Source organism: Pseudoalteromonas sp. APC 3694 (assembly GCF_030407565.1).
Taxonomy (GTDB): Bacteria; Pseudomonadota; Gammaproteobacteria; order Enterobacterales; family Alteromonadaceae; genus Pseudoalteromonas; species Pseudoalteromonas tetraodonis.
In genome coordinates this window covers 1-57,671 of the sequence record NZ_JASDDE010000022.1, presented here as the reverse complement: position 1 = coordinate 57,671, position 57,671 = coordinate 1, and the positions used below count along the sequence as shown (strand labels likewise).

At 41.0% G+C, this 57,671-nt stretch carries 57 protein-coding genes (1 of these 57 running past the window's edge); 24 read left to right on the top strand and 33 right to left on the bottom strand.

The window, feature by feature from the left end:
- The 21 genes from QMA00_RS09685 to rpmH form a co-directional block, all read right to left on the bottom strand.
- Window positions 1-21 carry the start of a choice-of-anchor I family protein gene (locus tag QMA00_RS09685; RefSeq protein ID WP_076922755.1) on the bottom strand. The gene continues 1,764 nt to the left of window position 1, outside the view, so 21 of the gene's 1,785 nt are visible here — the first part of the coding sequence; it begins with the start codon at window positions 19-21; its stop codon lies off the left edge, out of view.
- 143 nt (window positions 22-164) lie between these two features.
- On the bottom strand, window positions 165-1,523 hold the full coding sequence (glmU, locus tag QMA00_RS09680; protein ID WP_076922756.1) for a bifunctional UDP-N-acetylglucosamine diphosphorylase/glucosamine-1-phosphate N-acetyltransferase GlmU: 1,359 nt from the start codon (window positions 1,521-1,523) through the stop codon (window positions 165-167).
- Window positions 1,524-1,820: 297 nt separating this feature from the next.
- Window positions 1,821-2,243 carry a F0F1 ATP synthase subunit epsilon gene (locus QMA00_RS09675; RefSeq protein ID WP_008464176.1) on the bottom strand — a complete coding sequence of 141 codons (423 nt, stop codon included), beginning with the start codon at window positions 2,241-2,243 and terminating at the stop codon, window positions 1,821-1,823.
- Between the two features lie 13 nt (window positions 2,244-2,256).
- Window positions 2,257-3,642: a F0F1 ATP synthase subunit beta gene (gene atpD / locus QMA00_RS09670; protein ID WP_008112138.1), complete on the bottom strand. Its 1,386-nt coding sequence runs from the start codon at window positions 3,640-3,642 to the stop codon at window positions 2,257-2,259.
- Between the two features lie 33 nt (window positions 3,643-3,675).
- Window positions 3,676-4,536 (bottom strand): F0F1 ATP synthase subunit gamma, encoded by an 861-nt coding sequence (gene atpG, locus QMA00_RS09665; protein ID WP_008112136.1) that lies wholly within the window; start codon window positions 4,534-4,536, stop codon window positions 3,676-3,678.
- A gap of 59 nt (window positions 4,537-4,595) precedes the next feature.
- The gene (atpA, locus tag QMA00_RS09660; protein WP_008112134.1) at window positions 4,596-6,137 is read right to left on the bottom strand and encodes a F0F1 ATP synthase subunit alpha; all 1,542 of its coding nucleotides are present in this window, start codon (window positions 6,135-6,137) and stop codon (window positions 4,596-4,598) included.
- Between the two features lie 14 nt (window positions 6,138-6,151).
- Entirely contained in the window at window positions 6,152-6,685 is a 534-nt protein-coding gene (gene atpH, locus QMA00_RS09655) for a F0F1 ATP synthase subunit delta (protein ID WP_008112132.1), read from the bottom strand.
- Between the two features lie 16 nt (window positions 6,686-6,701).
- On the bottom strand, window positions 6,702-7,172 hold the full coding sequence (atpF, locus tag QMA00_RS09650; protein WP_055013153.1) for a F0F1 ATP synthase subunit B: 471 nt from the start codon (window positions 7,170-7,172) through the stop codon (window positions 6,702-6,704).
- A gap of 41 nt (window positions 7,173-7,213) precedes the next feature.
- On the bottom strand, window positions 7,214-7,447 hold the full coding sequence (gene atpE, locus QMA00_RS09645; RefSeq protein WP_004335261.1) for a F0F1 ATP synthase subunit C: 234 nt from the start codon (window positions 7,445-7,447) through the stop codon (window positions 7,214-7,216).
- 53 nt (window positions 7,448-7,500) lie between these two features.
- A complete protein-coding gene (gene atpB, locus QMA00_RS09640; RefSeq protein WP_013466266.1) occupies window positions 7,501-8,358 on the bottom strand; it encodes a F0F1 ATP synthase subunit A in 858 nt (285 codons plus the stop codon).
- 15 nt (window positions 8,359-8,373) lie between these two features.
- Window positions 8,374-8,754, bottom strand: a complete 381-nt coding sequence (locus tag QMA00_RS09635; RefSeq protein WP_013466267.1) for an ATP synthase subunit I — start codon at window positions 8,752-8,754, stop codon at window positions 8,374-8,376.
- Window positions 8,755-8,896: 142 nt separating this feature from the next.
- Complete coding sequence (locus QMA00_RS09630; protein WP_016900011.1) at window positions 8,897-9,823, bottom strand: ParB/RepB/Spo0J family partition protein; 927 nt, start codon at window positions 9,821-9,823, stop codon at window positions 8,897-8,899.
- A gap of 20 nt (window positions 9,824-9,843) precedes the next feature.
- Entirely contained in the window at window positions 9,844-10,629 is a 786-nt protein-coding gene (locus QMA00_RS09625) for a ParA family protein (RefSeq protein ID WP_008112117.1), read from the bottom strand.
- 14 nt (window positions 10,630-10,643) lie between these two features.
- Window positions 10,644-11,264: a 16S rRNA (guanine(527)-N(7))-methyltransferase RsmG gene (gene rsmG / locus QMA00_RS09620; protein WP_008464169.1), complete on the bottom strand. Its 621-nt coding sequence runs from the start codon at window positions 11,262-11,264 to the stop codon at window positions 10,644-10,646.
- 15 nt (window positions 11,265-11,279) lie between these two features.
- A complete protein-coding gene (mnmG, locus tag QMA00_RS09615; RefSeq protein ID WP_290156951.1) occupies window positions 11,280-13,169 on the bottom strand; it encodes a tRNA uridine-5-carboxymethylaminomethyl(34) synthesis enzyme MnmG in 1,890 nt (629 codons plus the stop codon).
- A 428-nt stretch (window positions 13,170-13,597) separates the two neighbouring features.
- The gene (locus QMA00_RS09610) at window positions 13,598-14,047 is read right to left on the bottom strand and encodes a flavodoxin domain-containing protein (protein WP_024601476.1); all 450 of its coding nucleotides are present in this window, start codon (window positions 14,045-14,047) and stop codon (window positions 13,598-13,600) included.
- A 962-nt stretch (window positions 14,048-15,009) separates the two neighbouring features.
- Window positions 15,010-16,374: a tRNA uridine-5-carboxymethylaminomethyl(34) synthesis GTPase MnmE gene (gene mnmE / locus QMA00_RS09605; RefSeq protein ID WP_069438510.1), complete on the bottom strand. Its 1,365-nt coding sequence runs from the start codon at window positions 16,372-16,374 to the stop codon at window positions 15,010-15,012.
- A gap of 131 nt (window positions 16,375-16,505) precedes the next feature.
- On the bottom strand, window positions 16,506-18,143 hold the full coding sequence (yidC, locus tag QMA00_RS09600; RefSeq protein ID WP_076922758.1) for a membrane protein insertase YidC: 1,638 nt from the start codon (window positions 18,141-18,143) through the stop codon (window positions 16,506-16,508).
- A gap of 8 nt (window positions 18,144-18,151) precedes the next feature.
- A complete protein-coding gene (yidD, locus tag QMA00_RS09595) occupies window positions 18,152-18,427 on the bottom strand; it encodes a membrane protein insertion efficiency factor YidD (RefSeq protein WP_008467044.1) in 276 nt (91 codons plus the stop codon).
- A 126-nt stretch (window positions 18,428-18,553) separates the two neighbouring features.
- Window positions 18,554-18,979 carry a ribonuclease P protein component gene (rnpA, locus tag QMA00_RS09590; protein WP_008467046.1) on the bottom strand — a complete coding sequence of 142 codons (426 nt, stop codon included), beginning with the start codon at window positions 18,977-18,979 and terminating at the stop codon, window positions 18,554-18,556.
- A gap of 7 nt (window positions 18,980-18,986) precedes the next feature.
- On the bottom strand, window positions 18,987-19,121 hold the full coding sequence (rpmH, locus tag QMA00_RS09585) for a 50S ribosomal protein L34 (RefSeq protein WP_008112968.1): 135 nt from the start codon (window positions 19,119-19,121) through the stop codon (window positions 18,987-18,989).
- A gap of 506 nt (window positions 19,122-19,627) precedes the next feature.
- Between rpmH and dnaA the strand changes: the two genes are divergently transcribed.
- From dnaA to QMA00_RS09550, 7 genes are all read left to right on the top strand, one after another.
- The gene (dnaA, locus tag QMA00_RS09580) at window positions 19,628-21,016 is read left to right on the top strand and encodes a chromosomal replication initiator protein DnaA (RefSeq protein ID WP_008467048.1); all 1,389 of its coding nucleotides are present in this window, start codon (window positions 19,628-19,630) and stop codon (window positions 21,014-21,016) included.
- Window positions 21,017-21,029: 13 nt separating this feature from the next.
- On the top strand, window positions 21,030-22,133 hold the full coding sequence (gene dnaN / locus QMA00_RS09575; RefSeq protein ID WP_008112965.1) for a DNA polymerase III subunit beta: 1,104 nt from the start codon (window positions 21,030-21,032) through the stop codon (window positions 22,131-22,133).
- Between the two features lie 15 nt (window positions 22,134-22,148).
- Entirely contained in the window at window positions 22,149-23,243 is a 1,095-nt protein-coding gene (gene recF, locus QMA00_RS09570) for a DNA replication/repair protein RecF (RefSeq protein ID WP_016900030.1), read from the top strand.
- Window positions 23,244-23,255: 12 nt separating this feature from the next.
- On the top strand, window positions 23,256-25,682 hold the full coding sequence (gene gyrB / locus QMA00_RS09565; protein WP_076922759.1) for a DNA topoisomerase (ATP-hydrolyzing) subunit B: 2,427 nt from the start codon (window positions 23,256-23,258) through the stop codon (window positions 25,680-25,682).
- Between the two features lie 140 nt (window positions 25,683-25,822).
- Window positions 25,823-26,725, top strand: a complete 903-nt coding sequence (gene glyQ, locus QMA00_RS09560) for a glycine--tRNA ligase subunit alpha (RefSeq protein WP_010392717.1) — start codon at window positions 25,823-25,825, stop codon at window positions 26,723-26,725.
- A 2-nt stretch (window positions 26,726-26,727) separates the two neighbouring features.
- Window positions 26,728-28,797 carry a glycine--tRNA ligase subunit beta gene (gene glyS / locus QMA00_RS09555; RefSeq protein WP_290156947.1) on the top strand — a complete coding sequence of 690 codons (2,070 nt, stop codon included), beginning with the start codon at window positions 26,728-26,730 and terminating at the stop codon, window positions 28,795-28,797.
- A gap of 79 nt (window positions 28,798-28,876) precedes the next feature.
- A complete protein-coding gene (locus QMA00_RS09550) occupies window positions 28,877-29,329 on the top strand; it encodes a hypothetical protein (protein WP_024601485.1) in 453 nt (150 codons plus the stop codon).
- A gap of 134 nt (window positions 29,330-29,463) precedes the next feature.
- Here the strand turns inward: QMA00_RS09550 and tusA are convergent, their stop codons facing one another.
- The 3 genes from tusA to fadB form a co-directional block, all read right to left on the bottom strand.
- Window positions 29,464-29,703 (bottom strand): sulfurtransferase TusA, encoded by a 240-nt coding sequence (gene tusA, locus QMA00_RS09545; RefSeq protein WP_016900033.1) that lies wholly within the window; start codon window positions 29,701-29,703, stop codon window positions 29,464-29,466.
- A gap of 250 nt (window positions 29,704-29,953) precedes the next feature.
- Window positions 29,954-31,123, bottom strand: a complete 1,170-nt coding sequence (fadA, locus tag QMA00_RS09540; protein WP_033102898.1) for an acetyl-CoA C-acyltransferase FadA — start codon at window positions 31,121-31,123, stop codon at window positions 29,954-29,956.
- Window positions 31,124-31,127: 4 nt separating this feature from the next.
- Window positions 31,128-33,287: a fatty acid oxidation complex subunit alpha FadB gene (fadB, locus tag QMA00_RS09535; RefSeq protein WP_290156943.1), complete on the bottom strand. Its 2,160-nt coding sequence runs from the start codon at window positions 33,285-33,287 to the stop codon at window positions 31,128-31,130.
- 310 nt (window positions 33,288-33,597) lie between these two features.
- Here fadB and QMA00_RS09530 point away from each other — a divergent pair, with 310 nt between their 5' ends.
- The 9 genes from QMA00_RS09530 (at window position 33,598) to QMA00_RS09490 (ending at window position 41,502) form a co-directional block, all read left to right on the top strand.
- Window positions 33,598-35,484, top strand: a complete 1,887-nt coding sequence (locus tag QMA00_RS09530; protein ID WP_290156942.1) for a lytic transglycosylase domain-containing protein — start codon at window positions 33,598-33,600, stop codon at window positions 35,482-35,484.
- A 117-nt stretch (window positions 35,485-35,601) separates the two neighbouring features.
- Window positions 35,602-36,924 carry a Xaa-Pro dipeptidase gene (gene pepQ / locus QMA00_RS09525; protein WP_076922764.1) on the top strand — a complete coding sequence of 441 codons (1,323 nt, stop codon included), beginning with the start codon at window positions 35,602-35,604 and terminating at the stop codon, window positions 36,922-36,924.
- A gap of 97 nt (window positions 36,925-37,021) precedes the next feature.
- Complete coding sequence (locus tag QMA00_RS09520) at window positions 37,022-37,636, top strand: YigZ family protein (RefSeq protein ID WP_076922765.1); 615 nt, start codon at window positions 37,022-37,024, stop codon at window positions 37,634-37,636.
- Window positions 37,637-37,729: 93 nt separating this feature from the next.
- Window positions 37,730-39,181: a TrkH family potassium uptake protein gene (locus QMA00_RS09515; RefSeq protein WP_076922766.1), complete on the top strand. Its 1,452-nt coding sequence runs from the start codon at window positions 37,730-37,732 to the stop codon at window positions 39,179-39,181.
- A 24-nt stretch (window positions 39,182-39,205) separates the two neighbouring features.
- Window positions 39,206-39,868 carry a flagellar brake protein gene (locus QMA00_RS09510; protein WP_076922767.1) on the top strand — a complete coding sequence of 221 codons (663 nt, stop codon included), beginning with the start codon at window positions 39,206-39,208 and terminating at the stop codon, window positions 39,866-39,868.
- Between the two features lie 513 nt (window positions 39,869-40,381).
- Window positions 40,382-40,594 carry an EF-hand domain-containing protein gene (locus QMA00_RS09505; protein ID WP_008112941.1) on the top strand — a complete coding sequence of 71 codons (213 nt, stop codon included), beginning with the start codon at window positions 40,382-40,384 and terminating at the stop codon, window positions 40,592-40,594.
- 68 nt (window positions 40,595-40,662) lie between these two features.
- A complete protein-coding gene (locus tag QMA00_RS09500) occupies window positions 40,663-40,875 on the top strand; it encodes an EF-hand domain-containing protein (protein ID WP_008112939.1) in 213 nt (70 codons plus the stop codon).
- A gap of 134 nt (window positions 40,876-41,009) precedes the next feature.
- On the top strand, window positions 41,010-41,222 hold the full coding sequence (locus QMA00_RS09495; RefSeq protein ID WP_076922768.1) for an EF-hand domain-containing protein: 213 nt from the start codon (window positions 41,010-41,012) through the stop codon (window positions 41,220-41,222).
- Window positions 41,223-41,286: 64 nt separating this feature from the next.
- Window positions 41,287-41,502, top strand: a complete 216-nt coding sequence (locus tag QMA00_RS09490; protein ID WP_010392739.1) for an EF-hand domain-containing protein — start codon at window positions 41,287-41,289, stop codon at window positions 41,500-41,502.
- A 59-nt stretch (window positions 41,503-41,561) separates the two neighbouring features.
- Here the strand turns inward: QMA00_RS09490 and QMA00_RS09485 are convergent, their stop codons facing one another.
- The 6 genes from QMA00_RS09485 to def all read right to left on the bottom strand — a co-directional run bounded on the left by QMA00_RS09485 (window position 41,562) and on the right by def (window position 48,144).
- Entirely contained in the window at window positions 41,562-42,971 is a 1,410-nt protein-coding gene (locus QMA00_RS09485) for a TonB-dependent receptor (RefSeq protein WP_356947892.1), read from the bottom strand.
- The gene (locus QMA00_RS09480) at window positions 42,968-43,711 is read right to left on the bottom strand and encodes a TonB-dependent receptor plug domain-containing protein (protein WP_254843684.1); all 744 of its coding nucleotides are present in this window, start codon (window positions 43,709-43,711) and stop codon (window positions 42,968-42,970) included. The genes QMA00_RS09485 and QMA00_RS09480 overlap by 4 nt, the downstream gene beginning before the upstream one ends.
- A gap of 192 nt (window positions 43,712-43,903) precedes the next feature.
- Entirely contained in the window at window positions 43,904-45,280 is a 1,377-nt protein-coding gene (trkA, locus tag QMA00_RS09475) for a Trk system potassium transporter TrkA (RefSeq protein ID WP_054202928.1), read from the bottom strand.
- Between the two features lie 84 nt (window positions 45,281-45,364).
- On the bottom strand, window positions 45,365-46,660 hold the full coding sequence (gene rsmB / locus QMA00_RS09470; protein ID WP_010392746.1) for a 16S rRNA (cytosine(967)-C(5))-methyltransferase RsmB: 1,296 nt from the start codon (window positions 46,658-46,660) through the stop codon (window positions 45,365-45,367).
- On the bottom strand, window positions 46,653-47,606 hold the full coding sequence (gene fmt / locus QMA00_RS09465) for a methionyl-tRNA formyltransferase (protein WP_076922769.1): 954 nt from the start codon (window positions 47,604-47,606) through the stop codon (window positions 46,653-46,655). The genes rsmB and fmt overlap by 8 nt, the downstream gene beginning before the upstream one ends.
- Window positions 47,607-47,637: 31 nt before the next feature.
- Window positions 47,638-48,144 carry a peptide deformylase gene (gene def / locus QMA00_RS09460; protein WP_076922770.1) on the bottom strand — a complete coding sequence of 169 codons (507 nt, stop codon included), beginning with the start codon at window positions 48,142-48,144 and terminating at the stop codon, window positions 47,638-47,640.
- 119 nt (window positions 48,145-48,263) lie between these two features.
- Between def and QMA00_RS09455 the strand changes: the two genes are divergently transcribed.
- From QMA00_RS09455 to hemF, 6 genes are all read left to right on the top strand, one after another.
- Window positions 48,264-49,385: a LysM domain-containing protein gene (locus QMA00_RS09455; protein ID WP_076922771.1), complete on the top strand. Its 1,122-nt coding sequence runs from the start codon at window positions 48,264-48,266 to the stop codon at window positions 49,383-49,385.
- 28 nt (window positions 49,386-49,413) lie between these two features.
- Window positions 49,414-50,505, top strand: a complete 1,092-nt coding sequence (gene dprA, locus QMA00_RS09450; RefSeq protein ID WP_076922772.1) for a DNA-processing protein DprA — start codon at window positions 49,414-49,416, stop codon at window positions 50,503-50,505.
- A 1-nt stretch (window position 50,506) separates the two neighbouring features.
- Entirely contained in the window at window positions 50,507-50,980 is a 474-nt protein-coding gene (locus QMA00_RS09445) for a DUF494 family protein (RefSeq protein ID WP_076922773.1), read from the top strand.
- Between the two features lie 138 nt (window positions 50,981-51,118).
- Window positions 51,119-51,694 (top strand): type I DNA topoisomerase, encoded by a 576-nt coding sequence (locus QMA00_RS09440; protein ID WP_076922774.1) that lies wholly within the window; start codon window positions 51,119-51,121, stop codon window positions 51,692-51,694.
- A 23-nt stretch (window positions 51,695-51,717) separates the two neighbouring features.
- Window positions 51,718-52,281, top strand: a complete 564-nt coding sequence (locus QMA00_RS09435; RefSeq protein WP_028834913.1) for an L-threonylcarbamoyladenylate synthase — start codon at window positions 51,718-51,720, stop codon at window positions 52,279-52,281.
- Window positions 52,282-52,283: 2 nt separating this feature from the next.
- A complete protein-coding gene (gene hemF, locus QMA00_RS09430) occupies window positions 52,284-53,201 on the top strand; it encodes an oxygen-dependent coproporphyrinogen oxidase (RefSeq protein WP_016900046.1) in 918 nt (305 codons plus the stop codon).
- A 46-nt stretch (window positions 53,202-53,247) separates the two neighbouring features.
- On the opposite strand, the gene QMA00_RS09425 is transcribed toward hemF, so the two are convergent.
- Both QMA00_RS09425 and QMA00_RS09420 read right to left on the bottom strand, forming a co-directional pair.
- Window positions 53,248-54,852, bottom strand: a complete 1,605-nt coding sequence (locus QMA00_RS09425) for a methyl-accepting chemotaxis protein (protein WP_076922777.1) — start codon at window positions 54,850-54,852, stop codon at window positions 53,248-53,250.
- A 102-nt stretch (window positions 54,853-54,954) separates the two neighbouring features.
- Window positions 54,955-55,392 (bottom strand): group II truncated hemoglobin, encoded by a 438-nt coding sequence (locus QMA00_RS09420; RefSeq protein ID WP_076922778.1) that lies wholly within the window; start codon window positions 55,390-55,392, stop codon window positions 54,955-54,957.
- Window positions 55,393-55,444: 52 nt separating this feature from the next.
- Between QMA00_RS09420 and aroE the strand changes: the two genes are divergently transcribed.
- Window positions 55,445-56,269 carry a shikimate dehydrogenase gene (aroE, locus tag QMA00_RS09415; protein WP_076922775.1) on the top strand — a complete coding sequence of 275 codons (825 nt, stop codon included), beginning with the start codon at window positions 55,445-55,447 and terminating at the stop codon, window positions 56,267-56,269.
- The gene (locus QMA00_RS09410) at window positions 56,266-56,520 is read left to right on the top strand and encodes a DUF1488 domain-containing protein (protein ID WP_013463676.1); all 255 of its coding nucleotides are present in this window, start codon (window positions 56,266-56,268) and stop codon (window positions 56,518-56,520) included. Before aroE ends, QMA00_RS09410 begins: the two co-directional genes overlap by 4 nt.
- Window positions 56,521-56,534: 14 nt before the next feature.
- Here QMA00_RS09410 and QMA00_RS09405 read toward each other — a convergent pair whose 3' ends face one another.
- Window positions 56,535-57,074, bottom strand: a complete 540-nt coding sequence (locus tag QMA00_RS09405; protein ID WP_076922776.1) for a gamma carbonic anhydrase family protein — start codon at window positions 57,072-57,074, stop codon at window positions 56,535-56,537.
- Between the last annotated feature and the right edge of the window lie 597 nt (window positions 57,075-57,671).

Sequence of the window (57,671 nt, the reverse complement as noted above, 5' to 3'; positions counted from 1 at the left end):
TATTATTGATTTGTTTAACATTATTGTTTTCCTTAGTGTTGTATTTGTTAAATATCAACACACAGAGATGACAACAGTATGGCATTTTTATTTATAGAATATTTAGACAATAAAAAAGCGAGTTATAAAACTCGCTTTAAATATTTAATAAGTAATGGTCATTACTATTTTTTAACTGGGCGTTTCCAACCATCTAAATTGCGTTGCTTGCCACGTGCTACGGCTAACTGATCATCCGCGACGGTATTGGTAATAACAGAACCTGCACCTACAGTTGCTGTAGCACCAATATTTACAGGAGCAACCAGTGATGAGTTAGAGCCAATAAAGGCATTATCGCCAATAATGGTTTTCGCTTTATTCACACCATCGTAGTTACAGGTAATCGTGCCTGCGCCAATATTCACTTTCTCGCCAATTTCAGCATCACCTAAGTAACTTAAGTGGTTTGCTTTAGAACCTTTACCTAAACGGGTTTTTTTCATTTCGACAAAATTGCCAATGTGCGAGTCTTCTTCCATTACTGCACCAGGACGAAGGCGGGCGTATGGACCGAGTGTACATTGAGCCGCAACTGATGCATCTTCAATTAGTGTATTGGCTTTAATAATAACATTGTCACCGATGCTACAGTTTTTAAGTACACAGTTAGGTCCAATTTGTACGTTATTACCAAGCGTTACATTGCCTTCAAAAATAACGTTGATATCGATGAGGACGTCTTCCCCTGTTTTAACGTCGCCACGCACATCAATACGCGCAGGGTCGGCAAGAGTTGCACCATTTAGCATCAGCTCTTCTGCTTGCCATGCTTGATAAGCGCGCTCAAGGCCTGCAAGTTGTACGCGGTTATTTGCACCTTCAACTTCCATTGGGTGATCTGGTTGTGCTGATGTAATTTCTACACCTTCACTATGCGCCATTGCAACTATATCTGTGAGGTAGTATTCGCCTTGAGCATTATTGTTAGATAGGTTACCTAACCATGTTTTTAAAAGCTTACCATTAACCGCCATAATGCCGGTGTTTACTTCGTTAATAAGTAACTGCTCAGCATTGGCATCTTTTTGCTCAACAATCCCCACTAACTTACCATCAACACGTAGCATGCGCCCGTAGCCATTTGGATTTGCTAAATTAACGGTTAATACTGCTAAACCATTTTTAGGTGTCGCTGCTAATAAGCGCTCAAGTGTAGATTGCTTAGTTAAAGGTACGTCACCGTATAAAACCAGTACAGTGTCGTCGTCGTTAATATGAGGGTTTGCTTGTGCCACTGCGTGGCCTGTGCCTAGTTGCTCAGCTTGTAGCACCCAGTTTACGTTATTATCGGCTAATTGTTGTTGTAATAGTTCGCCGCCATGACCATAAACTAAGTTAGTCGATATAGCACCTAGCGCATTGGCATTATCGATAACGTGTTGCACCATAGGTTTACCTGCCACTTTATGCAGTACCTTAGGCAGAGCAGAGCGCATACGAGTACCTTTACCCGCTGCAAGAATTACTGTTGTTAGAGCCATTAAAACAATTTCCTTTTTCCGTTGTTTTAGCTTGATAGAATAAGTGTGCTGCAAAGTAGATTACGTAAGTCACATCATGTGCAAATACTCAGTAGGCTAAGCAATGACTACTGAATCTTAACTTAAGCAAAGTAACACCTAATAGAATAGGGTTATTGTAACGAGGATCTTGCGTAGATATAAGTAATAATGAAGAGATATTAGCCATAACGATTAATTTATTTACAAATAGCCACGGGATTTATCATCAAGCACAAAAAAGCCCACATAAAGTGGGCTTTTAAAAACCAGATAGGCTTACTTTTTACGTAATTGCTGAATAATGCGTAGCTGAGCAATTGCTTCAGCTAGTTGCATTGCTGCTTGATTGTAATCAAGTTCAGCAGATGCGCCTTTTGCCATTTGGGCTTCAGCGTCACGTTTAGCTTGCTCTGCAGCTTTCTCGTCCAGGTCTTCACCACGAACAGCTGTATCAGCAAGTACGGTTACTATGTTCGGTTGAACTTCTAGTGTACCGCCAGCAATATAGATGAGTTCTTCTTCACCAAATTGCTTAACTAAACGTACCATACCAGGTTTAAGGGCAGTTAGTAGTGGGGCGTGACCGGCATTAACACCTAACTCACCTTCACTACCAGATACTTGAATAGATTCTACTAAACCAGAAAATAATTTCTCTTCAGCACTTACTACATCAAGATGTACAGTCATAGCTGCCATACTACCCTCCTAATTACATGCTTTTGGCTTTTTCTTGAGCTTCTTCAATAGAGCCAACCATGTAGAACGCTTGCTCTGGCATATCATCAAACTCACCGTTTAAGATACCTTTGAAGCCTGCAATTGTGTCTTTAAGTGAAACGTATTTACCTGGCGCACCTGTAAATACCTCTGCCACGAAGAATGGCTGAGATAGGAAACGCTGGATTTTACGTGCACGAGATACAAGTTGCTTATCTTCGTCAGAAAGCTCGTCCATACCTAGAATCGCGATGATGTCTTTAAGTTCTTTGTAACGCTGAAGAACTGTTTGAACGCCGCGCGCTATACCGTAATGCTCTTCACCGATTACTTGCGGATCAAGCTGACGTGAAGATGAATCAAGAGGGTCTACCGCTGGGTAGATACCTAGTGATGCGATATCACGTGAAAGTACCACTGTTGCATCTAAGTGAGCAAACGTTGTTGCTGGAGATGGATCCGTTAAATCATCCGCAGGTACGTATACCGCTTGGATTGAAGTAATTGAACCAGTCTTAGTAGATGCGATACGCTCTTGAAGTACACCCATTTCTTCAGCAAGTGTAGGCTGGTAACCTACCGCTGATGGCATACGACCAAGAAGTGCTGATACTTCTGTACCCGCAAGTGTATAACGGTAGATGTTATCTACGAAGAAAAGTACGTCGCGACCTTCGTCACGGAACTTCTCAGCCATAGTAAGACCTGTTAACGCTACGCGTAAACGGTTACCAGGTGGCTCGTTCATCTGACCGTATACAAGCGATACTTTATCAAGTACGTTTGAATCGTTCATTTCATGGTAGAAATCGTTACCCTCACGAGTACGCTCACCAACACCTGCGAATACTGAGTAGCCGCTGTGCTCGATTGCGATGTTACGGATAAGTTCCATCATGTTTACGGTTTTACCAACACCGGCACCACCGAATAAACCAACTTTACCACCTTTAGCGAATGGACACACAAGGTCGATTACCTTGATACCCGTTTCTAAAAGTTCAACTGAGCTTGATTGCTCTTCGTAAGTAGGTGCTGCACGGTGGATAGACATACGCTCGTCTTCACCGATTGGACCTGCTTCATCAATTGGCTCACCAAGTACGTTCATGATACGACCTAGGGTCTTAGTACCAACTGGAACTTGAATTGCTTCGCCTGTGTTTTCTACTGAAGCACCACGACGTAAACCGTCTGTAGTACCTAGTGCGATAGTACGTACCACACCGCCACCTAGCTGCTGTTGAACTTCTAAAGTCAAACCAGCTAAATCGCCATCTGTTACTTTTAGCGCGTCATATACGGCTGGCACGCTGTCTTGTGGAAATTCGATATCCACAACGGCGCCGATAATTTGGACGACCTTACCTAAACTCATGTCTATTCCTCTCGTTAATCTTTGCCTGAAGCATTAAACTGCTGCTGAACCAGAACAAATCTCACTAATTTCTTGTGTGATTGCTGCTTGGCGAGCTTTGTTATATACAAGCTGTAACTCATCCATAAGGTCACCGGCATTATCAGTTGCAGCTTTCATTGCAACCATGCGGGCAGCCTGTTCAGAGGCAGCGTTTTCAACTACACCTTGGTATACTTGAGACTCAATGAAACGTACTAACAAAGACTCTAAAATAGCCTCTGGATTTGGTTCATATAAGTAATCCCACGCATGTGTAGATACTTCTTCTTCAGCTTTTGGCAAAGGGAGTAACTGATCTACTATTGGCTCTTGCTTCATGGTATTAACAAAGTTGTTATATACCAGGAATAAACGGTCAATTTTACCTTCAGAAAATGCATCTAGCATTATTTTTACCGGACCAATTACGTCCTGTACTGAAGGCTTATCTCCAAGACCTGCTTTTTTAGCAAGCACTTGACCACCAAAACGTTGAAAGAAGCCAGCTGCTTTACTACCTAAAGTAGCAAAATCAGCATCTACGCCTTTCTCTTTCCACGCTTTAATGTCTAATGCAACTTTCTTAAACTCATTTGAGTTTAAGCCGCCACATAGACCACGGTCAGTAGAGATAACAATATAACCAACTCGTTTTACTTCACGTTCTTCTAAGAACGGGTGAGTAAAATCAAGATTTGCTTGAGCAACACGACCAATCACTTTACGTAATTTTTCAGCGTATGGACGGCTTGAAGCCACTCGTTCTTGCGCCTTTTTCATTTTAGACGCAGCAACCATTTCCATTGCGCTAGTGATCTTTTGAGTATTTTTAATACTGCCGATCTTGCTTTTAATCTCTTTTCCGCTGGCCATGACTCTCTCTCCGAATCAAAGTGTGCTTTAGGATATAAAGCACACCATTAATAACTAAATTACCAAGTTTGCGTAGACTTGCACTTCTCTAGAAGTTCTTTAAGCTGCGCTTCGATCTCGGCGTTGTAGTTACCAGTTTCATTGATTTGAGCCATAAGCTCTGCGTATGTGCTATTTGCGAAAGAAAGTAATGCCGCTTCGAAATCCATGATTTTAGAGATTTCGATGTCTTGCAAGTAACCTTTCTCAGCTGCGAATAACGACAAAGACATTTCAGCAACAGACATTGGCGCGTACTGTTTCTGCTTCATTAGCTCTGTTACACGCTCACCATGCTCAAGTTGAGCACGAGTAGCATCATCAAGGTCAGACGCGAACTGCGAGAACGCAGCTAATTCACGGTACTGAGCTAGGGCTAGACGAATACCGCCACCTAGTTTCTTAACGATTTTAGTTTGTGCAGCACCACCAACACGCGATACCGAGATACCAGCATTTACTGCCGGACGGATACCTGAGTTGAATAAGTCAGTTTCTAAGAAGATCTGACCATCGGTGATAGAGATAACGTTTGTCGGTACGAACGCAGAAACGTCGCCGCCTTGAGTTTCAATGATAGGCAATGCCGTCAATGAACCTGTTTTACCTTTCACTTCACCATTAGTGAACTTTTCTACGTAATCAGTGTTTACACGTGATGCACGCTCTAAAAGACGCGAGTGAAGGTAGAATACGTCACCTGGGTATGCTTCACGGCCTGGTGGACGCTTAAGTAGCAATGAGATTTGACGGTAAGCAACTGCTTGCTTAGATAAATCATCATATACGATTAATGCGTTTTCACCACGGTCACGGAAGTATTCACCCATAGTACAGCCCGAGAACGGTGCTAAGTACTGAAGTGCCGCAGATTCAGAAGCAGATGCTACAACTACGATAGTATTTGCAAGTGCACCGTGCTCTTCTAATTTACGTACTACGTTAGCAATAGTAGATGCTTTTTGACCAACCGCTACGTACACACACTTAACGCCTGTGTCTTTTTGGTTGATGATTGCATCGATTGCTAGTGCAGTTTTACCTGTTTGGCGGTCACCGATAACAAGCTCACGCTGACCACGACCAACTGGGATCATAGCATCGATAGATTTGTAACCAGTTTGTACTGGCTCATCTACTGATTGACGTTCGATTACACCTGGTGCAATTTTTTCTACAGGTTCAAACCCGTCGTTATCTAAAGCGCCTTTACCATCGATAGGAGCACCTAGTGTGTTTACAACACGACCAAGTAGACCCGCACCAACAGGAACTTCTAAGATACGACCAGTTGTGTATACTTTTACGCCTTCTGTAAGGTCAGCGTAAGGACCCATTACTACTGCACCAATTGAGTCGCGCTCAAGGTTTAGTGCGATAGCATAACGGTTGCCAGGAAGCTCAATCATCTCACCTTGCATACAGTCAGCTAGACCGTGGATGCGAATGATACCGTCAGTAACAGATACAATTGTACCTTCGTTACGAGCTTCACTTACAACTTCGAACTTCTCAATACGTTGTTTGATCAGATCTGAAATTTCAGTGGAATTAAGTTGCATGCTCTTTTTCCCAATTACGATTGTAGTGTTGTGGCTAAGCGATTTAATTTACCGCGTAAAGAGCCGTCAATTACAGTGTCGCCTGCCTTAATAATAAGACCGCCAACTACTGTAGCGTCTTCACTACAATTCAGCTTAACTTTGCGTGCGAAACGTTTTTCAAGTGCCGCTACCAATGATTCTTGCTGCGCTGCAGCAAGAGGTGTTGCCGAAATCACATCAATATCGATTTCTTTTTCATAGTCTGCTTTTAAAGCAGAAAATAAATGGGCAACTTCAGGTAGTGCAATCAAACGTCCATTTTCAGCCATCACCTTAACTAGGTTCTGACCTTGTTCGTTGAGCTGCTCACCACATAAGTTAATAAATAACTCAGCTTGTGCGGTAGCAGTAGGCAATCCAGCTAAAATGGTAGATGCCTGTTCATTGCTGGCAACGTGGCCAGCAAAGAACAACATGTCATTCCAGCTTTCAATAGCGCCTTTTTCAACGGCAAGTTCAAAAGCCGCTTTAGCGTATGGGCGAGCGATAGTAGTCAATTCAGACATGCTCATACCCTCCTAATTACAGCTCAGCGACAAGTTTTTCAACGATGTCACTATGTGCGGCTTGATTGATTTCGCGCTCTAAAATTCTTTCTGCGCCAACCACTGCCAGAGTTGCTACTTGCTTACGTAGCTCTTCTGTCACACGGTTACGCTCTGATTCAATTTCAGAGTGCCCTTGAGCAATAATTTTTTCACGCTCTTGCTGACCACGAACAGTTTCTTCGTCAACAATTAGCACGGCACGCTTTTTAGCTTGTTCAATGATATCAGCCGCTTGAGCCTTTGCATCTTTAAGCTGTTCTGCAGCTTTCTGTTGCGCTAGTTCTAAGTCTTTCTCGGCTCTATCAGAGGCAGCTAAACCATCTTCGATTTTCTTCTGGCGAGCTTCAATTGCACCGTTTAGTGGTGGCCATACGTATTTCATACAAAATAATACGAACACCGTAAACGCAATTAATTCACCGATAAGAGTGGCGTTTAAGTTCACAACCGCTCCTCCTTAAATAGTAAGCTGTTCAAAAAATAAAATTAAAGTACGAACAACAATACCATCGCGATACCAACACCAATCATTGCTACAGCATCGATTAGACCAGCAAGGATAAACATTTTAACTTGTAGCGATGGTGCAAGCTCAGGTTGACGCGCACATGCTTCAAGGAATTTACCGCCCATGTTACCAAAACCGATTGCTGTACCGATTGCACCGAAGCCGATAAGTAAAGCTACTGCGATGTACTTAAGACCTAATACTAGTTCCATTTTTTTCTCCAAAGTTTCAATTGTAATTAAAAGTAAAAATTAAAAGTTATAAATTAGTGATTATCCGAACTTGCCATGCTTAGGTATACGATTGTAAGCATCATAAATACGAATGCTTGCAATACAATTACCAAGATATGGAATACAGCCCACACAAAGTGCAACGGTAGTTGCATTAAACCTATTGCACCGATAAGGATGAAGATTAACTCACCTGCATATAAGTTACCGAACAAACGCAGTGCCAGTGAAAACGGCTTAGAAACCAATGCGATAAGCTCTAGTAATAGGTTGAATGGGATTAAAAGAATCTGCATAGCTGTATTGTTTGAACTAAACGGATGAAGTGTTAGTTCTTTAATAAAACCGCCGATACCCTTTATTTTTATTGAGTAACCAATCATTAGAATGAACACGCCCAGCGCAAGTGCTGCGGTCATGTTGATATCTGTAGTTGGTACAATTTTCATGTATACGTCGTGTGAATCCATACCAAACGCAGTTTCGCCAACAAATCCGGCAAATGCTGGTAGGAAGTCAACTGGGATTAAATCCATTAAGTTCATTAAGAATATCCACACGAATATTGTTAATGCTAATGGTGCAATTAGCTTACTTTTACCGTGGAAGGTATCGCGTACGTTGTCGCCAACGAACTCAACAACCATTTCAATGAAACACTGAAATTTCCCAGGTACACCCAGAGTTGATTTTTTTGCGGCACTACGGAAGATCCATAAAAATATTAGACCTAGTCCGATAGACCATGCGAGGGTATCTACATGCCATGTCCAGAAACCACTATCCGTACATGCTTTATTGAAGGCAAGACCAGCGTCGGTCGAGCACATCTTAGCATTGGTTAAGTGGTGCTGAATATGGCTAGATAGAGTAACTTCTTCTGCAGCCATGTTATATCCCAAAAGTTAATGTTTAAAAAAAACGGGTGTAAACAATCCTGTAAACAACACCAACACATAAGCACAAAAGAAAGGTAGCAATACTACCGGATAAAGCTTTAGCATTAGTGCAAACAAAACGATTGTTAGCATAAATTTTAATCCGTTGCCGCGTTTTAACGAGGCATACGCTTGATTTGCTCGACTTGCACCCATATATCTGAATGCATAAAGCGCAAATACAAAGTTAGGAAGTACTGCGACAGCGCCACCAGCTAGAGCTGAAAGTGCGGCATTGGTTTCCCAACCTATAAAAATTATTAGTGCAGCTAAAAGGGCTACAAATCCCTGAAGGCAAATTAATTTTAATGCGGCAAGCCTATACGGGCCTGCTAACTTATTAGTCACTTTTAATTAACCTTTATGACGCTCTAATTGTCAGGGTATGAAAACTGGCGAAATTATACTTAATCCTGCCAGTTTTGCAACTTGAGTAGGTGCTTTGTAACACAAAATCGCTGTAAATGTCCCTTTTTAGACATCCAATGAATTAATGGTGGGAATAGTCTTGATTGATACGGTTTAAAATACCGTCTAACTCGTCAAGATTAGTGTAAGAAATAACCAACTTCCCTTTGCCTTTTTTGTTGTAATTTATTTCTACTTTTGCCCCAAGGTTATCAGCAAGTTGTTGCTCTAACTGTTTAACATCTGGGTCTTTTTCTATTACTTCTTTTGCTGGAGCAGGCTCTAAAATAGAGCGCACTAGCTTTTCAGTTTCGCGAACGGTCAATGCTTTTGCAACAGCTAAACGGGCTGCATCTGATTGCACTTCGCCTTCAAGTGCTAATAAGCAACGTGCGTGACCCATTTCAATGTCACCATGCTCTAACAAAATCTTTACATCGTTATTGAGGTTGTTCAAGCGTAATAAGTTAGTCACGGTCGTACGCGATTTACCCACCGCATCAGCTACCTGTTGATGCGTTAACTCAAACTCATTAAGCAAGCGATTAAGTGCTATCGCTTCTTCCATGGCGTTTAAGTCTTCACGCTGAATATTTTCAATTAGGGCAATAGCAACGGCCGCTTCATCGGGTACATCTTTAATAATACAGGGTACAAACTCAAGCTTGGCAATTTGAGCCGCGCGCCAACGACGTTCACCGGCAATAATTTCATAACTGTTATGCGCAACTGGGCGCACAACAATCGGTTGAATTATCCCTTGTGAACGAATTGAACTGGCGAGTTCTTCAAGTGCCTCTTCAGACATGTCTTTACGAGGTTGGTATTTCCCTGAGTGTAAAAACTCGATGGGTAGTTTTTGTAATTCACTGTTGCTAGGCTGTGCCGCATTTTCAACTGCGTTTGTTACATTGGCGCTGTCGTGTTCCTTGCTTTCGCTTGGTGCAGGTTTAGATGAACTTAAAAGTGCATCGAGTCCTCGGCCTAAACCTCGTTTTTTAGCAGACATGTTATTTTTTTACCTCAAAGTTAGGCGACAACGGGAGTTGTTTTTTCTTTTCTGCGTAGCATTTCACCCGCGAGAGCTAAATACGCTTTCGCACCACTTGATGCTCGATCGTAGTACATTGCCGGTGCGCCAAAACTTGGGGCTTCTGCAAGTCGAACATTACGTGGGATCACCGTACGGTATACTTTATCGCCAAAATGTTGTTTTAATTGTTCTGATACATCATTTGCTAATCGATTACGCGGATCGTACATAGTACGAAGTATGCCTTCAATCTGTAAGTTAGGATTAACTAACTTAGCAAGTTGCGTAATCGTGTCCATTAATGCGGTTAATCCTTCCAATGCATAATATTCACATTGCATAGGTACTAAAATAGAATCGGCAGCGGCCATGGCATTAACGGTTAACATATTTAAAGAAGGCGGGCAGTCTATAAAAATAAACTCGTACTGATCCTGAATTTTTTCAAGTGCATTGCGTAAGCGTACTTCGCGAGCAAATAATTCCATCAATTTAACTTCTGCAGCGGTCACATCGCCGTTTGCAGCAATCATATGATATTCGCCTGAGGTTTCTTTAATAATCACCTCATCAATAGGCTTATCTTCTATGAGTAAATCATAGATAGTAGGGACGTCACCATATTTGTCGACGCCACTGCCCATGGTCGCATTGCCTTGCGGATCGAGATCTATTAACAGCACTTTACGCTTCGTTGCAGCCATAGATGCAGCGAGATTAACGGCAGTGGTCGTTTTACCTACTCCGCCTTTTTGATTTGCTAATGCAATGACTTTTGCCACAGTGTCTCTGATCCCTAGTCTTTAGAAAGAATTATTAAATGTCGTTGTGCATCTAAATCGGGTACTTCTAATGCAATTTTTTGCTCAAACTTAACACCAGCAGGGAGTGAGTCTAATTCCTCACTTGGAAATACCCCTTTAAGTGCAATGAACTTACCTGAATGATCGATTAAGTGCGAACACCAGTCAATCATATCTTGTAACGATGCAAATGCACGACTTAGTACGCCATCTAATTTAACACTTGGTTGATATTCTTCAACTCTTGACTGCACAGGGGTCACATTATCAAGGCCAAGCTCATGTTTAACATGCATTAAAAAACGTACACGTTTACCTAAACTATCTAATAATACAAACTGCGTATCGGGTAAGGCAATAGCTAACACTATGCCCGGTAAACCAGGACCTGTGCCAACATCAATATAATGATGACCGGTCAAGTGAGGCGCAACAACTAAGCTATCCATTATATGTTTAACCATCATTTCTTGAGGTAAACGTACTGAGGTTAAATTATAGGCTTTATTCCACTTATCGAGTAATTCGACATAGCGAACAAGTTGTTGCTGTTGTTTTTGTGTTAGCGCAATATCAGTTTGCGCTAACAAAGTTGTTAATTGTTGCTGTAACACAATGTACCTTTACCGTTACGCAGTTTTGCGTAACAAGCCTTGCTTCTTCAGATACACTAATAATAGCGAAATCGCCGCTGGGGTGATACCAGAAATACGCGAAGCTTGGCCGATAGTGTCTGGACGAGCATCAATTAACTTAGCAACTACTTCGTTTGATAAACCAGAGACGGTTTTATAATCAAACTCTTTTGGTAAAATTGTTTCTTCATGACGAAGCTGCTTATTGATCTCATCTTGTTGACGCGCGATATAACCTGCGTACTTCGTATGAATTTCAACCTGTTCTAGGGCGGCCTTATTGGTAAACTCAGATCCGAGTCCTTCAATGGCCATCAAGTCGTTATAACGCACTTCAGGTCGGCGTAATAATTCTTCTAAGCTGGCTTCACGCACAAGTGGCGTTTTAAGTAATTCATTTACTTGATCAACAACCGCATGATCTTTATGGATCCAGGTGTCTTTAATACGCTGTTTCTCTTTAGCGATCACTTCCATTTTTTCGTTGAATGCTTGCCAACGTTCATCATTAACTAAACCTAATTCACGGCCTTTTTCAGTTAAACGAATATCAGCGTTGTCTTCACGAAGTAGCAAACGGTATTCAGCGCGGCTAGTAAACATACGGTACGGTTCTTTTGTACCCAGTGTTGCTAAGTCGTCAATCAGTACGCCAACATAGGCTTCATCACGACGTGGTGTCCACGATTCTTTGCCTTGCACTTGTAATGCCGCATTCATACCTGCGATCAGACCTTGTGCGCCCGCTTCTTCGTAACCGGTCGTACCATTAATCTGACCAGCAAAAAATAAACCATCAATAAATTTAGTTTCTAATGATTGTTTTAAGTCGCGCGGATCAAAAAAGTCATATTCTATAGCGTAGCCAGGACGACAAATATGTGCGTTCTCAAATCCGGTGATCGATTGCACAATTTCTAACTGCACATCGAACGGTAAGCTGGTTGAAATACCGTTAGGATATAACTCGTATGACGTTAAGCCTTCTGGCTCTACAAATATCTGGTGCTTATCTTTATCAGCAAAACGGACAATTTTATCTTCAATAGACGGACAGTAACGTGGGCCTATTCCTTCGATAACACCTGAGTACATAGGTGAGCGATGTAAGTTTTTGCGAATAACATCATGTGTTTTTTCATTGGTGTAAGTGATGTAACACGGAATTTGTTGTGGGTGGTCGCTTTCTTTACCCATAAATGAGAATACCGGTGTTGGTGCATCACCTGGTTGTTCTTGCATTTTAGAAAAATCAACAGTGCGTGCATCAATACGTGGTGGTGTGCCTGTTTTTAAACGATCCACTCTAAATGGAAGTTCGCGTAAACGATCAGCCAATGCAATTGAAGGTGGATCGCCTGCACGGCCACCTTTAAAGTTTTCAAGACCGATATGAATTTGGCCACCTAAGAATGTGCCTACGGTTAGTACTACACTAGGAGCACTGAAACGCAGACCCATTTGGGTAACTACACCAGTTACACGGTTGTTTTCAACAATAAGATCATCACATGATTGTTGAAAAATCTTTAAGTTTTCTTGGTTTTGAAGTGTGTTCTGAATAGCCGCTTTGTACAAAGCACGATCCGCTTGAGCACGAGTAGCTCGTACAGCAGGGCCTTTAGAAGAATTAAGCGTACGGAATTGGATCCCGCCTTTGTCAATAGCCTGAGCCATTGCGCCACCAAGAGCATCAATTTCTTTAACTAAGTGGCCTTTGCCAATGCCACCAATCGCTGGGTTACAAGACATTTGACCAAGGGTATCCATATTGTGAGTCAGCAGCAGGGTATTCATCCCCATACGGGCAGCTGCCAATGTGGCTTCAGTGCCAGCATGTCCACCACCTACTACGATAACGTCAAAATTTTCGTGAAAAATCATTAATGGGATCCTACTTAAATCAAACCAGTAAACTTCAAAAGGGAGCGTATTCTACCTAGAAATTAGCAGAAGATAAATGATTAAACAGTGCTCAAGATCTAAGTAAGTGATCTCTAATAATATAAAGGATCTTTTAAAGAGATCTTTTAATACTATTACTACTACTGATCAGCTTTTCTGTTGATAAGCTTTAGATCATGATTAAAAACATATAATTAGATCGGATCTAAAGGTGTTAATATGATCGGATCTTCAGGCAAATAAGCTCTGATCAAAACAGGCTGTTATACACAGGCCGATCAAGTCTCGATCTTATCCCATGGATAAGCATGGTTAAAAAAGCAGTTTAATCAGTGTTTATCCACAAAATCTTTTAAATTATTAGTAAATTGTGGGTAACTTTATTTACAACTTTTTACTTGATCTTTCTATTTTAGACCTGTTTTTGCTATCCACGAGTCTAACCAAGCTAAGGCCGTATCTTCTGGAAGTGCTTCATCAAGAATATTCAGTTCTAACCGCGGTGCTAACTGTATCGCGCCTTTTTGGCTTAAAAGCGTATCTATATTACGCCCTGCAAGGTTATACGTGTCATAACTGGTATCACCTAAAGCGATGACCGTGTACTTTAAGTGCGATAAATCATCAACTTGAGATAACTCATCAACAAAGTTAATAAGGTTTTCTGGGTAATCACCCGCACCATAGGTTGATGTACAAATTAACCAAATGGTATTTTGCTGATCTATTTCACTAAATTCAGGTTGATCATGTAGTTGGGTATTAATACCTTGGCTATTAAGCGCATCGCTTAGTTGTTCGGCAACGTACTCGGCGGATCCCATTTGACTACCAACGATAAGATTTACTGAACTCATGAATATTTGTGATCACTATTAGTTTTAATTGCCGCCTATGATAGCCCAGTGAGTATAACAGTAAAGTTAAGAGTGCTATTTTGTATAACTATTTTTGTACTTATTTAAGCCTTTACTTAAATGTATTGTTTAACTACCTGATAATTAAAGGTTTAACAAAATATCTTTAAATGTAATCTTCTGATCAAGTTGTTGATAAGGTTGGGGAAAGCTCTGCTTAACTATCAATTAAAGTTGCAGTTTTATTGCTAAGTCATTGATTTTATATTTAGTATTTGCCACCAGCGATTGAAAATAAACGTATAGATGCTTGTTGATCTTAATGTGGATATAAAGCTTGTTGATAACCTTAAATTGGGATCGAAAATAATTTTAAAAAATGATCTATTTAGTCAGATCAGGTTAAATAACCATTATTATTTTTTATAAACAGCCCTTTTTTAATTAAATACAGCTTATTTCCCCATTTTAAAGACGTTTAATTCCTCGCTGAAGCAAAAAAACACGCAATTGTGGATAACTGATCTGCAAAAAAATAAATTTGAGTGATCTAAAGTGAATATTTAACTGAATTTTGCTGGTGGTGTAGACGAACAAAACGTATTTTTTAGTTACGTTTTGTTTTTATGACTTGATAATTCCCCCTATTCAAACATGGATAACCAATGCTATAGCTTCAGTTTTAGAGTGTTTAATAAGCATAACTACAGCTATTTTGTTCTATAAATGAAAACGTTTTAGCCGCTAATAGCTGTGATTATTAGCGTTGTTACATTTTTTATGTACATTATTAAAGGCGAATTGAGGCTGATATAAGTGCAGCTCAAACTGTATTTGTAGTCTGTTTGGTTTTTAAAGTGGATTATTAAAGCACAGCTAGGTGAGTTGTTATTGTAAATATTAGGCATGGAAAAGGGCGCCTAAGCACCCTTAATAAATTATATTGTTACTTATTAATTCGACTATTTACCGATACAGAACGAGCTAAATATTTTGCCAAGTAGATCATCTGAGGTAAATTCACCAGTTATTTCGTTAAGATACTGCTGCGTTAAACGCAGTTCTTCAGCCAAAATTTCACCGGCCACATGCATTTCTAATTGTGTTTTACCGGTATCTAAGTGGTAGGCTGCATGCTCAAGGGCATCTAAGTGACGACGACGCGCCATAAATCCACCCTCTGTGGCCCCATCAAAACCAATACAGGCTTTTAAGTGCTCACGCACAAGTTCTATACCGTCAGCATTTTTAGCACTTAAACTGATGACCGGATATTGTTGCTTTTGATCCATACCGACTACATCACCTGATAAATCGGCTTTGTTTCTGATCACGGTCACGCCCATACCTTGGGGTAACTTAGCCATAAATTCTGGCCAAATAGCATGAGGGTCGGTATCGGTTGTATCGGTGCCATCAAGCATAAATAACACGCGATCGGCTTGGTTTATTTCATCCCATGCACGCTCAATACCTATTTGTTCAACGCGATCTGGGCTTTCACGCAGGCCTGCGGTGTCGATTATATGCAGTGGCATACCATCTATATGTATATGCTCACGTAGTACGTCTCGAGTGGTGCCAGCTATTTCTGTTACGATGGCCGCTTCTCGTCCTGCTAATGCATTAAGTAAGCTTGATTTACCTGCATTAGGGCGACCAGCAATAACGACGCGCATACCTTCGCGCATTATGCTGCCTTGTTTGGCTTGATTGGTTACGGCATTAAGTTGCTCAATGATGGCATTTAAATCACCGCCCACTTTTCCGTCTGATAAAAAATCGATTTCTTCATCAGGAAAATCAATAGCGGCTTCTACGTACATCCGCAAGTGAATGACTTTTTCAACTAAGGTTTCTATGTGCTTAGAGAATTGGCCTTGAAGTGACTGTAGGGCGCTTTTAGCCGCTTGCTCACTGGTTGCATTAATTAAGTCGGCGATTGCTTCTGCTTGAGTTAAATCAAGCTTGTCGTTCATAAACGCACGCTCAGAGAATTCACCAGGCTTTGCTAAACGTACCCCGTCTATTTTACTTATTTCTTTGAGTAGCATATCAAGCACAACAGGGCCGCCATGGCCTTGAAGTTCGAGTACGTCTTCACCGGTAAATGAGTGTGGGCCGGCAAAGTAAATCGCAATACCTTGGTCAAGTTGCTGACCTGCAAGGGTGTTAAATGGCACATAGTCGGCATAACGAACTTTAGGGACTTTGCCAATTATTTTTTCAGCAACCTGTTTGGCTAGGTTTCCTGAAACGCGAATAATACCAACACCGCCTCGGCCTGGGGCAGTGGCTTGTGCTGCAATTGTATCGTGATTGATCATGCGGTTTATTTGCCAACTTAAATAACGTAATGGCGGTATTGTAACCTATCAAATAGGCACTCGCGAATGCTGTTATAAAAAATTGGCAATAAAAAAGGCGACCTAAGTCGCCTTTATATAAGTAGGGAGGATTAATCGCCCCTTACTTTAATACCTTTCTTTTCCATGCCACGGTAGATGATTAACATCTGGACAATAGAGATAAGGTTAGACACTAACCAGTAAAGTACTAAACCAGATGGGAACCATAAGAAGAACACAGAGAAGATAACCGGCATAAAGGTCATCATTTTTTGCTGCATTGGATCGGTAACCGTCATAGGTTGTAGTTTTTGCGTTACAAACATACTCGCACCAAATAAGATTGGTAATACGTAGTATGGGTCTTGCGCAGAAAGGTCAGTTAGCCAAAGTACAAATTCAGCGTGACGAAGTTCTGTTGATTCTAAGAATACATAGAACAAGGCTAAGAAGATTGGCATTTGTAGTAAAATAGGGAAACAGCCACCCATAGGGTTCACTTTTTCTTTACGGTACATTTCCATCGTCGCTTGGCCGAATTTTTGACGATCATCGCCATACTTTTCTTTTAGCGCCTTCATCTTAGGCTGTAACGCACGCATTTTAGCCATTGAGGTGTACTGTGCTTTAGTCAGTGGATACATTAATGTTTTAACGATAATAGTGATGGCAATAATTGCTACACCCCAGTTACCTAAAATACTGTGTAACCATTTTAATAGCACAAATAACGGCTGCGAAATGAAAAACAACCAACCATAATCAACTGTTAAGTCTAGGTCTGGATGAATGGCTTCAAGTTTATCTGACTCTTTAGGGCCCATGTAATAAGTTGCAGTAAGTACTTGCTCACTACCAGCTTGAACATTAACCGCTTCGTCTTTAACACCAATAATAGCCGCATTACTTTTAGTAATTAAGCTATAAAGTGTATTTACTTGATCTTGCATTGGTACCCAAGCACTTACAAAGTAACGCTGAATAAAGGCAACATAGCCACCTTGGGTATTAATGCTGAGGTTTTTATCGGCCATATCTGAAAAACTATACTTTTCGTATTTTTCTTCATCAGTACCGTATGCAGCCCCTAAATAGTTTTGATCAACCATACTGCCTTTTTCTTGTACGGTGCGCTTTATTTGTGTGTAAAGTTGCACTTGTACTGGCGCGCTAGTGGTGTTGTTAACTTTATATTCTAAGCCAACATCATATTGACCCTTTTTGAATACATAAGTCTTAGTAAAGCTTACACCGTTGCTGTCGGTAAATTGCAGTGGAACGCGAAGCTCATCACCTGTTAAGGTGTAAGAGGTTTGCTCTGATTGGTAAGTAGGACGACCATTTGCAGATGCATCTGGGCCATTTAAACCTATTAAACCACTTTGTGAAAAGTATTGTTTACCATCAAACTCACCAAGTAGCATGTAAGGAACATCACTGCCTTTGGTTTCTTTATAATTAATTAAGTTTGTTTCAACAATGTCACCGCCTTTGGTGTCAATTTTAACTTTGAACACGTCAGTTGTAATATCAATGACTGAGCGTTTAGCTAAAGTAGTTGAAGCAGGTAAACCAGAGTCTGATGAAGCTGGAACATAATCATCTGATTCCGGTGAGTTTGCTTTTAGTGTTTGTGTAGTGGCACTAGGATCGGCTTTTGGTGTGTTGTAGTCATTATTCCATTCTTGAAATAATAAAAACGACACTAGCATTAGGCCGATGAATAAAAACGTGCGTTGCGATTCCATAACAGCTCTTATTTCTCGTGTTGGTGGTTAATACGGGTTAATTTTTCAGGAACGGGGTCGTCTCCACCTGAATGTAAAGGATGGCATTTTAATATGCGTTTAACTGCGAGCCAACTGCCTTTTACTGCACCATGCAAATTAATTGCTTGAATAGCGTAGCTAGAACAGGTTGGATTAAAACGACAATGCGGACCCAATAGCGGGCTAATCCACTTTTGATAACCGCGGATAAATAAAACTAAACAACGTGTTGGTAACGCAGCAAGTGGTTTAAGTAACCTCATGTTGTACATGCCCCTACGTTATGTTTAGTGAATAGATACCATGTATTTAAAGACTTACTTTAAGATTTTAAACGCATGATTAAAAGGTGAGCTAAAGATACCTTAATTAACCCTGTAATTCTATTGCTATTGAGTTTGTTTAGTCGATTTAGCTGATTTGTTTGGGCGTTTTTTAAATGGTGGCGGTTTAGGGGCACCGGGTTTGCAGCGTTCATTAATTTTACGCCACAACTTTGTTAGTTGTTTGGTTAATTCTTCATTGGACTGTTCATCAATGCCACTTTTTACCATCAACACAATATCTATATTATCGAGCGTGTGTTGGTTTAAACGAAAACTTTCGCGAGCAAGACGTTTAATACGGTTTCGTTGACATGCCTTTTTTACACGTTTTTTAGCAACAGTAAGGCCTAACCTAGGTTTAGACTGGTCACTTGGTTTTGCTAATAAGGTAAAGAAAGGAGTTGCAGCCCGAGCGGGTTCATTAAATATGCGAGAGTAATGCGAGGGAGTTAACAGACGTAACTCCCTGCCAAAGCTAAAGTCTTCCACTTATAAATTAAGCAGAAAGAACTTTGCGGCCTTTAGCACGGCGACGAGCTAATACTTTACGGCCATTTACAGTTGCCATACGAGCACGGAAACCGTGTGTACGTTTGCGTTTTAAAACGCTAGGTTGAAAAGTTCTTTTCATAACAATCTCATCCGATCGGTTAAAGTTAAAACACCCTATGCAGGTCGCGATCCTGGCACAGGTGCCATTGCGAGCGCGAGATATTATAGATGAAGTGACGAAAAGTCAATCATAATAGAGCGCGTAAAGCATGTTTATTTGTGATCAACTTTCATGATCCGATAGGATCATCATAAATAAGAAGTTTTCCACAGCCCCTGTATAAAAAGTGAATAAAAGCATGGGAAAAGTAAATTAGATCATAAATTATAGTCGCGATCTGCTGCCAGTTTTGTTATGATCTCTAATCAGGCTTTAAAATAAAAAGCTATTTAAATCAGTCTGTTATTATATTTATACATCGATATCAACAATTTTATAAAAATCAATCTTTTACTTGTGGATAAAGTGCATTCATAATAGTCGGTCTTGGGCTGCTTATTGAGCCATTTAAACGCAATACAGGTGTGATTTTTGAATCATTATTGATGTGCGGGAATAAAAATTATATCTCTGGGAGTTTTACTGTGTATCTGTCGGTTTGGCAAAGTTGTTTATATGTATTGCAAGATGAATTGCCTTCGCAGCAATTTAGTATGTGGGTCAGACCACTTCAAGCAGAAAGTACCGAAGATACCTTGACGATTTATGCGCCTAATCGTTTTGTACTTGATTGGGTAAGAGAAAAATACCTAAATAGAATAAATGAGTTACTGGTTGAAATTTGTGGTGTAGAAGCCCCTGAATTACGCTTTGATGTAGGCAGCAAGCCGCTATTAAATGCACAAGCTGCGCCGGTAGTTGAAACACAATCAGCACCAAGTACGCAAGCAACGGCAAAACAACAACCACGAGAACAAAAACCAGTTGTTGAGCCCGCTCCTAAATCGGGTTATAAATCAAACATTAAAGAAAACTATACCTTTGACAGTTTTGTTGAGGGTAAATCTAACCAATTAGCAAAAGCGGCTGCCACTCAGGTAGCAGATAATCCTGGCTCTGCATTTAATCCTGTTTTTATATACGGTGGTACGGGCTTAGGTAAAACGCATTTATTACATGCGGTAGGCAACGGTATTATGGCCAATAAGCCAGATGCTAAAATTGTCTACATGCATTCAGAACGCTTTGTGCAAGACATGGTTAAAGCACTGCAAAATAATGCGATCGAAGAGTTTAAGCGTTATTACCGCAGTGTTGATGCACTCATGATTGATGACATTCAATTTTTTGCTAATAAAGAACGTTCACAAGAAGAGTTCTTTCATACCTTTAATGCATTATTAGAAGGTAACCAGCAAATTATTTTAACCTCTGACCGTTATCCTAAAGAGATTGAAGGGGTTGAAGATCGCCTTAAATCTCGTTTTGGTTGGGGATTAACTATCGCGATTGAGCCGCCAGAGCTTGAAACACGCGTTGCCATTTTGATGAAAAAAGCCCAGCAAAGTAAAATTAATTTACCGCATGAAGTGGCATTTTTTATCGCTAAAAAATTACGTTCAAACGTACGTGAACTTGAAGGGGCTTTAAACCGTGTAATTGCTAATGCAAACTTTACCGGCCGCCCAATTTCTATCGACTTTGTAAAAGAAGCACTGCGTGATTTACTCGCACTGCAAGATAAGCTAGTCACCATAGACAATATTCAACGTACGGTAGCAGAATACTATAGAATACGTGTGTCTGATTTACTGTCTAAGCGCCGCAGCCGCTCTATAGCAAGGCCGCGCCAAGTTGCCATGGCATTATCTAAAGAACTCACTAATCACAGCTTACCTGAGATTGGGGATGCCTTTGGTGGGCGTGACCATACAACAGTACTGCACGCGTGTCGCAAAGTTAAATCATTACGTGACGAAAGCCACGAGATTAAAGAAGATTACCAAAATTTAATAAGAACATTGTCATCTTAGGGCTGACTTTATTATGCAAATAACAATATCAAGAGAACAATTTTTAAAACCATTGGTGCAAGTATCGGGTGCCATAGAGCGTAAGCATACGTTACCCATTTTATCTAACGTATTACTCGTGGTAGAAAATGGCCAGCTTTCAATGACAGGGACCGACCTTGAAATTGAATTAGTGGCGAGCGTGTTTGTAGGTGATGATGTTGCCGATACCAAGCTCACATTACCGGCTAAAAAATTACTCGATATTTGTAAAAGTTTACCGGATGGTTCTGATCTTACTTTAAGCTTGCAAGACCATCAGCTACTTTTAACCAGTGGTAAAAGTCGTTTTTCATTGACCACATTAGCGGCTGAAGATTTTCCTAATTTAGAGCAGTGGGATGGTGAGGTTGAGTTTCAACTAACGCGTTTAGAGTTGCGTAAATTACTTGAAAGCACGCACTTTTCAATGGCAAACCAAGATGTGCGTTATTACTTAAACGGCATGTCGTTTGAAGTTGATAACAGCGATATAAAAACAGTCGCCACTGATGGGCACCGTTTAGCGATTGCACAAAAGCAACTAGGTCAGTCATTAAATACACAGCGCCAATTAATTATACCGCGCAAAGGCGTGCAAGAAATTATGCGCCTAATGGTTGCCGACCAAGAGTTAGTCACTATTCAGTTTGGTGCTAACCACATCCGTATTATTGATATTGAGTTTACTTTTACGAGTAAATTAGTTGATGGCCGTTTCCCTGATTACCGCCGTGTTTTACCACGCGGTGGCGATAAAGTTATTACAGCAAACAGAGAATGGTTACGTAATGCATTTCAACGCGTATCGATTTTATCGAATGAAAAGTTTCGTGGTGTACGTTTAAATTTATCAAACGGTTTATTAAAAATTACGGCTAACAACCCAGAGCAAGAACAAGCGGAAGAAGTAGTTGAAGTAATGTACGAGGGCGATGACCTAGAAATAGGGTTTAATGTGTCTTACGTGCTTGATGTTTTAAATACATTAAAAACTGAAGATGTGTTATTTACACTTGCCGATTCAAATAGCAGTGCACTAATCGAAGGTGCTGGCGATGAAGAAGCTATGTACGTCGTTATGCCTATGCGTTTATAAGATTATAAATACATAATGAGCTTAAGTCATTTGAGCCTCAAATATTTTCGTAATATTGAGGCGCTGACGCTAGAACCAGTTAATGGCGTTAATATAATTTATGGTGAAAACGGCAGCGGAAAAACCAGCCTTTTAGAGGCTATATATTACCTTTCTCACGGCAAATCTTTTCGAACTTCTAAACATAAAAGTATTATTGCACACCAGCAAGATCAGTTTGTTATTCATGGCCGCAAAGCGTTATACGATTTATCTATCCCTATTGGTATTAGTAAAACCCAAGCGGGTGAAACCAATTTAAAAATCCAGGGTAAGGCGAGTCGAAAAGTATCTGAACTTGCCCAGTTAATGCCGGTACAAATAATAACACCAGAAAGCTACTCGCTATTTTTTGGCGGTCCTAAGGAGCGCAGAAAGTTTTTAGACTTAGGTTTGTTCCACGTGGAACATGAGTTTTTTTTCTTATGGCAATCGTTTAATAAAGTGCTTAAACAACGCAACGCCTTATTAAAATCTAAGCCTAAGAATTATTTTGACCAAATCAAGTTTTGGGACAAAGAATTTGTTAGACTGGCAGAACAAATAAATAAATTAAGAATCGCGTATATAACTAGGTTTAAGCAGCAATTTTTTGATAAAATGTGTGCAGAATTAACGCTAATACGCGATTTAGAAATTAGCTTCAATGCGGGCTGGAAAGAGAGTGAATCTCTTTGTGATGCGTTAGAGCAAAGTTTTGAGCGAGATTCTCGCCAAGGCTTTACAAGTAAAGGCCCTCATAAGGCTGATTTTAGTTTTAGTGTCGCTGGCAGCAGTGTTGAGAATGTATTCTCACGCGGGCAATTAAAGTTATTGTTGTATGCGTTAAAAGTAACGCAAAATAGCTTAATTGAGTCAGAGACAGATAAGCAATCAATATTGCTAATAGATGATCTACCTTCAGAACTAAGCGAAGATACAAAAGAGAAAGTGGGCCAGTTATTGACTCACTGTAGTTCTCAAATATTTATTTCTTCAATTTTATCTGAAAGTATTTCTGCTGTGGTGGAACCCATGCAACGAGAACTAAAAATGTTCCACGTGAAACATGGCAACCTAATAACAAGATAAGTGGGATTAACCATGTCTGAGAATTATGATTCGTCGAGTATTAAAGTACTTAAAGGATTAGATGCAGTAAGAAAGCGTCCTGGTATGTATATAGGGGACACCGATGATGGTACGGGCTTACACCACATGGTGTTTGAGGTCGTTGATAACTCTATCGATGAGGCCTTAGCAGGTCACTGTGATGATATTTATGTCACTATTCACTTAGACGGTTCGGTATCTGTAAGAGATAACGGCCGTGGTATTCCTACTTCTATACATGAAGAAGAAGGTGTATCTGCAGCTGAAGTAATTATGACGGTGCTACACGCTGGTGGTAAGTTTGATGATAACTCTTATAAAGTATCAGGTGGCTTGCACGGTGTTGGTGTATCGGTAGTAAATGCATTATCAGAAAAATTAAAACTAACTATTCGTCGTGAAGGTAAACTTTACGAGCAGTTTTACACTATGGGTGTTCCAGATGCACCACTTGCAGCTATTGGTGATTCTGAAACAACCGGTACTGAGTTACGCTTTTGGCCAAGTGGCGAAACGTTCACTAACCTAGATTTCCATTACGATATTTTAGCTAAGCGTTTACGCGAGTTATCGTTTTTGAACTCAGGTGTGAGCATCATTTTAAATGATGAGCGCGAAGAAAATAAGAGTGACCATTTTAAATACGAAGGTGGTATTAGAGCATTCGTTGAATACTTAAACCGCAATAAAACACCAGTACATAAAGGGGTGTTCCATTTTACTCACGAGCGTGAAGAAGATGGTATAAGTGTAGAAGTATCAATGCAGTGGAATGATGCGTTCCAAGAAAATATTTACTGTTTTACTAATAACATCCCACAACGTGATGGTGGTACTCACTTAGCTGGTTTTAGATCTGCGCTAACACGTACGCTTAATAACTACATGGAAAAAGAAGGCTTTAACAAAAAGGCTAAAACAACCAGTAACGCAACGGGCGATGATGCGCGTGAAGGCTTAACGGCAGTTGTGAGTGTTAAAGTGCCTGATCCTAAATTCTCATCACAGACTAAAGACAAGCTAGTATCTAGTGAAGTTAAGTCTGCTGTAGAGCAAGCAATGGCTGAAAAATTCACTGAGTTTTTATTAGAAAACCCAATGGATGCAAAAATTGTTGTTGGCAAAATTATTGATGCAGCACGCGCGCGTGAAGCCGCTCGTAAAGCACGTGAAATGACACGCCGTAAAGGTGCTATGGATTTAGCTGGTTTACCGGGCAAACTAGCGGATTGCCAAGAAAAAGATCCAGCCCAATCTGAACTATATATAGTGGAGGGTGACTCAGCTGGCGGTTCAGCCAAGCAGGGTCGTAACCGTAAGAATCAAGCGATTCTTCCGCTTAAAGGTAAAATCTTAAACGTAGAAAAAGCACGTTTTGATAAAATGTTATCTTCGCAAGAAGTGGCAACGCTGATTACTGCATTAGGTTGTGGTATTGGCCGTGACGAGTATGACCCTGAAAAATTACGTTATCATCGCATCATCATCATGACCGATGCCGACGTGGATGGTTCTCACATTCGTACCTTGCTACTAACGTTCTTCTATCGTCAAATGCCGGAAATTGTTGAACGTGGTTACATTTATATTGCTCAGCCTCCACTTTATAAAGTGAAAAAAGGTAAGCAAGAGCGTTATATTAAAGATGACCCTGCATTAGTTGATTACCTTACATCTCTAGCGCTAAGCAATGCAGCACTGTACACCAGTGATAGTGCAGAAGCAGTTGATGGTGAAGCATTAGAGTCAATTGTTCACGATTATCAAAACACGGTTAAAGTTATCGAGCGCTTAAAGCGTAAGTATCCGAACACCGTTATGAACCGTTTGATTTACCAAAGCGAGCTGAAAAAAGAAGACCTTTCAGATGAAGCTAAGGTAATTGCTTGGACTAAAGAGCTGGTTGATGACTTAATTGAACGTGATGAAGATGCAACTATTTTCCATGCGGGAACTGAGCACGATACAGAGCGTAACTTGTATTATCCAGTTGTGAATATTCGTCAGCATGGTGTGGATAAAGCACACGTACTTCATTATGACTTTATTACATCAAGAGACTACCAACGCATTGCTGTAACAGGTAAAAACATTGCAAATATCATCACAGAGGGTGCTTACATCCAACGTGGTGAGAAAACAAAACCTGTTGATAACTTTGTGGATGCATTGGAATGGTTGATCGCAGAGTCTAAGCGCGGGATCTACATTCAACGCTATAAAGGATTGGGTGAAATGAACCCAAATCAGCTTTGGGAAACCACCATGGATCCAAGCGCACGCCGTATGTTGCAAGTAACAATTGAAGATGCTGTTGCAGCGGATCAATTATTTGCCACATTAATGGGCGATCAAGTTGAGCCGCGTCGTGAGTTTATTGAAACGAACGCACTGCGTGTGGTTAACTTAGACGTATAAAACATTATAGTAATCACAAAAAAGGAGCCTTAGGCTCCTTTTTTATTTTTTCAAACGCACAAACTGCTTAAAACCTGAGTGTGCACAAGGTATACTGAGGGTAATTTTCACGCTACTTCTCAGATAGTAAAAAGCCAAATATGCAAAAATATGACGTTAAAACCTTTCAAGGTTTGATCCTGGCTTTACAGGATTATTGGGCACAGCAAGGCTGTGTCATTATTCAACCACTTGACATGGAAGTGGGCGCAGGGACATTTCACCCGCAAACATTTTTAAAATCAATTGGCCCAGAGCCAATGTCGAGCGCATACGTTCAACCGTGTCGTCGTCCTACCGATGGCCGTTACGGTGAGAACCCAAACCGCTTACAACATTACTACCAATTCCAAGTTGTGTTAAAACCATCGCCAGACAATATTCAAGAGCTTTACTTAGGTTCTTTAGCTGCTGTAGGTATTGATACCCTAACTGACGAAGTTCGCTTTGTAGAAGATAACTGGGAATCACCTACATTAGGTGCGTGGGGCCTAGGTTGGGAAATTTGGTTAAATGGCATGGAGGTAACGCAGTTTACCTACTTCCAGCAAGTGGGCGGTTTAGAATGCTCACCGGTAACGGGCGAGATTACTTACGGCCTAGAGCGTTTAGCAATGTACATTCAAGGCGTAGATAGCATTTACGACCTAGTATGGGCTGACGGTCCATTTGGGCGCGTAACTTACGGTGATGTGTTCCATCAAAATGAAGTTGAGCAATCAACCTATAACTTTGAACATGCAAACGTAGCCGACTTATTTGAACAGTTTGATAAATGTGAAGCTGAGAGCCAAAAGCTAATTGAAGCAAGCCTACCATTACCAGCCTACGAGCAAGTAATGAAAGCATCGCACGCATTTAACTTATTAGACGCACGTCATGCTATTTCGGTGACCGAGCGTCAACGTTACATTTTACGCGTTCGTGCATTATCAAAAGCGTGTGCACAAAGTTATTACGATGCACGTGAAGCGCTTGGTTTCCCGCTGTGTAAGGATAAGTAAGCATGTCAGCAGAAAATTTATTAGTAGAAATTGGCACCGAAGAATTGCCACCAAAATCACTTCGTAAATTAGCCGAAGCCTTTGCTGCAAACTTAACAGCAGAACTTGAAAGCTTAGAACTTGATCACCAAGGTGTGAGCTGGTATGCATCGCCACGTCGTTTAGGTTTACAAGTAAAAGCACTTGAAGCTAAACAACAAGACAAAGAAGTTGAAAAACGTGGCCCTGCAACTAAAGCCGCTTTTGATGCTGAGGGTAACCCAACTAAAGCAGCCATGGGTTGGGCTCGTGGTTGTGGTATTGAAGTAAAAGATGCGCAAACACTAGAAACAGATAAGGGCGCATGGTTATTGCACATTGCTAAAGTAGCAGGGCAAGAAACCAAAACGTTAATGACCGACGCTATAAGCAAAGCGCTCGCTAAACTACCTATCCCTAAACCAATGCGTTGGGGTGCGAATAAAACACAATTTATTCGCCCTGTGCATACGGTAACTATTTTATTCGGTAGTGAACTGGTTGAGGGTGAAATTCTTGGTAAGCAAGTGAGTAATCAACTGCAAGGCCATCGCTTTCATCACCCTGAAAAAATTAGCATTGATCATGCTGATGATGTGTTTGATGTACTTAAATCAGCTTACGTTGTTGCTGACTACGAACAGCGTAAAGCACAGATTCGCGCGCAAATAGAAGATGCAGCCAAAGCAGTTAATGCCGTTGTTGCTATGGATGAAGACTTACTTGAAGAAGTTACTTCATTGGTAGAATGGCCAGTAACGCTAACAGCCACATTTGAAGAAGCATTTTTAGATGTACCTGCTGAAGCGCTTATTTACACCATGAAAGACGATCAAAAATACTTTCCGTTATTAGATCAAAACGGCAAACTTTTAAATAAGTTTTTGTTTGTCTCTAACATCGAAAGTAAAGATCCTAGTGTAGTTATTTCTGGTAACGAAAAAGTAGTGCGCCCGCGTTTAGCCGATGCGCAGTTCTTCTTTGAAACAGATAAAAAGAAAACATTAGAAAGCCGTTTAGAATCTCTTGATAGCGTATTGTTCCAAAAACAACTTGGTACGCTTAAAGATAAGTCACAGCGTATTAGTGAACTGGCAGGTTACATTGCAGAGCAACTTGGTGCCGACAAAGCACTGGCAGCGCGTGCTGGCTTATTAAGTAAAACTGACTTAATGACCGAAATGGTAATGGAATTTACCGACGTACAAGGTGTAATGGGAATGCATTACGCGCGTCACGATGGTGAAGCAGAAGAAGTCGCAGTGGCACAAAACGAGCAATACATGCCACGTTTTGCTGGCGATAACTTACCAACGAGTTTGATCAGCTGTGCAGTGGCTATTGCAGATAAGTTTGACACGCTGGTGGGTATTTTTGGTATAGGTCAAGCACCAAAAGGTGATAAAGACCCATTTGCACTTCGTCGTGCTGCTATTGGTGCATTACGTATTATGGTAGAAAAACAGCTACCGCTTGATATTTTAGACCTTGTTGCTAAATCACAAACCTTGTTTGGTGAAAAGCTGACTAACCTAAATGTATCGACCGATGTATTCGAATTTATGCTAGGGCGTTTCCGTGCTTGGTATCAAGATGAAGGCATTGAGGTAGATGTGATTCAAGCCGTACTTGCGCGTCGTCCAACAAAGCCTGTTGATTTTGACCGCCGAGTTAAAGCCGTGAGCCATTTCCGTACGTTAGACGCCGCAGAATCGCTTGCAGCCGCTAATAAGCGTGTAAGTAATATTCTGGCTAAAAACAACATTACAACGCAAGGTGATGTTGAACAGAGCTTACTAAGTGACGACGCAGAAAAAGTACTGGCTTCTCAAGTTGCAAAATTTGCTACCGACTTAGCGCCACTGTACAGCGATGGAAACTACCAAGAGGCATTAAGCCAATTAGCTGGCATTCGTGACAGTGTTGATAACTTTTTTGACAATGTCATGGTAATGGCCGACGATGAAGCGGTTAAGCAAAACCGCCTTGCGCTTTTAAGTCAGTTAAGTGGGTTATTTTTAGAAATTGCAGATATTTCTGTATTACAAAAATAACAGCTAACAGCTATTAAAAAAGCCAGCATTATGCTGGCTTTTTAGTGTTTTATTTATATTAGTTAATAGAGGATTCACCATGAAGCTCCCAATGAAACGCATTTTCACGTTAGCCTTAGTGGGCTTATTGAGTGCTTGTACGAGCCAAATTTCAATTAACGACGTGTTGCCGCAGCAAGAATTGGATCGCAGTATTTATTTAAGAGGGGACTTCACATTATGGGATGCCGAACCTCAATATCAATTTAAACAAGTTGGGCCTGCGCTTTACCAAGCCCAAGTTAGGTTTTCGACCCCAGGCAAAGTGTACGAATTTAAAATAGCGGATGCAGATTTTAGTGAAGGTTTTAACTGTGGCTACAGCGATTCACAGCCATCAGGGCAAAGCCTAACACTCGGCCAATCAACACGCGCCGACTGTAATACCATTTATAATTACTTTAGCTACACACCCGCAATCAAAGGGTCGTATATAGTCAGCATTGATTTTAGTGACTACGATGAGCCGCAAGTGACGATAACGAAGAAGTAAAAGCTGTAAGTTAAAAGCTGTCAGTCGTTAGTTTAAAGATAAAATAAAAAACCGTGCTTGATTTAACAAACACGGTTTTTTTATTTTGAGCTGATAGCTGATAGCTGATAGCTGATAGCTGATAGCTGATAGCTTTACAATCCTTTCTTCACCACATATCTATATGGTGACTCTGCAACTTCTTTAGCCACTAGCGTGTGATCCATGAACGTACAAAAGCTGGGTATATCACGGGTGGTTGAGGGGTCGTCGGCAATAATAAGCAGTGTTTCGCCGTCGCTCATTTTGCGAATTGCAGCGCGCACCATCATCACAGGTTCTGGGCAACGAAGGCCGATAGCATCTAATTGGTGATCGGGGTTATCAAAGCTCATAAAAATTACCTGTAAAAATAGTCGTGGCTTGGTTAGGTCGGGTAGTTTAGCGCAAATAAAGCTGTTGGTTAACTATTTTACGTATAACAAAACAGCTCAACTTATTAATAGATAATCTGAAATAAATTTAATGCACCCGATCACATTATTCATTTTAAACCTGCAAAAGCTGGTGGTATAAAAAAGGCGAACTAACTTGCGCTAGTCCGCCTTTTTAATCACCAAGCTGGTTTTAGATATTCAACACTAATTAGTCTTGAACACGTTCAAATACAGTAGCAATACCTTGGCCTAAACCAATACACATAGTCGCTAAACCGTATTTTGCGTTATTGTCTTCCATTAAGTGAATAAGTGAGGTGCTAATACGCGAACCCGAACAACCCAGCGGGTGACCCAGTGCGATAGCGCCGCCATTTAAATTCACTTTTTCGTCAACCACATCCGCTAAACCTAGGTCTTTAAGTACAGGCAGTGATTGTGCTGCGAATGCTTCGTTAAGTTCAGCAACATCGATGTCATCAATAGTAATACCAGCTTGTGCCAATGCTTTTTTACTTGCTGGTACTGGGCCGTAACCCATGATTGATGGATCGCAACCGGCAACGGCCATCGCGCGAATATATGCACGAATTGGTAAGCCAAGTTCTTTTGCTTTTTCTTCGCTCATCACTAACATAGCTGATGCGCCATCAGAAAGTGCAGAAGATGTACCCGCAGTAACAGAACCCGTAGCAGGGTTAAATACTGGACGCAGCTGCGATAAACCTTCAACCGTTGTTTCAGGGCGAATTACTTCATCATCTTCAACAAGGATAAGTGAACCGTCAGCATCGTGACCTTCCATTGCTAAAATTTCGCGGCGGAAACGCCCTTCAACTGTTGCAGCATGTGCACGTTGATGCGAGCGGTAAGCAAACTCATCTTGTTGCTCACGGCTAATACCGTGAATAGTAGCAAGGTACTCAGCAGTTAAACCCATAGAGCCAGAAGCTTGTGCAATTGATGTTGCTAAGCCAGGGTGAAAGTCGTTACCGTGAGTCATAGGTACGTGGCCCATGTGTTCAACACCACCAATTAGGTAAGTATCGCCAGCGCCAGTCATAATAGCGCGAGCAGCATCATGCAATGCTTGCATTGATGAGCCACATAAACGGTTCACTGTGGTTGCTGGCACTGAATGTGGAATGCCTGCAAGTAGAGATGCGTTACGTGCAACGTTAAAGCCTTGCTCTAAAGTTTGCTGTACACAACCCCAATAAATATCGTCAATTGACGCAGGGTCAACTGCTGGATTACGTTCTAATAAGCCTTTCATTAAATGAGCGCTTAAGTCTTCCGCACGTTTGTTTTTAAATACGCCGCCTTTTGAGCGACCCATTGGTGTGCGGATACAATCTACAATTACTGGATTATTCATGATATTAACCTTCCACCTTATAGAAAACACGGCCTTCTTCAGCCCACTTGCGAGTTTGCTCTGATACTTGGTAAATCGCACCTAGGTGAGCGTATTTGTCTGCTGCTGCAACAAAGTTAGCTAAACCTGTTTGATCTAAGTAACGGAACGCGCCGCCTCTAAATGGAGGGAAACCAACACCGTATACAAGTGCCATATCAGCTTCTTGAGGAGAAGCAACAATGCCTTCTTGTAAACAAAGTAGCACTTCGTTGATCATTGGGATCATACAACGGTCAATGATTTCTTGTTTATCAAATTCTTTTGGTGCGTCTGTAATTGGTGCAAGTAGTTCAATCGCTGTTTGGTCATGCGATTTTTTAAGACGACCGCGACGGTCTGTTTCATACTTGTAAAAACCTGCTTTGTTCTTTTGACCAAAACGTTTTTCGTTAGCAAAAACAGTCACTGGATCTTTCTCTGCACGTGCCATACGTTCAGGGAAGCCGTCTGCCATTACGCCAGTACAATGGAAAGCAGTATCAATACCGACTACATCAAGTAGGTAAGCCGGACCCATAGGCCAGCCAAATACGTTTTCCATGACTTTATCTACTTTTGCAAAGTTAGCGCCTTCAACCACTAATTTGCTAAAGCCTGCAAAGTAAGGGAATAAAACACGGTTTACAAAAAAGCCTGGGCAATCGTTAACAACAATCGGCGATTTACCTAGTTTAAGTGCGTAATCAACTACGGCATTAATGGTTTTATCTGAGGTTTTTGCACCACGGATAATTTCTACTAATGGCATTTTTGGTACTGGGTTGAAAAAGTGCATACCACAGAAGTTTTCTGGTTTTTCAAGTGCTTCTGCAAGTAGGTCAATACAAATAGTCGATGTATTTGACGTGAGCACGGTGCCTTCTGGCATATTCTTTTCAAGATCAGCAAGTACGGCTTGCTTCACTTTAGGGTTTTCTACTACGGCTTCAACAATAATGTTGGCGTTTTGTAGGTCTGCATCGTTAAGCGTTGGTTTGATTTTGCTAAGCGTTGCTAGCATTTTTTCCATCGGCATATGGCCGCGCTTAACTTTTGCACCTAATAGCTTAGACGCTTCACCCATACCTAAATCAAGTGCATCCTGTTGGATGTCTTTCATGATGATTGGTGTACCTTTATAAGCAGATTGGTATGCAATACCGCCGCCCATAATACCTGCGCCTAATACAGCAGCTTGTTTAATTTCTACATCGCTGTGCTTAGCAAATTTACGTGCTTTACCTTTAATGTATTGATCCGCTAAAAAGATACCTGTTTGCGCGGCTGCTTCGTTGGTACGAGCAAGCTTTGCAAAGTTGGCATTTTCAATTGCCATTGCTTCTGCGCGTGAGCAGTTTGCTGCTGCTTTAATAGTGCGAACGGCCATAACTGGAGCAGGATAGTGGCCTTTGGTTTTACCCATCACCATACCTTCTGCCATTGCAAAGCTCATGCCTTGCTCAACACGGTTTAATTTAAGCGGTTGTAATTTTACAGCGCGTTTTGCTTGCCAATCTAGCTTGCCAGTAATCGCTAATTCTAATGTTGCTATGCTTGACTCTTGTAGTTTGTTGGCACTAACTACTGCGTCAAACGCACCTACTTTAAGGGCATCAGCTGCGCGATTTTCGTTACCTGTGGTGATCCACATCATCGCGTTATCGGCACCAATAATGCGCGGAAGGCGCACTGTACCGCCAAATCCAGGCATTATGCCTAATTTAACTTCTGGTAAACCCATTTTTGCTGAGTCACTTGCAACACGATAATCGGTAGCAAGTGCCCACTCACAGCCGCCGCCAAGCGCCAAGCCGTTTATAACACTTAGTGTTGGGAATGGTAAATCTTCAATTGCATCAAAAACGTCAGTTGCATCTTTGATCCACGTTACTAATTCTGCTTCAGGCTTAGTAAAAGTAGGTAAAAATTCGAAGATATCGGCACCAATAATAAAGTGGTCTTTATCACTGGTAAAAATCATGCCTTTAATATCAGTGTTAGCGGCTAATTCTTTTAATGCTGCCGCGCAATCTGCAAGAGTTTGTTGAGATAATGTGTTTACAGAACCTGTAGCACAAAACTTAAACTCGGCGATGTTTTCCTTCACGAAGCTAACTTCAAAGGAATCGCTTTTATATAACATTATTATTCTCCCTAGTTGATGAACTAAGACTGGTACGATGAGTTCATATTCAGACCAGTGTGCTTGCTTTAATTTAAAAATGCAACGAAAAATTTATCTTGGTTACAAACGTCTGGTTAAAATATAGCTGGTTTGGTGCTAAGGTGGGTTTGAAAGTTTTCTTTATTCATTTTATTGCGCTGTCTTGGTGTTTATAGCTTGGGTTTTATCAAAGTAAATAAAATAGAGTTACAGTGCCTGCGCTGTTTTTTTATTTACCCATAGCCACACTCTTGTCAGCCTTGAAGGTAACTATGCCCTAAAGGACATTATGAAAAAATATTTATTAAGCGTAGCGGCAGCGACTCTATTTTTATCTTTTCCCTCTGCCAACGCAAATACCGAACTTGATGCATTTTTAGATGCAGAAAAACAAGCCCGCTATGGCGATTACAATAGCTTTAAAGAAGCGGTAGACTCATTGTCTCACCCACTTAAGCCCTATGTAGAAAAAGCCTATTGGCAGCGCTACCCCAGTTTAAAACACCAAACAGAAATAGAAAACTTCCTCACTATTTATGAACACACGCCATTAGAGTGGCCAGTGCGCAAAGCATGGTTAAATTATTTAAAGCGCAGAAATAAAAAAGCAGCATTTATTAAAAACTACCGTGAAACCTCTGACACTGAGCTTAGTTGTACCCACCTTAGTTATCAACTTGATTTAGGAGCGCCTAAAAAAGCAATACTCTCGCAGGTAACTGACATTTGGACGGTAGGCGAGTCACAGCCCAGTGAATGTGACGGGCTTTTTCAGCGCTGGCGACAAAATGGTTATTTAACGCCTGATGTTGTGTGGCAGCGTGTTACTTTAGCGGCACAAGGGGGCTCTTATCGTTTATTGCCTTATTTAAAAACCTTATTGCCAGCCAAGGAGCGTTATTTAGCTGATTTATATTCCAAGGTAAGGCGCGATCCTAGTGCTGCTGCAGGCCTTTACCGCTATAAACGTAAAACAGCCAAAGAAGGGGAAATAGCGCTTTATGGTATTAAGCGTTTAATTTGGCGTGATAAAGAGCTGGCATTAAAGGCGTGGCAAAAAATTGAAGGCATGTTTGATTTTGCTGATGATGAAAAGGCGGAGGTATATTATACCTTTGCGCTGTCGTTAGCGTCGAGCGGCCATAGCCAGGCGAGCTTTTATTTAAATAAAGTCCCTAAAGCGCGCCAAGATCGCAAATTAATGCAATGGCAACTAGCCAATATGCTTAAAACGCAAGATTGGGAAGGCATTGCGGCATTTTTTACCGGAAAAGAAAACCTTAGCTTAGGGCAACAGTATTGGCTTGCTTATAGTTATGACAAACGCGCAGAGCATGAAAAAGCTAAGGCAATTTGGAGCAAGGTAGCCGCTAACCGTGATTATTACGGTTTTTTAGCCGCTGCTCGCTTAGGGTTACCGGTTGATTTAAATGAGCTACCAGTCAATGTAAATCAAGCCTTAGTGACAAAAGTCAGTAATGCACCAGGCTTTAAGCGTGCTAAGGCACTATATGAACTTGAGCGATTTACAGCGGCCCGACGTGAATGGAATTATTTAACCAACACTTCTGAAGATGATGAAAAGCTAGCAGCGTCAGTGCTTGCGGCAGAACTTGATTGGTTTGATAGTACAATATTTACCCTAGCAAAAATAAAAGCATGGGATTATGTTGATTTGCGTTTTCCATTTGCGTTTCAAGAAATGTTTGAGCGCTACAGTAATCGTAGCAAAATAGATTTAACTTGGAGTATCGCTATTGCGCGTCGAGAAAGCTCATTTGCACCTGATGCCCGTTCTCATGCAAATGCACGCGGGTTAATGCAGTTATTACCAAGCACCGCAAAATATATTAACAAAGGTGATGTATCTAGCCGTCGTTTGTATCAGCCAAAAACCAATATTCGACTTGGTACCCGCTATTTACAGTATTTAAAAAAGAAAAATCACGGTAACGAGGTGTTGGCAACAGCATCCTATAACGCCGGATATCACCGAATTAAGCGTTGGCTACCAGAGGAAGCGATGCCCGCAGAGCTATGGGTTGAGCTTATTCCATATAGAGAAACTCGAGACTACGTAAAAAACGTATTTGCGTATCGGCAGGTTTATCACACTCGCCTTGGCCGAGAAGGGAATTTACTCGCGCCACTATTAGAGATGACCATGGGCGGGTAGTAAAAATAAATCTACAACAGCAGAGGGATATTTACACGGTAACTATCCCTCTTTTTTGAGCGCTTTGTTTATAAGTGGTAGACTCAGAGCAAGTTAAATTTAACAGATGGGTTTATTATGGAAAAATTAGCCGTATTATACGCCGAACATATTGCAACATTGCAGCAGCGTACACGTACTATTTGTGAGCAAGAAGGGTTAGAAGGATTAGTCATTCATTCAGGCCAAGCTAAGCGCCAATTTTTAGATGATATGTATTACCCGTTTAAAGTTAACCCTCATTTTAAAGCGTGGCTACCGGTTATTGATAATCCACATTGCTGGATTGTGGTAAATGGTAGCGATAAGCCAAAACTTATTTTTTATCGCCCAATTGATTTTTGGCATAAAGTACCTGATGAGCCAAGAGATTTTTGGGCAGAATACTTCGATATTGAATTGTTATTACAACCTGATCAGGTTGAAAAGCTACTACCTTACGATAAAGCTAAATTTGCCTACATTGGTGAGTATCTCGAAGTAGCACAAGCACTTGGTTTTAGCATTATGAACCCTGAGCCAGTACTTAACTATATTCATTACCACCGTGCTTATAAAACGCAATATGAACTTGAGTGTTTACGTAATGCGAACTGTATTGCGGTTGATGGCCATAAAGCAGCGCGTGATGCGTTTTTTAATGGTGGTAGCGAGTTTGATATTCAGCAAGCTTACTTAATGGCAACGCGTCAAAGTGAAAACGAAATGCCATATGGCAACATTGTGGCCCTTAACGAAAACTGCGCTATTTTGCACTACACCCATTTTGAGCCAAAAGCACCACAAACGCATAATTCATTTTTAATTGATGCGGGCGCTAATTTTAATGGTTACGCTGCGGATATTACCCGTACCTACGACTTTAAAAAGCAGGGTGAGTTTGCTGACTTAGTTAACGCTATGACAGCGCATCAAATTGAGTTAGGAAAAAGCTTAAAGCCAGGTTTACTGTATGGCGATCTGCATATTGATTGCCATAACCGTATTGCTCAGCTATTAAGTGATTTTGATATTGTTAAACTACCTGCAGCTGAAATTGTTGAGCGTCAAATTACCTCAACTTTCTTCCCGCATGGCTTAGGGCATCATTTAGGTGCACAGGTTCACGATGTGGGTGGTTTTATGCGTGATGAAACAGGGGCACATCAAGCGCCACCAGAGGGTCATCCATTCTTGCGCTGTACTCGCTTAATTGAGAAAAACCAAGTGTTTACTATTGAGCCAGGTTTGTACTTTATTGACTCTTTATTGGGTGATTTAGCACAAACAGACAATAAGCAATTTATTAACTGGGAAAAGGTCGAAGCGTTTAAACCTTTTGGCGGTATTCGTATCGAGGACAATATTATTGTTCACGAAGATAGCCTAGAAAATATGACGCGTAATTTATTACTCGACTAAATCCTTATAAAGACGAGTTAGCCAATACGCGCTAAAATAAACGGATACAAAGGGGCCTTTTGGCCCCATTTTTTTAATTAAAGCCTGAGTAAGTGCTATGTCTGAATATAAATACCCAGCCGAAGCTGTATTTCATCAAGAAGAAATTAAAAAAAGTACCTTTATCGTTCATATAGGTCACACGGCCGATCTAAATGCTGCGAAAGCCTTTATTAAAAATATTGAAGAAAAATATAGTGATGCACGCCACAATTGCTGGGCACATGTTGCAGGTAACCCAGGGGGCAGCCATGTTTATGGCTTTTCTGATGACGGAGAACCCAATGGCACCGCCGGTAAACCCATGCTCAATGTGCTAGTGGGCTCAGGCTTAGGTGAAGTGACCGCTGTGGTAACACGTTACTTTGGAGGTATAAAGCTCGGTACGGGTGGGCTGGTGCGTGCTTATGGTGGTTCACTCAATAATGCCTTAGCAAAACTACAAACCGTGGTGAAAGTGCCGAGCGCTGAGCTGGTGGGCTTTAGTGAATACAGTATGCAAGGGGCGATAGAGCAACATTTAAAAACGAACTTTCAGGTACTTAATATTGAAAAGCAGTTTACTGCAAATATTGAGTGGACTATTACCATTGATAGTCGCCAAGCGCAGCAAGCCATCAAAGATATTTTTGATTTAAGCCACGGCGCAGTTGAGTTAACAATCAAAGAGTAATAGTCTTACATTCATCCCATTTAATGATTAAACATTAAATTTCGAGTCATACAGTAGTTATTTTAATTTACTAATAAAAAAGCGATACGCTCAATGCAATTTCGTACCATCATAAAAATTCTTGGCCAATTGGTTGCGCTATTCAGTATTACTATGGTGCCACCAGCGCTAGTGTCTTTAATTTATAAAGATGGTGGAGGGGTGCCGTTTGTTTTAGCCTTTATATTCAGTGTTGTTATTGGCTTAATGGCTTATTACCCAAATAGGCATGAGCATGGCGATTTAAAAGCCCGCGAAGGCTTTTTAATCGTGGTTTTGTTTTGGCTAGTACTAGGCGCGTTTGCCTCCTTACCGCTGGTATTTTTACAAGAACCCAACCTCTCTTTGGCCGATGCCGTGTTTGAAGCCTTTTCTGGCTTAACCACCACAGGAGCTACCGTACTGACCGGTATAGAGTATCTGCCTAAATCGGTCTTGTTTTATCGCCAACAATTACAGTGGTTTGGTGGTATGGGGATCATTGTATTAGCGGTAGCAATCCTGCCAATGCTTGGCGTAGGTGGTATGCAGTTGTATCGGGCTGAGATTCCAGGCCCCGTTAAAGATTCCAAAATGACCCCGCGTATAGCCGACACCGCTAAACACCTTTGGTATATTTATGTGTCTATTACCCTTGCATGTACTTTGGCGTATTGGAGCGCTGGCATGAATTGGTTTGATGCAATTTGCCATGCTTTTTCTACGGTGGCTATTGGTGGTTTTTCTACTTATGACGCTTCAATGGGGCATTTTGATAGCCCAGTAATTAACTTTATTTGTGTGTTCTTTTTAATTATCGCAGCCATTAACTTTTCTCTGCATTATGCTGCTGTAGCGAGTCGTAATATTAGTGTCTACATTCGTGACCCTGAATTCAAAGTGTTTCTATGTATTCAGCTCGCGCTGGTGGTGATTTGTTTCACGGTACTTTCATCTCACGATGTTTATGCCAATGGCGATGAAACCCTCGATCAGGCATTGTTTCAAGCTGTATCTATAAGCAGCACCGCAGGATTTGCCACAGATAACTTTTCTGCTTGGCCTTTGTTTTTACCTATTTTATTAATATTCTCTAGTTTTATTGGTGGCTGTGCGGGTTCTACCGGTGGCGGTATGAAAGTAGTGCGCGTGTTTTTACTTTATCTACAAGGGGTGCGAGAGCTAAACCGCTTAGTGCATCCTCGAGCTATATACTCTATAAAGTTAGGACGAAAGGCGCTACCAGATAAAGTAGTTGAAGCGGTATGGGGTTTTTTCTCGGCTTATGCACTAGTCTTTATTATTATTATGTTAGCGTTAATGGGCACAGGGTTAGACAACATTACCGCATTCTCTGCGACAGCAGCCTGCCTTAATAACTTGGGCCCAGGTTTGGGTGACGTAGCCTCTCATTATGGTGCGATTAGTGATGCCGCTAAATGGATACTAACAGTCGCTATGGTATTTGGTCGTTTAGAGATATTTACCTTACTTGTGCTATTTACCCCAACATTTTGGCGTGGATAACGTTATAAATATCAGGAAGGAAATATGCGAAAAACCAATTTGGAAAAGTTAAACCAAATCGTCACGGGTGGCATAGTTGATTTAGAAATACTGACACCAACCAGTAGCCGACGTGTAAAAACGGAGTTTATTGGTTTATTAGAAAACAAATTTATTATTTTAAACTATCCCAGCGCTAAGCGACTTCCTATGGCAAGTGATTACCTGCGTGATGGTGTTATGGTGGTGGTAAGAGCGCTTATAGAGGGCAGTGGCGGGCATGTGATTGCGTTTCGTCAGCAGCTTATGTCTGTAGCATCTCACCCGGCTAAGTTATTGTTTATCGACTATCCTTCACAAGTACAGCTATCTGAACTGCGCTCGCAAGCGCGTATACCGACGCTGTTTCCAGCCAAGTTAAAATTATCGGATGATCGCCCTTCCTTTGAAGGTGTTATAAAAGATATTTCGTTAACGGGTGTTATGTTTGATATTAAAACAACCCAAGAAATCGACGACATTAAAGATATGCGTTGCATCGTAGTGTTTGATGAAGATACAAAGCACGAAGGGCAAATATGCAGTGTGAAAAAACATGCTAAGGGCATATATTGCGGAATTCGATTATTTGCCAGTGAAGAGCAAATGAAAGCCCTGATGGGGGATCACTTCATTGACCCTAATGCACTTGAAGTTGAAATTGTATAAGACCTGTTATCTTTCGACGCTGACCATTTTACAATTCTAAAATATCAACAAGCTCTAACATTTTCGCTCTTTTGCAACAAATAGCCATGTGTTGTTGTTATTTTTAAAAGCCATTTCAAATTTATTTTATAAATTCATTAAAAACAATTAGTTAAATATATTTTTTATTCTAATTTTTTTGTTTATAACAAAATTAAACTCAACCCACCTTCCTTTTTGTTTATTTAATCCTCTTTTTTAGCGGTTGCTCACCGACTGTGTGGGGTTTTCCTTAAACTCAACTCTTTGATTTTTATTGTTTTAATTTTATTGCCTTATCTACTGTTGCTAAAAAGCAACAAAATAACGAGTAAAATAACGCTACTTAAAGATGTTTTAATTTTAACTCATTGAAAATAAATTGCTTTTTATTGTTGGCATCGAAGTTGTAATAGTCAGGTTGTATTGAACGAAACGTGATTTAAAGTAAAACACTTAATCGCATAAAACATAAACTTTGAAGGAAGATTGATTATGAAAAGCATTAATAAAACTTTAGCACTTATCGCATTAGCTTCTTCATCAGCTGCTTTTGCAGCAAGCGACTTTGATACGCTAGACGTTGACGGCAACGGCGCGATCAGTCAAAGCGAAGCATCAGTTGATGCAAAACTAATGAGCATGTTTTCAGAGCTTGATACAGACCAAAACGGTGAGCTATCAAAAGAAGAGTTCTCTAAAGCATAATCCTAAGCTATTAAACTTTGGGAGCTAAATCTCCCACATTATTTAAACGATTTTAAGGAATACTCATTATGAAAACATTACACAAAACATTCGCACTTATCGCTCTTGCTTCTTCATCAGCTGCCTTTGCAGCGAGCGACTTTGACACACTAGATACCGACGGTAACGGCGCTATTAGCCAAAGCGAAGCATCGGTTGATGCAAAATTAATGAGCATGTTCTCAGAGCTTGATACAGACCAAAACGGTGAGCTATCAAAAGCAGAATTTTCTAAAGCATAAGCTAAAGCTGGGTATATTCTGAGTTGCCAAAGACAACCTAAGTAGGCAAGGGAGCCTATGAAAAAGAATAACAAGGACGGTTATAGCCTGACATTTCCAATAGCACAAAGCATTACATTTTGAAGGATTAAATTATGAAAACATTACACAAAACATTCGCACTTATCGCGCTAGCTTCTTCATCAGCAGCCTTTGCCGCTAGCGACTTTGACACAATTGATACCGACGGTAATGGGGTTATTAGTCAAAGCGAAGCTGCTGTAAATGCTGATTTAACGGCCGCATTTACTGAGCTTGATACTGACGGTAATGGTGAGCTTTCTAAAGCTGAGTTTGCAAACTTTTAATTTTTAACTTTTTTCATTGCACAGGGATCTCAGAAAAGGATTTCCCTCTTATAGGAGACTTATTATGAAAGCATTAAACACAACACTTGCGATTTTAGTATTAGCGTCATCATCAGCGGCATACGCAGCAGTAGACTTTGCCTCTTTTGATAGCAATGGCGACGGTGTAATTAGTCAGCAGGAAGCTGCGTCTAATAAACAACTCATGAATATTTTTGATGACTTAGATACTGACGGAAATGGTGAACTTTCTAAAGAAGAGTTTGCAAGAGTACAATAAGTATTACCCCATCATACTCCACTAAAGCCGCTTAATAGTCAGCGGCTTTTTTGTGCTTGTTAGAGACTATATTTAAGTTGGAGAGAGAAGCTTCTTGGCTTGCCATAACGATATTGGTTATAGAACCCAATTTGACTGTAATAATGCTTATCAAATAAGTTATCGATATTTAGGCTTACAGATAATTGCTCATTCATTTGATAATTCGCCATTAGGCTTGCAATACCATAGCTAGGCTGGTTTACCTCAACAGCGCCATAAACAGGGTTTTTAACTTCGTCATAGCTGTTGCTTTGCCAGCGATAGCCTCCACCCAATTTTAGATTGTCTAATGCACCTGAGAGTTGATAGCTAGTAAAAAGTTTAAATTGATCGTTTGGGTTGGTGGTATTTAATACCGCATTATCCGGTTTTTCGCCTTTACTATGGGTATAGCCAAAATAAGCGTTCCAGTTATAGGTTAATTTTCCGTTGATTTCTAGCTCGTAGCCTTGAGTTAATGTGCCGTTAATGGGCTTGTAGATGGCCTGAAGTGTTTCTGCAATGGTATCGCCCGTGTACTCGCCCACATTATCTTGATAAATTTTAAATCCAGAAAGGGATATGTCTAAACGTTCATCAAGTACAGAAGCTTTTATGCCAAGTTCATAATTCTTACCTTCAATAGGGCTTAAATAATTGCCATTTTTATCAACTCGACTTTGTGGTGTAAAAATATCAGTGTAATTAGCATACAAAGCCCAACTCTGTGTTAGTTCATAAGTTGCTCCAAAATAATTAGTTAGTTCATCACTTATTTTATAATCATGGATGCGACCAAAATTATCTTGATTGGTTTGCCATTGATTTAACCGGCTTCCAACAATTAAAGACAAGGCATCGGTTATATTTAGTTGTGCAGCAACATAAAGTGCATCTTGTTTAGTTGTGCCATAAGAGCCGTAAGCCGCTTCTGACTGCCAATTTGGTTTTGCAATGCTATAACTAGAGTCAGTGAAATCGCCGATAATATAGTCACTTTGTTGACTAGCATAATAAGGGGTCGAAAACTGTTGCTCTTGGGTATTATAACCAAATAGCAGTTGGTGACTTTGGCCCAGCCAATTAAACCGACCATTGAGTTCGACCTCATAGGTATCCTGCGTTCTGTTTGCATCAATATAGTTTATAGAACCTGGCATCATTCCTGTGTTGTTTATAGGATCGGGCTCTCCTTTTACCCAAAACACATCATAGTCTAGGTCGTTATCACCATAGACATAATTAGCGGTTAGCTGCCAGTTAGCGTTAAAGTAATGCTCTAGGCGAATAAACGCATTAAGTGCATCGGTTCGAGAAGAGGCCCAATTTTGAGCCGTTGAAGCACCTCTATCATAAGCAGTGCGGGAACCATCACTATAAAAAATAGGCAAACCACCTGACATTGTTCCTTTAGGGGTTGTCGATTGATTATCAACAGCAAGAGTCAATAAAGTACTGTTAGAAAGATCTGCCTCAATAATGCCATACAATGTTTGACGGTTTGCGAGAAGCGATCTTGATATGAGTGTCTATCTTGATAAGCAACAACAGCCCGTCCTCTTATACTTTCACTATTATTTATGCTTCCCGACACATCCACCATCGCACGGTAGTTGTCCCATGAGCCTAATGAAGCAGTAAGATTTATTTGAGTGTTTGCAGTTGGACGTTTACGTATCAAATTAATTGCAGCCGAAGGGTTACCTGCGCCTAGCATTAGCCCCGTTGCTCCTCTAACTATTTCGATACGATCATAAATTGCGGTATCGGTTAGGTTATCTCCATAATTAAAGCGGGTGTCATATGTGGTCGCTATGCCATCATAAAGTATGCTGGTGACACTAATACCTCGGGCTGAAATAGAAAACTTGCCATTATCTGCTTCTCGCGCATTTATGCCTGTCACACTGGTTATAGCTTCAATTGCGGTGTTTAGTTGTTGGTCTGCCATAAATTCGCTTGTTATCGCTATCGTTGATTGCGGTGTTTGCAAATGTGATAGCTCAAGGCCTGTTGCAGAGCTCATAGAATTAACTTTATAGCCGTTCGCTTGCTCTCCAATAACGGTTAACCTTTCGATATCTTCGCTAGTGTGGGCGATCGTTTGAGTTGAAACTGCTGAAAGTAAAAGACCAACCAGAGTGTAATGAGTTACGGGAGAATTTTTCTTTGAGAGTAGGTGTATCATTTGAAATCCATTTTTATTTAAAAACGTGAAATTAACTTTTCACATCGGTAGATGTCGCTGCTTGATAATCGAGCAAGAAGAGACTAATGGATTTTTCTTTATTAGTAAATGCTTTTGATAATGATTTTCATTTAGGTTTAAGTGTTCTCCTTTTTACTTACAAGCACGTTGTGAATAAAAAGGAGGGATTACTTATAAAAAGATTGCGCTAACTTGGAATAACTTTTCAACCACGTTAATGTGCTTTTTATCAATTAAGAACATAATTACATGATCGCCTGATAGAATTATCGTGTCGTCGTGGGCAATTAGTACATCGTCATTACGTACAATTGCACCTATTGTGGTACCTGCTGGCAATTTAATATCTGCAATCGCGCGACCCACTACTTTAGATGTGTTTTCATCACCATGGGCAACTGCCTCTATGGCTTCTGCAGCCCCTTTACGCAGTGAATACACGTTTACAATGTCGCCTCGGCGCACGTGCGTAAGTAACGCAGAAATAGTCGCTTGTTGTGGTGAAATAGCAATATCTATTTCGCCGCCTTGTACTAAATCAACGTAAGCACCTCGCTGAATAAGCACCATGGTTTTTTGTGCCCCCATGCGTTTTGCGAGCATGGCCGACATAATATTCACTTCATCATCGTTAGTAACGGCAATAAAAACATCAACTTGTTCAATGTGTTCTTCTGAGAGCAGCTCTTGATCGGACGCATCACCACAAAATACCACGGTGTTGTCTAGCATTTCAGAGAGTTGCTCTGCGCGCTCTTTACTGCGTTCTAATAATTTAACGCTGTGGTTTCTTTCCAGTGAACGGGCTAGGCCAGCACCAATGTTACCCCCACCGGCTATCATAATTTTTTTGTACGAGCGTTCCAGTTTTTGTAGCTCGTTCATTACCGCACGAATATGTTTGGTGGCGGCAATAAAAAATACTTCATCGTCGGCTTCTATTACGGTAGTACCCTGCGGTTTTATTGCCTTGCCTTGACGGTAAATAGCGGCTACCCGGGTTTCTACATTAGGAATATGTTGCTTAAGTGTAGATAGGGCATAGCCTACCAATAAACCGCCATAGTAGGCTTTTACAGCTACTAAAGAGAGCATGCCGTCGGCAAATTGTAGTACCTGTAATGCACCAGGGTAATCTATCAAACGGCGAATATATTTAGTAACGAGTGCTTCTGGGGCTATGTAATGATCGACCGGTAAATCATCATTATGAAAGAGTTTTTCACGGTATTTTAAATACTGCTCAGAGCGAATGCGGGCTATTTTGGTTGGCGTATTAAAAATACTGTAAGCAACTTGGCATGCCACCATGTTTACTTCATCTGAGCTGGTTACGGCGATAATCATATCGGCATCTTCAGCTCCCGCGCGACTCAACACATCAGGGTGGGCGCCGTGGCCTGCAACACCTTGTAAATCGTATTTATCTTGCAGTTCACGCAAGCGGTTACCGTCGATATCAACTACGGTTATTTCGTTTTGTTCACCCACTAGGTTTTCTGCGAGTGTGCCGCCAACTTGCCCAGCACCGAGTATGATTATTTTCATTATGTACCCGTATTATTAATACTAATTACATCAAAATAATAACTACCTCAAAAGCGAGGTAGTTAAATGTGTTGCGTGGCAATACTAGGCTTTTTTAACTAATTTAGCGTAGTAAAAACCGTCACTTTCACCTGGTAACAGCTGTAAGCCTGGTGTGGTTTTTGTGTCTTCGCTGTGCAGAGGAATATGCTCCACATCGTCGTTATTAGCTAAAAACTTAGCAACTTGTTGTTGGTTTTCTTGAGGAAGTACCGAGCAAGTTGCATACACTAATGTGCCGCCTGGTTTTAACAATGGCCAAATGCTATCGAGTATATCGCCTTGTAGGGTCGATAAGTCGTTAATGTCGGATGCGCGACGTAGCCATTTTATATCTGGATGACGACGAATTACGCCCGTTGCAGAGCAGGGTACATCTAACAAAATACGATCAAACTGCTCTTCATCCCACCAAGTGTGAGGTTGCGATGCATCACCACATTGTAAGTCGGCGCCCAAACCTATGCGTTCTAGGTTTTGTTTAACACGTTCTAGGCGTGTGGCATCGCTATCAAGCGCGAGTACATCTGCATCGGCAAGCTCTAAAATATGGCAGGTTTTACCACCAGGCGCTGCACAGGCATCAAGTATTGCATCACCATTTTGTGGGTCTAGGTAGCGAGCTGCAAGCTGCGCTGCCGCATCTTGTACTGAACAAGCACCGGTATCAAACTCAGGAAGTGAAAATACATCGCGTGGTTTGCTTAGTTTAATGCCATCAATAAAATCAGGGTTTAGAGTATGTTCAATATCGTTAGCGGTTAGCATTTCGCTATATTCTTGGGTGCTAAACTGCGATTGATTCACTCGCAGCCACATTGGCGCTTGCTGTTGGTTTGCTTCTAGAATGTCTTCCCAGTGATCTGGATAGGCTTCTTTTACTTGCTTTATAAACCAGTTTGGATGGTTGTATAAACATACCGGAATTTGTTTGGCTTTTTCTTCAAGCTCAACTTGCTGACGTTGAAAGCTTCGTAAAATGGCGTTAATAAGCCCTTTTAAGCCAAGAGCGCGCAATTGTTGTAACGCATTAACCGTTTCGCTAATTGCTGCATGTGGCGGTACACGCATGTGTTGTAGTTGGTAAATGCCCACATACAATAAAAACTGAAAAATACGACGTTTGCCTTTAAGCGGTTGCTCGACTAGATGCTGGCAATAATTTTCTAGGCTAGGTAAGTAACGTAATACTCCGTAGCAAATTTGCTGCAGTAAGGCTTTATCTTTAGGTGATAGGCCTTGGCTAGCGAAAGGAAGTTCCTGATTAAGCGATGCGCCTTTATCAACCACGTTATATAAAGTTTCAGCGGCTAGCGCTCTGACATTGCTTACATTACTCATTATTTTCGCCTAATACAGTGCCGGGAGTGACCCAATCGCTACGACCGTTTAAAAAATCATTAATTGCCATTGGCTTTTTGCCTTGTGGTTGTAATTCGCCAATAGATAAAGCGTGTTTACCACAAGCCACAACGATACCGTTTTTATCACTTGCTAAGACAGTGCCAGCTGCGCCTGATTGTTCAACCACGTTTGCTTGGTATATTTTTACCGTATTACCACGCATTTGGGTAAAGCATACTGGCCATGGGTTAAAGGCACGAATGTTACGCTCGATTTGCTCGGCATCCATAGACCAATCAATGTTGGCTTCGTCTTTTGAGAGTTTTTTAGCGTAATTGGCATCGGTATCGTTTTGTGGTTCAGGCGTTATTTCCCCGTTGGCTAAACGATTTATGGTATCGATTAATGCATCAGGCCCGAGTTCAGCAAGCTTAGTGTATAAGCTGGCACTGGTTTCAGTATTATCAATAGGGCAGCGGCTAATATGCAGCATATCGCCGGTATCTAGCCCTTCATCCATTTGCATTATCGTTACACCAGTTTGCTGATCGCCTGCCCAAATAGCACGTTGAATAGGTGCGGCACCACGCCAGCGAGGTAAAATAGAACCATGCACATTTAAACACCCTAAACGCGGGGCATCTAAAATGGCTTTAGGTAAAATTAAACCGTAGGCAACCACAATCATAATATCGGCATTGAGGCTATTTAATTCCTCAAGTGCTTCATCTGTTTTGAGAGATTGCGGCTGAAAAACAGGGAGGTCATGTTCTAGTGCAAGCGCTTTTACTTCACTGGCTTTTAGTTTTTTTCCGCGACCCGCTGGACGATCTGGTTGACTGTAAACGCCCACAATTTGGTGTTCACTATTGATGAGTGCTTGCAGATGGCGTGCAGCAAAGTCCGGCGTACCGGCAAATATAATGCGTAATGGTTGTGTCACTGAGTTTCCTAATTATTTACTAAGGTGCTTATTATTGCGCTGCAAACTTCGCTTCTTTTTCAAGCTTTTTACGGATGCGTTGGCGCTTTAATGGAGATAAATAATCAATAAATAATTTACCTTGAAGGTGATCAAGCTCATGCTGAATACAAATCGCTAATAATTCGTCGGCATCAAGAATAAATTCTTTACCTTCTTCGTTGAGTGCAGCCACGGTGACGGTTTCTGCGCGATCAACTTTTGCGTACGAGTGAGGAACTGATAAACAGCCTTCTTCGCTCACGGTAGAGCCATCTTTTTTGATAATTTGTGGATTGATAAGTACTAGCGGTTCATCGCGCTCTTCTGATACATCGATCACCACAATACGTTGATGAATATCAACTTGCGTAGCAGCAAGTCCAATACCATTTTCATCGTACATAGTTTCTAGCATATCTTTGACAATTTCACGTACTTGGTTGTCAACAACAGTTACTTCTTTTGCGATTGTACGTAAACGTTCATCTGGAAATCTTAAAACTTCTAACCTAGCCATAGTTACCTTTTACACTTATGCTTAAATTTAGGGTATCGTATGTTCTTATTTTAGCCATTCACGTTCCCCTTTAACAGGTTTTGATTAATAATAATGAAAAAACACTATGAGGAAGCTCAATGAAATCTCCATTCATTGCAATAATACTTGCATTAGGTGCTGCTTTTCCTGTGCTAGCAGATGTACTAACTATAAAAAAAGACGCTCCTAAACAATACGTTGTAAAAAAAGGTGACACGCTTTGGGATATCTCAGCGATATATTTAAACGAGCCATGGCTTTGGCCTGAGTTATGGCAAATGAACCCGCAAATAGACAACCCTCATCTTATTTACCCGGGCGATGCGTTAGCATTAATTTACGATGCAGACGGTAATCCGCGTTTAGTGATTAATAAAGCGTATAGAAAGCTATCACCTATGGGGCGTATTACACCTAAAGGGAAAGACGCGATTACCACGTTACCGCTTGAGTTGATTAAACCGTATTTGTCGTTTGAACAAGCGATAAACAGCGATACGATAAAAGAAAAACCCTACATTTTGGGTGCAAACGAAAATACCAAAACCCAAACAATCGATCATATTTTATATGTTAAAGGTAACTTAAAGCGCAATCAGGCTTATGCTATTTACCATGAAGGGGCGCCTTACACCGATCCTAAAACAGGTGAAAAGCTAGCGAGTAGAGCATCTTATGTAGGTATGGCTCGCGCTTTTAGAGCTGGTGATGCGGCTAATGGTGAACCTGCCTCAGTCAGAGTTGAATCAGTTAAGCGCGAAATCAAGCAAGGTGATTTTTTATTACCCGCAATGGAAGGGCAGATGCTGCCAGTGTATTTTAATATGCATCGTCCTACCCAGCCGTTGCAGGGTCATGTAATTGCCTCTCCCCGTGAAGTGAGAGAATTTAGCACGATGGATGTGGTGGTGCTAAACTTAGGCTCTGAACAACAAGTTGAAGTAGGTCATGTAATTGATATTGAACGTCAATCACCTAAAGTAATTGATGGCGCTCGAGGTCCGCGTTATACAGAAGACTCAAGTCGTTTAGAAAAATTGGTATCGGCTACTAGCGAGTTGTTTGGCTCAGAGAGCGATGAAGATAGCATTACGTGGAATATGCCAGCAGAAAAAGTTGGTGAAATGATTATTTTTAAAGTGTATGACAAAGTTAGTTATGCACTCATCACTAAAAATCAGCACCCAATTCGCATTGGAGATTTAGCAGTTATTCATTAAGTAGCGAGTCGGTGTTCTAGGAGGGAACATGGAGCAATCGTTTGGCAAGCTAAGCCATTGGCTTGCCTTTTACTTATGCAAAGGGCTTGGAATAAAAACACTATTAGCCCTCTCTAAGCAGCACAGTTTAGAGTCGCTGTTTTCCTTATCGCATTCCCAGCTGGTTATGTTGGGCTTAACAGCGAGTCAAGCAAGCAATTTACTTAATACAAATTGGCAGCAAGTTGCGCATTATGAACAGCTTATTAGCCAGCAACATATTATTGTTATTAGTATTTTTGATACCACCTACCCAGAACACTTAAAACAAATAGCCAGTGCGCCATTATTACTTTTTTGTAAAGGCGATATTAGCTTACTGTCTTCTCCACAAATTGCGATTGTTGGCAGTCGAAATGCAACCACCACAGGACTTGAAATTGCTGCAGAATTTGCACATCAGCTAACGCTTGCTGGCATAACAGTAACCTCTGGTATGGCGCGTGGCATTGATGGTGCTGCCCATAAAGGAGCGCTGGCAGGAAATGGTAAAACCATTGCCGTACTAGGGACTGGGGTTGATGTTTATTACCCTAAACGCCATAAGTTACTTACAGAGCAAGTATTAACACAGGGTTTATTGGTAAGTGAGTTTTTACCGGGCACCGCGGCCAACGCGCATAACTTTCCACGACGTAATCGTATTATTTCAGGACTCTCTTTAGGCGTTTTAATTGTTGAAGCCGAAATTAAAAGTGGCTCACTGATCACCGTACGTTATGCGCTTGAACAAAATAAAGAGGTTTTTGCGGTGCCAGGCTCAATTAAAAACCCGCTGGCACAAGCAAGTCATTTTTTAATTAAGCAGGGTGCTAAGCTGGTTGAGAACGTCGCCGATATTCTTGATGAGATGAACTTTTCATACCCTTCTGGTCTAAACTATAAAGAGTTAACTGATGCTGTAACCTCAGATTGCGAGGTGCTTAACAGTATTGGTTTTGAGGTGACCAGTGTGGACGATATTATGCGTCGAGTACAGTGGCCAATTGATAAAGTACAAGCGCGATTGCTTGATTTAGAGTTAGACGATCAAATTGAACGTGTATTAGACGGCTATATTAAATTAAGCGCTGGAGGATAATATGTTTGATATTCTCATGTATTTATTTGAAAACTATGTTCACAGCGAAAGTGATGTATTTGTTGAGCAAAGCACACTTACCGATGAGTTACTTCGCGCTGGGTTTAACAAACCCGAAATTAACAAAGCCATTGACTGGTTAGATCAACTTGCCGCATTGCAATACAGCAATGAGTCGCCTTATTTATTAGCCACTCCACAACATGCAGTGCGTATTTTTACCGACAGTGAGTGCCAAGTTCTCGACACCGAATGTCGCGGCTTTTTAATGTTTGTTGAACAAACGGGCGTTATTAATAGCACCACTCGTGAAATGGTGATGGACCGTTTAGCGGCGCTTGATAATTCAGCTATTACTTTGGAAGATTTAAAATGGTTAACTCTTATGGTGTTATTTAACGCCCCTGATTCTCAGCAGGCGTATGAGCAAATGGAAGATCTTATTTTTGATGAGCCCAGTGAAGTATTACATTAACAGGTTCACGACTAATGATGTGAGTAATCATTATTGCGTGTTTTATTATTTTCAGCGTTAACAAACCGACTGCCAGAGCTTGTATCTTTAAGGGTTTTGGGTATATTAGGCGAAAATTCACCAACCACTAGGATTTACATGAGTAAAATCGATCATTCACTTTTCGCGGCTAATAAACACGCCTTAGAAAAAGAATATGAGATATGCCCGCAATGTGGTTCAGAACTCGTCATTCGTAATAGTAAATCTGGGCCTTTTTTAGGCTGCGCTAGTTACCCTAAGTGCGATTTTATTCGCCCGCTTGCACATCATGATAGCAACGAAATCAAAATACTTGAGGACAGCGAGTGTCCAGAGTGTAGCAAGCCGCTGGTGGTGAAAAATGGCCGCTACGGTATGTTTATTGGCTGTACCGGTTACCCTGAATGTCATTATATTGCCAGTGAGCATGACGATACGCCAAGTGAAGAGCCTGTGATTAGTTGCCCTAAATGTAAAAAAGGCCACTTGGTTTCACGCAGCAATAAATTTGGGAAAGTGTTTTATTCTTGCGACTGTTATCCAAGCTGTAAATATACGCTTAATCATAAACCTGTAGCTCAAGCGTGTCCTGTATGTGACTGGCCAGTTGTTACTGAGAAAAAGACCGCGAGTGGTGTTGTGTTACAATGCCCACAAAAAAGCTGTATGCATAAGTTTGCTGCCACTGAATAACGTAAATATCTCTGGAGACAATTTTGTCTGACCTTTCTTCTTTATCTGCTGCAATAACTAGCTTAGAACAAGGCGATGTTATTTTATACCCAACCGAAGCTGTTTATGGCCTTGGTTGCGATCCTGACAATCAACAGGCGGTGGAACGTTTACTTGATATTAAACAACGCCCCGTTGAAAAAGGGCTTATTTTAATTGCTGACAATTACGGGCAATTATTAAAATATGTCGATGACGCTAAGCTGCCTATGGATAAACGTGCCGATATTTTTTCAAGTTGGCCAGGCGCACTCACTTGGGTGATGCCTGCAGCTAAGTCTACCCCAAAGTGGTTAACAGGGCAGTTTGATACTATTGCAGTAAGAGTAACTAACCACCCTACAGTTAAACGTTTATGCCAACAGTTTGGTAAACCACTGGTATCAACAAGTGCAAATTTAACCGGCCAAGCAACGGTAACAAGTATTGTTGAAGCTCAGCAGCAGTTTGGCGAGCAGGTTAGTTTTTATGTTGATGAACCATTAGGTGGTAATACGCAACCAAGTACCATTAAAGATGCCATGACAGGCAATGTATTCAGAGGTTAACGATGCAAAGCGAATTATTAAAACAAGTAAAAGCGTACTTTATGGCTTTGCAAGATACCATTTGCCAAGGCTTAGAAGCAGCAGACGGGAAAGCACAGTTTGTTGAAGACAGCTGGCAGCGAGAAGAGGGCGGCGGTGGTCGTACTCGCGTTATCACTAATGGTAATGTGATTGAGCAAGGGGGAGTTAATTACTCTCATGTATTTGGTGCCTCTATGCCGGGCTCTGCCACTGCACATAGACCTGAGCTTGCCGGGCGCAGTTTTCATGCGTGTGGTGTATCGTTAGTGATCCACCCTAAAAACCCACATATACCAACAAGCCATGCCAATGTGCGCTTTTTTATTGCCGAAAAAGAAGGTGAAGAACCGATTTGGTGGTTTGGTGGTGGTTTTGATTTAACCCCGTTTTACCCTGTACTTGAAGATGTAGTGCATTGGCACCAAGTTGCGCACGATGTGTGTCAGCCTTTTGGCGATGATGTATATCCAAAATATAAAAAATGGTGTGATGAATACTTTTATTTAAAACATCGAGATGAAACCCGTGGCGTAGGCGGCTTATTTTTTGACGATTTGAATGAGTTAGGTTTTGAGCAAAGCTTTGCATTTATGCAATCGGTGGGTAATGGCTTTTTAGATGCTTACGTTCCTATTATTGAGCGTCGCAAAAACGATAAGTACACCGAACAACAACGCGACTTTCAATTATATCGCCGTGGTCGTTATGTTGAGTTTAATTTAGTCTGGGACCGTGGCACATTATTTGGCTTACAAAGCGGTGGCCGAACTGAATCTATTTTAATGTCGATGCCACCTTTAGCCCGTTGGGAATATAACTTTACCCCAGCCGAAGACAGTGCAGAGGCATTGCTATATAAAGACTTCTTAAAGCCACGTGATTGGTTAGCTCTGGGCTAAGAATGATATGCCAGTCAATAAACTACTTATTGACTGGCTTTTAAAATTATTGTTTTAGTTTAAAGCTTCGTACCTGCTCATCTAACGAGCGAGCTAAATTGAGTAACTCTTCACTGACTTTTTGATTTTCATCCGCATCCACTAACGATTGCTCTGCATTATCACTGATACCAACAACGCTTCTGTTTATTTCTTCGGCGGCTAGATTTTGCTGCTCTGTCGCATCGGCTATTTGTATATTTAGCTCATTTATTTCATTCATTTGGCTAGAAATATCTTTTAAAGCCTGTGCAACTTGTTGTACTTGTTGCGCTCTTTCGTCTGCCTCTGCACAGGACTCACCCATGGTTTTAACTGTTTGCGCTGCTTCTGATTGCAACTTATCTATAGTACGGCGTATTTCATCGGTAGAGGCATGAGTTCGGGTTGCTAAAGTTCGTACTTCATCAGCAACAACGGCAAACCCTCGGCCTGCTTCACCTGCACGGGCAGCTTCAATGGCTGCATTAAGTGCTAATAGGTTTGTTTGCTCGGCGATACTGCTGATCACCTCAAGCACTTTACCCACTTCAAGCGTTTGCTCTTGCAGTTGTCTCACTTGATCTGCCGCTTGGCGTACATCTTCAGCTAGTTGATTTATACTGAGTTCGGTTTGCTCTGCAACCTGCATGCTTTGCTGTGCTAGCTCATTACTGTTCTCTGATTTTTCTTGAGCAAAATGAGTGGTGTTTCTTACTTCATTGGATGAGCTTTCTAGCTCATTAATTGCTGCAGCTACCGAGTCGGTACTTTTCTTTTGTTCTAAAATAGCGCGCTCAGTAGTATCGGCAGAAGTATAAATTTTCTCTGCTGAATGAATAAGCACTTTTGAAGAGTGAGATACCTGAGCAATGTTATCTTTAAACGTAGCAATCATTTGGTTAAAACTAGTGGCAAGCCAGCCGAGTTCATCTTCGGCGTTATCTTCAATGCGTAAGGTTAAATCTTTATTAGTAGTGGCTAAGTGCATTGCATGGCCGAGCTTTTTAAGGCGTACTATAAATATTTTTCTAAACACTATACCTAGCAGCACAAAGGCAATAATAAAAATAGTAGACAGTAGGCTGGTGGTTATTAATGTGTTGTAAGTTACCTCACTATCAATATCAGCTAAGGAATAGCTAATTTTTACCACACCTAGTACATCGCCTTCTTGCGCTTGATGGCAGCCTAAGCAGTTTGTACCTTTGTAGTCTGTACTAGCAAACATAGGGCGAAGATAGGTCATACTGCGATTATTATTGCTTTGCTCTATAAATAAACTTTCTTTGCCTCGCAGCGCTTCGCGTTCACTATTATTACTCGCTGTTTGGTTTTTATCGCCTGGTCCATACAGCTTATTGACTATGTCAGAGCGAATAATATGAGCGTCTTCAATATTAGGATGTTTACGAAGCTTTTGGCTCAATAATTCTCGATTAGCCATAGTACCCGTTAGCATCATGGTGTTTATTGAATCAAAATAGTTATCGGCAAGTAGCTTAATATTTTCTGCCACCGTATCTTGTGCGAGCGTGCGCTGTTGACTCGCACTACTAAAAATACTAGCTATGAGTACTATAATGCCGGTTAATGCTAACAAAGCATAAATTTTATGTTGGATTGATTTCACACGCGCCACGCTTTTCTAACTATTTAATAGGATATTATCTTTATTTTAGAAAAGCGGGTTTTGACTTAGCGCAAATAATCCCCAATTAAAGAACGGGATAGATTAATGCTGATTAATCATATGACTGGCAAGCTGTGCCAGTGATTGGCGTAAACCTTCGCGTAAAACGGGGTTATCAACTTCTATGTCTAAGGTTTTATTCATGCAATACATCCACTGATCACGTAAATCTTGATCAATAGGAAATGGCATATGACGTTTGCGCAGCATTGGATGGCCATGTTTTTCTACAAATAAGTCTGGGCCACCAAGCCAACCCGATAAAAACTCAAAAAATACTTGGCGAATTCTATCTAATGGTTGAGGATGCATATCATATAACGGTTTAGCGTATTCATCGCTGGCCATTATGTCGTAGAATCTATTGGCAATTGCACGCGTGGGCGCTTCTCCGCCGATGATTTCATACGGGGTTTTCTCTGGCGTAGGCGCTTGAGTGGTTGTAGACGGCTTTGATCTTGAAAAGAGTCTTTTAATCATAGTTTTATCATCGTTAATAGGCAGTACTAAAACTGCAAAGAGGTTGTTTAAAATGGATAAATATGCGGTTTTTGGAAATCCAATCAAACATTCAAAATCTCCCAGCATACATCAGCAGTTTGCTAAGTCATTGGGAGAGCAAATCGACTATCGCGCAATATTAGCACCTATCGATGGATTTGAAAAAGCAGTCGCTACTTTTTTTGAACAAGGGGGCAAAGGCGCAAATGTCACTGTTCCTTTTAAAGAGCAGGCCTTTGCTTTAGCCGATGAACTAACCTCAGTGGCTAAACTTGCAGGCGCAGTAAATACCCTTAAAAAGCGCGATGATGGTACCTTACTCGGTGATAACACCGACGGCATAGGCTTTGTGAACGATTTACTAGCGAATAAAATAACAATAACAGGTAAACGCCTATTGATAATTGGTGCAGGTGGCGCTGCCCGTGGTGTTATTTTACCTTTACTTGAGCAACAGCCTAAAGAAATTATTATCGTTAATCGCACTGCACATAAAGCCCAAACTTTGGCAAAACTCTTTACCGAGCACGGCAATGTTTCGGGGTATGGTTTTGACGACCTTCCTCAAGTTGATTATCACTTGGTTATAAATTCAACCTCGAGCAGTATGAATAACGAATTACCTGCACTAAGCTCTAAGTATTTAAGCGCATGTGAAATGGCTTACGATATGTTTTATGCGACGCAAAATACGCTATTTATGAATTGGGTGAGCGAACACAATAAAGCGGCTAAGCTATTAGATGGCAGTGGCATGTTAGTAGGGCAAGCTGCACAAGCTTATTATGTATGGCGAAATAAAATGCCGGACATTGTTTCCGTTGTTACTGCACTAAAGCAGGGAGTACTTAAATGAATCAAGCAATACAGTTTATAGACCGACTCGAATTTAGAGAGCCAACTCACCAGCTAGTTTTTTTTGCACAAGTAAGCGGAATGCTAGTTGAGTGTGTGATTGCTGTAAGTAGTTTAAATTTAGCCGATGAGAGTCATGCAACGCGTTATTTTGAACAATATCGATTTGATTATGAAGAGCGTGCCGAGCAGCTAATCGAAGACGAAAGCTATAACTCGGCAGGGCAAATAGAAGTGAGTTTACTTAATTAAGCAAAAAATTGTGGTTATTTCGCGTCTTCAGCTAAGTATTCATCTTTAAGCTGCACGTAATTATCGGCAGACACTTTTAAAAAGCTCAGCTCTTGCTCTGTTAAAGGGCGGGCTTGTTTCGCTGGGCTACCTACATATAAATAGCCAGACTCTAAACGCTTATTAGGAGGTACTAAAGCACCACCACCAATAATCACCTCGTCTTCTACAATCACGTTATCCATAATAATGGCGCCCATGCCCACGAGTATGCGGTTACCTAGAACGCAGCCATGCAGCATTACCTTATGACCCACGGTAACATCATCACCAATAATAAGTGGGTAACCCTCAGGATTGCTTTTAGTCGCTCTTGATAAATGTAAAACACTGCCATCTTGTATATTAGTACGCTTACCGATACGAATATGATTAACATCACCACGGGCAGCAACTAGTGGCCATACACTACTATCATCACCTAGGGTGATATCACCAACTAATACAGACGACTCGTCTATATAAACAGAATCATTAAACGCAGGAGTTATTCCTTTATAAGAACGTATTGCCATATATGCACCTTTAAATTAAACAATATGAATAGTATCAGTGTAACAGTAGCGCTTATTTAAGTACCAGCAAAGCCTGATTTGATTATAAAACTAGCTGTTTTATCAGTTTTAGCTCAGATACTGACCGAACAGTGTGTTTTTTTAGTTTTTCTTTAAAAAAGTACTTGCGTAAAAATCTGTTCTCCCTATAATGCGACCCCACTGAGACGGCAGAGCGCAACGCATAGCGAGGCATGAGCTACTCATAGAGTTAAGTAAAACTTAAGTTTAAATAATCGCAAGAAAGTTTAAAATTAAGTGTTGACTCGAAAAATAAAGGATGTATTATACGCATCCCTAGCGACAACGTCGCAACGTTCTTTAACAATATAAAGCAATCATCTGTGTGGGCACTCGTACAGGTTGAGTTCTAACAGCGAAGCTTAGTTTACTAAGTGACGCAAACAAATTTAGAGTCTCAATTGAACTGAGTGACCAACGGAAACAAGTTTACTTGTTTCAGCACAGTCAATTCGATTCGAAAGAATCAAAATTCAGAATTTATTGAGCTGTCGAAAGACATAAAACTTTTTAATTGAAGAGTTTGATCATGGCTCA

Coding starts and splice junctions, on each gene's coding strand:
- atpE (WP_004335261.1), bottom strand. CDS start 7,447: ATGGAACTAGTATTAGGTCTTAAGTACATCGCAGTAGCTTTACTTATC.
- QMA00_RS09410 (WP_013463676.1), top strand. CDS start 56,266: ATGAATCAAGCAATACAGTTTATAGACCGACTCGAATTTAGAGAGCCA.
- QMA00_RS09480 (WP_254843684.1), bottom strand. CDS start 43,711: ATGATACACCTACTCTCAAAGAAAAATTCTCCCGTAACTCATTACACT.
- QMA00_RS09610 (WP_024601476.1), bottom strand. CDS start 14,047: ATGAGTTCAGTAAATCTTATCGTTGGTAGTCAAATGGGATCCGCCGAG.
- atpG (WP_008112136.1), bottom strand. CDS start 4,536: ATGGCCAGCGGAAAAGAGATTAAAAGCAAGATCGGCAGTATTAAAAAT.
- rsmB (WP_010392746.1), bottom strand. CDS start 46,660: ATGAGTAATGTAAGCAATGTCAGAGCGCTAGCCGCTGAAACTTTATAT.
- atpH (WP_008112132.1), bottom strand. CDS start 6,685: ATGTCTGAATTGACTACTATCGCTCGCCCATACGCTAAAGCGGCTTTT.
- pepQ (WP_076922764.1), top strand. CDS start 35,602: ATGGAAAAATTAGCCGTATTATACGCCGAACATATTGCAACATTGCAG.
- QMA00_RS09445 (WP_076922773.1), top strand. CDS start 50,507: ATGTTTGATATTCTCATGTATTTATTTGAAAACTATGTTCACAGCGAA.
- dnaN (WP_008112965.1), top strand. CDS start 21,030: ATGCAAATAACAATATCAAGAGAACAATTTTTAAAACCATTGGTGCAA.
- gyrB (WP_076922759.1), top strand. CDS start 23,256: ATGTCTGAGAATTATGATTCGTCGAGTATTAAAGTACTTAAAGGATTA.
- glmU (WP_076922756.1), bottom strand. CDS start 1,523: ATGGCTCTAACAACAGTAATTCTTGCAGCGGGTAAAGGTACTCGTATG.
- yidC (WP_076922758.1), bottom strand. CDS start 18,143: ATGGAATCGCAACGCACGTTTTTATTCATCGGCCTAATGCTAGTGTCG.
- fadB (WP_290156943.1), bottom strand. CDS start 33,287: ATGTTATATAAAAGCGATTCCTTTGAAGTTAGCTTCGTGAAGGAAAAC.
- glyS (WP_290156947.1), top strand. CDS start 26,728: ATGTCAGCAGAAAATTTATTAGTAGAAATTGGCACCGAAGAATTGCCA.
- QMA00_RS09505 (WP_008112941.1), top strand. CDS start 40,382: ATGAAAAGCATTAATAAAACTTTAGCACTTATCGCATTAGCTTCTTCA.
- def (WP_076922770.1), bottom strand. CDS start 48,144: ATGGCTAGGTTAGAAGTTTTAAGATTTCCAGATGAACGTTTACGTACA.
- aroE (WP_076922775.1), top strand. CDS start 55,445: ATGGATAAATATGCGGTTTTTGGAAATCCAATCAAACATTCAAAATCT.
- yidD (WP_008467044.1), bottom strand. CDS start 18,427: ATGAGGTTACTTAAACCACTTGCTGCGTTACCAACACGTTGTTTAGTT.
- QMA00_RS09440 (WP_076922774.1), top strand. CDS start 51,119: ATGAGTAAAATCGATCATTCACTTTTCGCGGCTAATAAACACGCCTTA.
- tusA (WP_016900033.1), bottom strand. CDS start 29,703: ATGAGCTTTGATAACCCCGATCACCAATTAGATGCTATCGGCCTTCGT.
- QMA00_RS09675 (WP_008464176.1), bottom strand. CDS start 2,243: ATGGCAGCTATGACTGTACATCTTGATGTAGTAAGTGCTGAAGAGAAA.
- glyQ (WP_010392717.1), top strand. CDS start 25,823: ATGCAAAAATATGACGTTAAAACCTTTCAAGGTTTGATCCTGGCTTTA.
- mnmE (WP_069438510.1), bottom strand. CDS start 16,374: ATGATCAATCACGATACAATTGCAGCACAAGCCACTGCCCCAGGCCGA.
- QMA00_RS09550 (WP_024601485.1), top strand. CDS start 28,877: ATGAAGCTCCCAATGAAACGCATTTTCACGTTAGCCTTAGTGGGCTTA.
- rpmH (WP_008112968.1), bottom strand. CDS start 19,121: ATGAAAAGAACTTTTCAACCTAGCGTTTTAAAACGCAAACGTACACAC.
- mnmG (WP_290156951.1), bottom strand. CDS start 13,169: ATGATTTTTCACGAAAATTTTGACGTTATCGTAGTAGGTGGTGGACAT.
- QMA00_RS09530 (WP_290156942.1), top strand. CDS start 33,598: ATGAAAAAATATTTATTAAGCGTAGCGGCAGCGACTCTATTTTTATCT.
- trkA (WP_054202928.1), bottom strand. CDS start 45,280: ATGAAAATAATCATACTCGGTGCTGGGCAAGTTGGCGGCACACTCGCA.
- QMA00_RS09405 (WP_076922776.1), bottom strand. CDS start 57,074: ATGGCAATACGTTCTTATAAAGGAATAACTCCTGCGTTTAATGATTCT.
- hemF (WP_016900046.1), top strand. CDS start 52,284: ATGCAAAGCGAATTATTAAAACAAGTAAAAGCGTACTTTATGGCTTTG.
- QMA00_RS09510 (WP_076922767.1), top strand. CDS start 39,206: ATGCGAAAAACCAATTTGGAAAAGTTAAACCAAATCGTCACGGGTGGC.
- recF (WP_016900030.1), top strand. CDS start 22,149: ATGAGCTTAAGTCATTTGAGCCTCAAATATTTTCGTAATATTGAGGCG.
- QMA00_RS09515 (WP_076922766.1), top strand. CDS start 37,730: ATGCAATTTCGTACCATCATAAAAATTCTTGGCCAATTGGTTGCGCTA.
- atpA (WP_008112134.1), bottom strand. CDS start 6,137: ATGCAACTTAATTCCACTGAAATTTCAGATCTGATCAAACAACGTATT.
- QMA00_RS09520 (WP_076922765.1), top strand. CDS start 37,022: ATGTCTGAATATAAATACCCAGCCGAAGCTGTATTTCATCAAGAAGAA.
- fadA (WP_033102898.1), bottom strand. CDS start 31,123: ATGAATAATCCAGTAATTGTAGATTGTATCCGCACACCAATGGGTCGC.
- QMA00_RS09455 (WP_076922771.1), top strand. CDS start 48,264: ATGAAATCTCCATTCATTGCAATAATACTTGCATTAGGTGCTGCTTTT.
- QMA00_RS09490 (WP_010392739.1), top strand. CDS start 41,287: ATGAAAGCATTAAACACAACACTTGCGATTTTAGTATTAGCGTCATCA.
- atpB (WP_013466266.1), bottom strand. CDS start 8,358: ATGGCTGCAGAAGAAGTTACTCTATCTAGCCATATTCAGCACCACTTA.
- QMA00_RS09495 (WP_076922768.1), top strand. CDS start 41,010: ATGAAAACATTACACAAAACATTCGCACTTATCGCGCTAGCTTCTTCA.
- QMA00_RS09500 (WP_008112939.1), top strand. CDS start 40,663: ATGAAAACATTACACAAAACATTCGCACTTATCGCTCTTGCTTCTTCA.
- dprA (WP_076922772.1), top strand. CDS start 49,414: ATGGAGCAATCGTTTGGCAAGCTAAGCCATTGGCTTGCCTTTTACTTA.
- QMA00_RS09420 (WP_076922778.1), bottom strand. CDS start 55,392: ATGATTAAAAGACTCTTTTCAAGATCAAAGCCGTCTACAACCACTCAA.
- QMA00_RS09630 (WP_016900011.1), bottom strand. CDS start 9,823: ATGTCTGCTAAAAAACGAGGTTTAGGCCGAGGACTCGATGCACTTTTA.
- atpD (WP_008112138.1), bottom strand. CDS start 3,642: ATGAGTTTAGGTAAGGTCGTCCAAATTATCGGCGCCGTTGTGGATATC.